General features: G+C 41.2%; 44 protein-coding genes. 30 read left to right on the top strand and 14 right to left on the bottom strand.

Going from position 1 to position 51,341, the window contains the following annotated elements:
* Positions 1-128 precede the first annotated feature (128 nt).
* The 4 genes from VB732_RS25785 to VB732_RS25770 form a co-directional block, all read right to left on the bottom strand.
* Positions 129-2,255, bottom strand: coding sequence for an AAA family ATPase (locus VB732_RS25785; RefSeq protein ID WP_323233730.1), 2,127 nt, complete (start codon positions 2,253-2,255; stop codon positions 129-131).
* A gap of 512 nt (positions 2,256-2,767) precedes the next feature.
* Positions 2,768-3,001, bottom strand: a complete 234-nt coding sequence (locus VB732_RS25780) for a hypothetical protein (RefSeq protein WP_292720552.1) — start codon at positions 2,999-3,001, stop codon at positions 2,768-2,770.
* Between the two features lie 73 nt (positions 3,002-3,074).
* Positions 3,075-5,384 (bottom strand): ATP-dependent RecD-like DNA helicase, encoded by a 2,310-nt coding sequence (locus VB732_RS25775; protein ID WP_323233729.1) that lies wholly within the window; start codon positions 5,382-5,384, stop codon positions 3,075-3,077.
* A gap of 615 nt (positions 5,385-5,999) precedes the next feature.
* On the bottom strand, positions 6,000-6,392 hold the full coding sequence (locus VB732_RS25770) for a hypothetical protein (protein WP_323233728.1): 393 nt from the start codon (positions 6,390-6,392) through the stop codon (positions 6,000-6,002).
* Between the two features lie 505 nt (positions 6,393-6,897).
* On the opposite strand from VB732_RS25770, the gene VB732_RS25765 reads away from it, so the two are divergent.
* The 15 genes from VB732_RS25765 to VB732_RS25695 all read left to right on the top strand — a co-directional run bounded on the left by VB732_RS25765 (position 6,898) and on the right by VB732_RS25695 (position 21,743).
* Positions 6,898-7,209 (top strand): hypothetical protein, encoded by a 312-nt coding sequence (locus VB732_RS25765; protein WP_190900919.1) that lies wholly within the window; start codon positions 6,898-6,900, stop codon positions 7,207-7,209.
* A gap of 57 nt (positions 7,210-7,266) precedes the next feature.
* A complete protein-coding gene (locus VB732_RS25760; protein WP_323233727.1) occupies positions 7,267-7,734 on the top strand; it encodes a hypothetical protein in 468 nt (155 codons plus the stop codon).
* A gap of 2 nt (positions 7,735-7,736) precedes the next feature.
* Positions 7,737-8,075: a hypothetical protein gene (locus VB732_RS25755; RefSeq protein WP_323233726.1), complete on the top strand. Its 339-nt coding sequence runs from the start codon at positions 7,737-7,739 to the stop codon at positions 8,073-8,075.
* On the top strand, positions 8,069-10,807 hold the full coding sequence (locus tag VB732_RS25750; RefSeq protein ID WP_323233725.1) for an AAA family ATPase: 2,739 nt from the start codon (positions 8,069-8,071) through the stop codon (positions 10,805-10,807). The genes VB732_RS25755 and VB732_RS25750 overlap by 7 nt, the downstream gene beginning before the upstream one ends.
* Entirely contained in the window at positions 10,804-11,346 is a 543-nt protein-coding gene (locus VB732_RS25745; protein ID WP_104902155.1) for a hypothetical protein, read from the top strand. Before VB732_RS25750 ends, VB732_RS25745 begins: the two co-directional genes overlap by 4 nt.
* A complete protein-coding gene (locus VB732_RS25740; protein ID WP_104902156.1) occupies positions 11,324-12,016 on the top strand; it encodes a hypothetical protein in 693 nt (230 codons plus the stop codon). The genes VB732_RS25745 and VB732_RS25740 overlap by 23 nt, the downstream gene beginning before the upstream one ends.
* The gene (locus VB732_RS25735; protein ID WP_104902157.1) at positions 12,016-13,074 is read left to right on the top strand and encodes a hypothetical protein; all 1,059 of its coding nucleotides are present in this window, start codon (positions 12,016-12,018) and stop codon (positions 13,072-13,074) included. Before VB732_RS25740 ends, VB732_RS25735 begins: the two co-directional genes overlap by 1 nt.
* A gap of 65 nt (positions 13,075-13,139) precedes the next feature.
* Entirely contained in the window at positions 13,140-13,790 is a 651-nt protein-coding gene (locus tag VB732_RS25730; protein WP_323233724.1) for a hypothetical protein, read from the top strand.
* On the top strand, positions 13,787-15,211 hold the full coding sequence (locus tag VB732_RS25725; RefSeq protein WP_323233723.1) for a hypothetical protein: 1,425 nt from the start codon (positions 13,787-13,789) through the stop codon (positions 15,209-15,211). Before VB732_RS25730 ends, VB732_RS25725 begins: the two co-directional genes overlap by 4 nt.
* A gap of 30 nt (positions 15,212-15,241) precedes the next feature.
* Positions 15,242-16,072: a hypothetical protein gene (locus tag VB732_RS25720; RefSeq protein WP_323233722.1), complete on the top strand. Its 831-nt coding sequence runs from the start codon at positions 15,242-15,244 to the stop codon at positions 16,070-16,072.
* Between the two features lie 67 nt (positions 16,073-16,139).
* Positions 16,140-17,339: a hypothetical protein gene (locus VB732_RS25715; protein ID WP_323233721.1), complete on the top strand. Its 1,200-nt coding sequence runs from the start codon at positions 16,140-16,142 to the stop codon at positions 17,337-17,339.
* Positions 17,336-19,099: a type IV secretory system conjugative DNA transfer family protein gene (locus tag VB732_RS25710; RefSeq protein WP_323233720.1), complete on the top strand. Its 1,764-nt coding sequence runs from the start codon at positions 17,336-17,338 to the stop codon at positions 19,097-19,099. Before VB732_RS25715 ends, VB732_RS25710 begins: the two co-directional genes overlap by 4 nt.
* A gap of 296 nt (positions 19,100-19,395) precedes the next feature.
* Positions 19,396-19,812, top strand: a complete 417-nt coding sequence (locus VB732_RS25705) for a hypothetical protein (RefSeq protein WP_323233719.1) — start codon at positions 19,396-19,398, stop codon at positions 19,810-19,812.
* On the top strand, positions 19,805-21,052 hold the full coding sequence (locus VB732_RS25700; protein WP_323233718.1) for a hypothetical protein: 1,248 nt from the start codon (positions 19,805-19,807) through the stop codon (positions 21,050-21,052). The genes VB732_RS25705 and VB732_RS25700 overlap by 8 nt, the downstream gene beginning before the upstream one ends.
* Before the next feature lie 25 nt (positions 21,053-21,077).
* Positions 21,078-21,743 (top strand): restriction endonuclease, encoded by a 666-nt coding sequence (locus VB732_RS25695; protein ID WP_323233717.1) that lies wholly within the window; start codon positions 21,078-21,080, stop codon positions 21,741-21,743.
* A gap of 231 nt (positions 21,744-21,974) precedes the next feature.
* On the opposite strand, the gene mobF is transcribed toward VB732_RS25695, so the two are convergent.
* Entirely contained in the window at positions 21,975-27,638 is a 5,664-nt protein-coding gene (gene mobF, locus VB732_RS25690; RefSeq protein WP_323233716.1) for a MobF family relaxase, read from the bottom strand.
* Between the two features lie 480 nt (positions 27,639-28,118).
* Here mobF and VB732_RS25685 point away from each other — a divergent pair, with 480 nt between their 5' ends.
* The 3 genes from VB732_RS25685 to VB732_RS25675 are packed head-to-tail and all read left to right on the top strand — an operon-like array spanning position 28,119 to position 30,604.
* Positions 28,119-29,246, top strand: a complete 1,128-nt coding sequence (locus VB732_RS25685; protein ID WP_323233715.1) for a ParM/StbA family protein — start codon at positions 28,119-28,121, stop codon at positions 29,244-29,246.
* Positions 29,239-29,802, top strand: a complete 564-nt coding sequence (locus VB732_RS25680) for a hypothetical protein (RefSeq protein WP_323233714.1) — start codon at positions 29,239-29,241, stop codon at positions 29,800-29,802. Before VB732_RS25685 ends, VB732_RS25680 begins: the two co-directional genes overlap by 8 nt.
* A gap of 13 nt (positions 29,803-29,815) precedes the next feature.
* The gene (locus VB732_RS25675) at positions 29,816-30,604 is read left to right on the top strand and encodes a hypothetical protein (protein WP_323233713.1); all 789 of its coding nucleotides are present in this window, start codon (positions 29,816-29,818) and stop codon (positions 30,602-30,604) included.
* 142 nt (positions 30,605-30,746) lie between these two features.
* Here the strand turns inward: VB732_RS25675 and VB732_RS25670 are convergent, their stop codons facing one another.
* The 3 genes from VB732_RS25670 to VB732_RS25660 all read right to left on the bottom strand — a co-directional run bounded on the left by VB732_RS25670 (position 30,747) and on the right by VB732_RS25660 (position 32,386).
* Positions 30,747-30,878: a hypothetical protein gene (locus VB732_RS25670; protein WP_323233712.1), complete on the bottom strand. Its 132-nt coding sequence runs from the start codon at positions 30,876-30,878 to the stop codon at positions 30,747-30,749.
* Between the two features lie 233 nt (positions 30,879-31,111).
* Positions 31,112-31,906 (bottom strand): P63C domain-containing protein, encoded by a 795-nt coding sequence (locus VB732_RS25665; protein ID WP_323233711.1) that lies wholly within the window; start codon positions 31,904-31,906, stop codon positions 31,112-31,114.
* Between the two features lie 144 nt (positions 31,907-32,050).
* Complete coding sequence (locus VB732_RS25660; RefSeq protein WP_323233731.1) at positions 32,051-32,386, bottom strand: DUF2958 domain-containing protein; 336 nt, start codon at positions 32,384-32,386, stop codon at positions 32,051-32,053.
* Between the two features lie 278 nt (positions 32,387-32,664).
* On the opposite strand from VB732_RS25660, the gene VB732_RS25655 reads away from it, so the two are divergent.
* A complete protein-coding gene (locus tag VB732_RS25655) occupies positions 32,665-32,925 on the top strand; it encodes a hypothetical protein (protein ID WP_323233710.1) in 261 nt (86 codons plus the stop codon).
* A 175-nt stretch (positions 32,926-33,100) separates the two neighbouring features.
* The gene (locus tag VB732_RS25650) at positions 33,101-33,805 is read left to right on the top strand and encodes a hypothetical protein (RefSeq protein WP_292841299.1); all 705 of its coding nucleotides are present in this window, start codon (positions 33,101-33,103) and stop codon (positions 33,803-33,805) included.
* 353 nt (positions 33,806-34,158) lie between these two features.
* On the opposite strand, the gene VB732_RS25645 is transcribed toward VB732_RS25650, so the two are convergent.
* Positions 34,159-34,689 carry a hypothetical protein gene (locus VB732_RS25645; RefSeq protein WP_323233709.1) on the bottom strand — a complete coding sequence of 177 codons (531 nt, stop codon included), beginning with the start codon at positions 34,687-34,689 and terminating at the stop codon, positions 34,159-34,161.
* Positions 34,690-34,736: 47 nt separating this feature from the next.
* Here VB732_RS25645 and VB732_RS25640 point away from each other — a divergent pair, with 47 nt between their 5' ends.
* On the top strand, positions 34,737-39,932 hold the full coding sequence (locus VB732_RS25640; protein WP_323233708.1) for a hypothetical protein: 5,196 nt from the start codon (positions 34,737-34,739) through the stop codon (positions 39,930-39,932).
* Positions 39,933-40,014: 82 nt separating this feature from the next.
* Positions 40,015-40,644: a Uma2 family endonuclease gene (locus VB732_RS25635; protein ID WP_323233707.1), complete on the top strand. Its 630-nt coding sequence runs from the start codon at positions 40,015-40,017 to the stop codon at positions 40,642-40,644.
* 303 nt (positions 40,645-40,947) lie between these two features.
* On the opposite strand, the gene VB732_RS25630 is transcribed toward VB732_RS25635, so the two are convergent.
* Positions 40,948-41,238, bottom strand: a complete 291-nt coding sequence (locus VB732_RS25630; RefSeq protein WP_323233706.1) for a hypothetical protein — start codon at positions 41,236-41,238, stop codon at positions 40,948-40,950.
* Between the two features lie 10 nt (positions 41,239-41,248).
* Positions 41,249-42,208 carry a ParM/StbA family protein gene (locus VB732_RS25625; RefSeq protein ID WP_323233705.1) on the bottom strand — a complete coding sequence of 320 codons (960 nt, stop codon included), beginning with the start codon at positions 42,206-42,208 and terminating at the stop codon, positions 41,249-41,251.
* A gap of 563 nt (positions 42,209-42,771) precedes the next feature.
* Here VB732_RS25625 and VB732_RS25620 point away from each other — a divergent pair.
* The gene (locus VB732_RS25620; RefSeq protein WP_323233704.1) at positions 42,772-42,960 is read left to right on the top strand and encodes a hypothetical protein; all 189 of its coding nucleotides are present in this window, start codon (positions 42,772-42,774) and stop codon (positions 42,958-42,960) included.
* Positions 42,961-42,989: 29 nt separating this feature from the next.
* Positions 42,990-43,535: a sigma-70 domain-containing protein gene (locus tag VB732_RS25615; RefSeq protein WP_323233703.1), complete on the top strand. Its 546-nt coding sequence runs from the start codon at positions 42,990-42,992 to the stop codon at positions 43,533-43,535.
* 189 nt (positions 43,536-43,724) lie between these two features.
* Here VB732_RS25615 and VB732_RS25610 read toward each other — a convergent pair whose 3' ends face one another.
* Complete coding sequence (locus VB732_RS25610; protein ID WP_323233702.1) at positions 43,725-43,916, bottom strand: hypothetical protein; 192 nt, start codon at positions 43,914-43,916, stop codon at positions 43,725-43,727.
* A gap of 270 nt (positions 43,917-44,186) precedes the next feature.
* Between VB732_RS25610 and VB732_RS25605 the strand changes: the two genes are divergently transcribed.
* Both VB732_RS25605 and VB732_RS25600 read left to right on the top strand, forming a co-directional pair.
* Positions 44,187-44,999, top strand: a complete 813-nt coding sequence (locus tag VB732_RS25605) for a ParA family protein (protein ID WP_094333474.1) — start codon at positions 44,187-44,189, stop codon at positions 44,997-44,999.
* Positions 45,000-45,001: 2 nt separating this feature from the next.
* Entirely contained in the window at positions 45,002-46,138 is a 1,137-nt protein-coding gene (locus VB732_RS25600; protein WP_323233701.1) for a ParB/RepB/Spo0J family partition protein, read from the top strand.
* A gap of 122 nt (positions 46,139-46,260) precedes the next feature.
* On the opposite strand, the gene VB732_RS25595 is transcribed toward VB732_RS25600, so the two are convergent.
* Positions 46,261-46,458: a DUF2811 domain-containing protein gene (locus VB732_RS25595; RefSeq protein ID WP_193919668.1), complete on the bottom strand. Its 198-nt coding sequence runs from the start codon at positions 46,456-46,458 to the stop codon at positions 46,261-46,263.
* A 519-nt stretch (positions 46,459-46,977) separates the two neighbouring features.
* On the opposite strand from VB732_RS25595, the gene VB732_RS25590 reads away from it, so the two are divergent.
* From VB732_RS25590 to VB732_RS25575, 4 genes are all read left to right on the top strand, one after another.
* Entirely contained in the window at positions 46,978-47,394 is a 417-nt protein-coding gene (locus tag VB732_RS25590; protein ID WP_323233700.1) for a hypothetical protein, read from the top strand.
* A gap of 216 nt (positions 47,395-47,610) precedes the next feature.
* On the top strand, positions 47,611-47,772 hold the full coding sequence (locus VB732_RS25585; RefSeq protein ID WP_323233699.1) for a hypothetical protein: 162 nt from the start codon (positions 47,611-47,613) through the stop codon (positions 47,770-47,772).
* Between the two features lie 92 nt (positions 47,773-47,864).
* A complete protein-coding gene (locus VB732_RS25580) occupies positions 47,865-48,545 on the top strand; it encodes a uracil-DNA glycosylase (protein WP_323233698.1) in 681 nt (226 codons plus the stop codon).
* A gap of 33 nt (positions 48,546-48,578) precedes the next feature.
* On the top strand, positions 48,579-49,697 hold the full coding sequence (locus VB732_RS25575) for a hypothetical protein (protein ID WP_323233697.1): 1,119 nt from the start codon (positions 48,579-48,581) through the stop codon (positions 49,695-49,697).
* A 260-nt stretch (positions 49,698-49,957) separates the two neighbouring features.
* On the opposite strand, the gene VB732_RS25570 is transcribed toward VB732_RS25575, so the two are convergent.
* Positions 49,958-51,341, bottom strand: a 1,384-nt coding sequence (locus tag VB732_RS25570) for a strawberry notch C-terminal domain-containing protein (protein ID WP_323233696.1), incomplete at its 5' end; no start/stop codon positions are given.

Raw genomic sequence — 51,341 nt, 5'->3', positions numbered from 1 at the left:
TCATTACTTCTCTTCTGCTCCATCAAACGCCTTGAGAAGAGTGAGAAATGCGGGCTAGCTACCAGATTTCTCACTCTTGATTGAGAGCAACAACCGCAAGCGGGGTGAAATTGTCAAGTTGAACATTTCTAAATTGCAATCGTCGGTTGCAAAAAAGCGCTTTCCAACCGCTGCTGTAATCGCGTATATCGCAGTTGGCCGTCACTAGAACGCAAAGCCTTGGATATCGCTTTCTTGGAACCAACGACAATCGCTAACTGCTTGGCACAAGTTAATGCTGTGTACAACTGTTTACGAGACAACATCATATAAGGCTGCGTATAAATTGGCAGAATTACTACCGGATATTCTGAACCCTGGCTTTGATGAATGGTGAAGCTCCAGGCGAGGGCAATTTGATTTAAGTCTGCTCTGGTTCTAACGACAGTATGCTTACCATACTGTACAGTAACTTCCATCTCTTCAGGATCAATGGCCTTGATAATTCCGAAGTCGCCATTAAAAATATCGTGATTATAATCATTAGTCAGTTGAATGATCCGATCGCCTTCTCGTAATAAATTCCCGCCCGTGGTAATCTCTACTTTGTCGGGACTGGGCGGATTAATCAACTGCTGTAATACGGTATTGAGGTTACGAGTCCCAAGCAAACCCCGCGACATGGGGGAAAGCACTTGCACATCAGTAGCTCGATTGTAACCCAGGCGGGGAATCAAGTCTGTAATGATTTCGGATATTGCTTTAACACCATGTTTGGGGTGATGACCGCCGCCGTGCCACAGACATTCAGACACGGGATTATCGGAAATCGGTTCAATTGTGGGAAACTGGCTTCGGTTAATTTGGTGAGCAGCGGTGATAATTGCGCTCTGTTGGGCTTGCCTAAATACCTTGGTCAACCGCACCACCGGAACGTGACCAGAATTAATCAAGTCAGCAAGGATTTGACCGGGCCCGACAGAGGGTAACTGGTCAATGTCACCCACTAGCAGTAGTTGGGAACCGTATTGTATCGCCTTTAGCAAAGAAGATGCCAGAAACAAATCGAGCATACTAGCTTCTAGCGCGACAATTGCGGTATGGGGTAAAGGGTTTTGATTATCGCGTAAGAAGCCCATTGTCTTTGGGTCAAATTCCAACAAGCAGTGTATGGTCTTGGCTTCGAGTTGTGTGATTTGACTCAGGCGTTGAGCAGCGCGTCCAGTTGGCGCAGCTAAGGCGATAGATTTGCCCATTGCTTTCCACAGAGAGACTATGGTGTGGGTGGTGAAAGTTTTACCGCAACCGGGGCCACCAGTAAGAATCATTACCCTTGAATATGCAGCCATTTCTACCGCTAGCCGTTGCTGTGGTGAAAGTTTGATTTTATGACTCTTGGTGAAGCGCTCAATCCAGGCGCGAACACGAGGCATATCTTGTGCAACTGGTTGGCAAAATCTAGATTGTATTAATTGAGCAAGGTTCTGTTCGGTGTGAAAGTAGGTTGGTAGATAACATAGCAGGGTTTGGTCTGAGCTTTTCTCGCGGATTAAGTCATCCTTGAGTGCCATGTCTTTGATAATATCAGCGAGGGCATTTTCTTCGGGTGTGTGATCTGCTGTAGTTAGCAGTTTGATAACATTCTCAATGAGTTTTGGCTGGGGTAAATAGCAATGCCCATCGGCAGCAGCTTCGTTCAAAACATGAATTAAACCAGCACGGTAACGGAACTGACTATCAGCTGCAACTCCTAAATTAAAGGCAATTTTATCAGTTCTCAGAAAACCAATACCGTAGATGTCAGCAGCTAACTGGTAGGGATTGCTGGTGAGAGTAGCGAGTGCTTCATCCTTGTACTGCCTGTAAATTTTGACTGCATAAGTATTAGAAACGCCATGACTGTGGAGAAATAGCATTAAATAGATGTAAGAGATGTAAGAAAATAAAATAAAAATAAGTTGATAGCTAAATAAAGATATTTTGAATTGAAGCAGAGACTTGATATTTGGGTTATGCCATCGGCGACGGCGACCCGGACGCGAACAATCCCACAAACTATCGAGTTTGCCCCAGTACCAGCGATGAATTGTGTCGCGTACAGTCTGTGGATGCCATTTTAAGTATTGTGCGATCTTTAGCACTGTCCATCCAGCGGCTGATAAGCGTAGTACAGTGGCACGACTTTGAGTTCTTGGTGGTATACCTTTTGCTTGAGTGAGTGCTAGTAGGGCTTGATCTTCTATTGGTGACAGGTCAACTTTTAAAGGCGCTGGCATCTTGGTCAGGGGTAAAAATATTTACGACTAAAAGAGATTATCCCAATTTGATGTGCCATTTTACTTTAATGAATTCTATTTACGAGTTTAGGTGATTGCGAGTTAGTCTATGATGTCGTAAATTACACAGTTAAAAATACAACTTTAACATGGAATGAAATTCCTGTGCTGTATCATGATACTTATCTAGGTAAAAAAATAAGTTGATGGGAGGTTTATTTAGCCTATTTACCTAGATGAGTATAATACAGAAAATTATACTGCATAGCGATGCCTACAGTAATTAGAATTGCGTAAATAAAAGTACTTTATATTACAAAGACGCATTTATACAGAGGGCATAAGGGAAGGCACAGACATCGTTTGGTATGGTGGTCTGCAAATTCCCGCTCTTTTTAACACCCTTGATCTTGGCTCATATAAAGGATTAGTTTTTGAGAATCATAATTAAGTTTTTGCCGACCATTGGTCGGCAAATTGCGATGCCGAGCAACCAACGATATTTTAATTTTTTAAAATGTAATTATTTCACAACCTTCAAGCAATTCGTCATAAACAGTTAGTTGTTGTGTTTTTAAGTGATTTGGCAATGAATCGTCATCGAAAGTCAAAGTAACAATATGAGTATTTTTGAGACTAAGAGATGATTTGCTGATATCAGTTATTGCTGCACTCATGCCGCTTCGAGTACCGATCAGATACTTCACCGATTGCCCGATCTTTAACTGTGCTGCTGGAATAGCCATAAATGTTAAAAGTGTACTTCAAGAGTAGTCTGGTTGGATGCGACCGTTGTTCTCATTTTGGGCATGGGTTTTATTATTGGAGCAGAACTGCGTCAATTGCTGAATCAATTAACTCAATTGCGGTAGTTTCATAGTGATAAGTATTAAAGCGAAACTTGCCGACAAGTTCGGGCTGTTTTGACGGACGATAACCATATTTAGACTCATACATTTGTAGTGCAAGACTACCAATAGTAGTCATCTGTCCTTGTGTTGCAGTCAGTTGGCGTTGTTGTAGCCTAGAAGCGACAGTAACAGTAGACGCAGATGTTGCCGCACAAGTGGTTTTTCTGGTGTTGCTCAAACTCTGCCAGATTTCACTAAGTTGCTCAACAGGTGAAATGAGGAGATTGGTTAGTCCAGTAAAACGCTGGGCGGGTTTATCAGTAGCGACAGCAGTTTTCAATGCTTCATGCTGTCCAACTGCGATGAATGTACCCATTGCGCGAGTCATAGTCGTGTAGAGCAGCTGACGGGTTAACATCCGGTAATTAGCCCTGACCAATGGGAAAATCACATAAGGAAATTGGCTACCTTGACTCTTGTGACAAGTTATACAAAACGAGTGCATAATTTGCTCGAAGTCTCCAGGATAATAATTAACAACTGCACCGCCCTCCCAAGAAATCGTAACCAAAAATTTTTCCGGCTCCACAGCAATAACCTGACCGATCTCGCCATTCATCACAGGCGGGACAGTTTCATAACGGTTTTTCAGTTGGATTACGCGATCGCCGACTCGGTAGATAACTGACCCAGAGACAATTTGTGGTTGATTTTCTTGTTTTGGGTTAAAGATAGGGGCAAGAAGCTGATTGAGATTGTGAACTCCACAGTCTCCTTGTTTTTGAGGCGCTAAGATTATTAGTTGTTGATTTAAATCAACACCTGACTGGCCAATAGCTTTAACCAACTCAACGATGGCTTGGGAGGTCGCTTGGGGCGAATCTTTTTGAATCATTGCACAGTCACCGACATCCATCCAATCAGAAACCTGATTAAAATTGTGCAGTGTGGGTACTATGCCAGAATTGACATCATTAGCGGCATAGATAATCGGGCTTTCGTGCCGTTGACGATAAATCGTCTGTAAGAAAGTTGTTGGCACGAGTTCAGAAACAATTAAATCCCGCAAGACCATTCCCGCGCCAATACTGGGTAATTGATCAAAGTCCCCTACCAGTACAATTCTGGTTTTTTTGTCCAAGGCTTTGAGCAGCGAATTGAACAGAAATATGTCAACCATTGAAAATTCATCAATGATTAGACAATCAAGATTTAGAAGATTATCCTCGTTATAAAGAAAAACCTGTTGATGCCCCTGCCATTGCAATAAACGGTGAATAGTAGTTGCTTCAATGCCTGTAGCATCTTTCATCCGGTTAGCAGCTTTCCCTGTTGGAGCGGCAAGTGCAATCGCTTTATCAGTATGCATAAACCATTCAATAATGGTTTTCAGTACATAAGTTTTCCCTCGACCAGGGCCACCAGTAATAATGCTAATTGGATGTTTAGCTGCCATCATCAAGGCGCTGATTTGTTCATCACTTAAAAGTGAAAGTTGGCGATAGTCAGTAGTTTGGAATTCGGCTAACCAGTGTTCTAAATGTTCAGTGGGGTGAGTTGGTTGTTCAAGGAGAGCAAGAATCTTCAAAGTCACAGAAAGTTCAGCCCGATAAGCAGCTTTGAGATAAACACTATTACCAACATCACCCGAAACTAAAGTCCCCTTTTCGAGTAACTGTTGAATAATTGTATTTAAAAATTGAACATCGGGCGTATGCTGTGGTGAAGAAAGCAGGGAAGTTGCAATACTTACTAATTGCTCAGACGGTAAAAAACAATTCCCTTCACGTAAGCCGGATTTTAAAACATGGATTAAAGCTGAGATATAACGAGTATCGCTGTATAGCGGGATACCAAGAGATATGGCTAATTCATCAGCAGTCTTAAAACCGATGCCGTCAATGTCATCAATTAATCTGTAAGGGTTGTTCTGAAGTACATTTGCAGTTTTGTGTCCGTAATAGTCACAAATTTTCAAAGCTAACTTCAATGAAGTTCCCACAGCCAAAAGTTGGGTAATCACTCCCAAGTTCGGATTCTTTTTACTCTCTGACCAAGCTTTGGTAATACCATCAATACGATATTGAGTTAGTCCGGGAACAGTGTAAAGTTTTTCGGGGTTGTTATCTAATATCGATAAAGTCTCAGTTCCAAAACAGTTGACCAAGGTTTGAGCAGTTTTCTTGCCGATTCCACGAAATAGTCCACTTTCTAAATACGCCTCGATTTCCGGCAACATCAGAATCGGAAATTTTTCGACTTGAAGGAGCCTGATCATGAGTCAAAGAGTAGTTGAGAGATTCTGTTCTTCTACAAGGGTAGCTCTAAAGCTAACTCATCGTCTCAAATCGAAAATCCAATTGGCTTACGAACTCTAAAGAATCTCCTTGTGCAATGAAAGCTGTTCATGGGCGATGGGCGATCGCCTAAGCATCCTCGCTGGAATAAATTGAACAAACCTTCGATACCCCACGATTTATAGTGTTGCCAAGACAGATACCCCAAAAAAGGTTTGTTCAATTTATTTTTGCTTAACCCCTAAAAGGGATGTAAAGAAATGTTTCTGTTAACGTCATCAAATTTGGCTTCAATACAAGATTTAGTCATCTACTAAGTTAATGGCAGTCAAGCGATGGCGTACCTGCCCTTAAGATGTGCGATCGCCTGTTGCATTGCAAAAACTTAACCCGACAAAATATAACGATGATTGATTAAAAATCAAGAGACGGAAGTACGGATTAAAATCGTACTTTTATCTATTTATTTGTCATTGCTGTTTGTGAGATAGTGGAAGCAATTCTCAGTTCGCAGTTAAGCATGGTAGTTTTGGTAAGAATAGATCGGGTATTGTGTGGGAATTTAATGAAACTTCGGGATTATGTGATCTGGGAAGTTAGTCGGGAGTATCCAAATGTTTCTTTAAAGTGTAGGGGCAATCAGGAGTTTTGATTCCACTGGCGTAAGGTAATTTATAGGATGCCCAAAGCTGCCACCGCAAAACATCAACTCCAATAGTTGAACTACCGAACTGTACTTGAGAGTCTTTGTCTGGGTTTTGTATAACATTCTTGATTATGGTATTTATCGCTTCTGTCTTGAGATTATTCGGTATGCCCATTAGTAGCTTTGTAAGCCACTGTTTGATTTGTGGTGACTGTAGCCAGTTTTTGATTTGGTCATCAGTAGGAGTTAGGCGATTGAATAATAGCGTGGGATTTTCGTTATCTTCATTAACTTGACTTTTGGGTTGAAAGAGTTGATGAAAATTAGTATCTGTGTTGGACATAAAGTTGATTGGTTAAAAAAGAATATCTCTATTATAGATAAATTGGATAAATCCGATAATAGCTAATATATTTTATCAAGATATTAAGATAAATAAATATAATAAGATTATTTATCCTTTGACACAAAATTATAAAGATTTGACTAATTAATTATGTTATAAATATTAAATAAGTTCCTTATGCAAGTATCAAATAAATACTATGCACCCAATAGAGTTTAAGAAGAAGTGGAAATTAACTTATCAAGAGATGGCGTTCGTATTAGGATACGAAAGTTACGATACCGTCCGAAGCTGGTTCAGGTGTGGAAAAAAGCATCGAAATCCAATGAAGGTTGTTCATATAACTTGCTGGCTTTTGAATGAGAAGTGGGAACGCGAAGGAAAAAAAATAGTTGCTTTTTACCTATAAATGTTTCCTAACTGGGTAAAATGTCCCCTTCCCCGCCACAAAAAAGGCGGGTATTTTATGTATAGTTAGAAGTTCCAAGAAGTTCTCAGAGTCATGGGGATAGGGAGGTTTACCTGGCAAAATGAAGAACTAACAAGACCAGAAGTTGCGGCGATGTTAAAGCCAAAGGTTTCTGCAAGACAACTACAAGCATATTTGAACATAGCTCGGAAGTACTTGCCAGAGTTCCAGAAATTCACCAACAAAAAAACAGGTGGTCTAGATGGCTATGCAAAGCTATACGAGTGTCACATTACAGTACTTCAGGAAATTCGCTCACTAGCTAGGGAACATACTTTAGCTGACATAGAAATTGAATTTCAACAACGAGCATTAAACAAGTCAGAAGTGGGAAGTTGGAAGTAGATTTTTTGTTGCTTCCAACTTCGGTAATAAGGTGATTTTTAGATTTTTCCTAGAACAATGAAAAAAGGAGTAATTGCCTTGGCATCCAACAATTCTGTGCGAAGAACACAAACTCAAGTTCTGGCTAAGGCTAGCGCGGCGATTGGGCGCAAGTATCAGCATCACATAAACGCTGCCGGTACGGCGACAATCATTGTCATGCAGTCAATGCCCTCTTATGGGTGGGGCTTGTTCGATTCGGCCCAGGTGGCAATGACTTGTATGTTCGGCGGCGCTGGCGGTATTGGTGGTGGTGCGGCTGGCGGCGCGGCTGCGATTCAAGCACTTCCGGCAGTTATAAATGCAACCATCACAGTGCTTTTGTTTGTATACTTTGTGGCTTCTGGGCTTAAGGTTGCCAACGGCATTGGTGAAGGGCAGGAAGTAACGCAGATGGTTCAACAGCCCGTAGGCGTGTTTTTCATAATCCTGGTGCTTTGGATTGCTCAAAGTATCTTATTTAACGGCGTTACAGCCGCTTGCTAGTGATGAGCGAGTCTAATAAATCGCCGATGAAACGGGTGAATCAGTCACTGGGTCAAAATGCAACAATAGGCACTTTTACTGGCTTTCAGTTTGCAGTCGCCTTATTTATGTTTGGCGTGGGCTTCATCATAGCGATTATGTTTGGGGCGGGAATAATTTGGGGACTGCTGGCTGGGGTTTGGTTGAGTGCCACGGTGATAGTTTTATCTGGCAAACGTCCTTACTTGTTCTGGTCAAGAATCTTTCCCAGCGTCCCCACTTTTACTCGCGGCTATATCAGATATACTTCGCCCCAAAACAAAAAAAGGGTGGGTAACAAGGGGATGCCTAAACTATGGTAAAAAGCAGTATTCGTAATCAAAAAATAGTACCCTTTGAAGACTTTTTAGACTTAGCAACATTAGTAAAACTAAAAAAGGAGAACTATCAAATCGGAGCTTACTTGTTGAGCAAAAAACAAGTAAGCGACACTAACAACACGCTGCAATTAGTATTCGGATATGAATGCACTGGCTTTCACCCACTGTTTAATTCATCAGAGAGACTAGAGGGAATTGCCAAGGCTTTTGAGAACGGCTGTAAAGAGTTCTCCGAGGGCGAGAAATTCACCTTTCGTTGGTCTTCATTTTGCGACGAAGACAAAGTGATTGAAAGCTATCGCCAGAGACTAGATAGCCCTGTATCTGCTGAGAGTGAGTTTCTTGATTGGGGGCAAGTTGCCCGAATGCAGGAACTCACACGTAACCATCAGCGCAAGGATATCAAGCTCAGTATTTACACGACTTTCACTGTCCGCCCAGGAGGTACCGAAGGTGGTGACGCGGTAGATAGAGCGATAGTTAAACTGGCAAACTTTTTACAGCGCAAATTCACCCCAACAGGAGCAACCGAACTGACTCTTCAAAACTTAATTCAAGTTCTTGAAAAAGCGATAATAGTCTCTTTGCGGCATCAACAAATACTATCTGAAATGGGCTTGTTCCCCTCGCCAAAATCAGACAAGCAATTGTGGGACGACCTAGTTGATAGAATGGGTGCGAAGGCTGTAAAAGTGCCCCATACCTTGGTTTATGATACAGGTAAATTAAGAGAGGAGATTAACGAAGCCGCGCCCAACCCATCGCGGTATAACGATCAATTGCACGCTACATCCGTACTTCTGAATAACGGCATACCTCACGCTGATAGGCGCTGGGTATGTTTGCCCCACCAGAGTACTGACAAAAAGAAGTATATCGGCGTAATGACGCTTGCCCAAAAACCAGAGGTATTTGCTTCAACCTATCAGCAAGTACGCTTTTTATGGGACGTATTCTCACGCGAGGTTATTTATGATGTCGAGATAATAACAGAGATTAGCCCAGCCGATCAAAAAATGATTAGGCTTACCCAACAATTGATTACGAGGCGGTCAATAAATGCCTCCGCTAGCGCTAGAAAAAAGACTATTGACGTAGGAGCGCAAATTAATACGGAGCGGTCAGTCGATGCTCAGAAACAACTTTATACAGGAGATATCCCGGAAAATGTAGCAGTTACTATTTTAGTCTATCGCAACTCTCCAGAAGAAATTGATGACGCTTGTCGGTTAATTTCCGGCTATATCAATCAACCTGCGGAGTTGATTAGAGAAATGCAGTATACATGGTCAATCTGGCTCGACACTTTGCTGTTGAGACAAAGACCCCAGTTAACATTTCCTTTCAACCGCCGAGCTACTTTCTTTGCTAGTGAAGTGATTGGTTTAACTCCAGTAGTCCAGACAGCTAACGGTGACAAACAAGGCTTTGAATTAGTAGCTGATGAGGGGCAATCATCAGTTCATATTGACCTATCAAAGCCGAAAAATATGATGGTAATTGGCACTACCGGGAGTGGGAAATCGGTAATAATTGCCTCTATTATTTATCAATGCTTGGCGTTGGGAATGTCAGTATTAATGATTGACTTGCCAAATGATGATGGTTCAGGAACCTTTGGAGACTTCACGCCCTACTTTAATGGATTTTACTTTGATATCTCAAAGGAATCAAACAATCTTGTACAACCGCTAGACCTATCAAAGATTCCTGAGTCGCAATGGGAGGAAAGGACAAAAGCCCATCGAAATGATATTAATTTAATCGTACTTCAATTAGTTTTAGGAACGCAAAAGTTTGATGGGTTGTTATCACAAACTATAGAATCTGTAATCCCTTTAGGTACAAAAGCCTTTTACGAAGATGCCGACATCAAGGAGCGATTTGAATTAGCGCGAAAAGCAGGGATAAATACCCCAGAGTGGGCGGATACCCCGACATTGGCAGATATGGAGAAATTCTTCTCGCTTGCGTACATTTATTTAGGCTATCAGGACGACAATGTAGAAAAAGCGTTAAATTACATCCGCTTGCGGCTTCAGTACTGGCAAGCTAGTAGCATTGGTAGCGCTATCTGCAAGCCTTCAACCTTCCAGGCTGATAGCCAGTTGATTACCTTTGCACTGACTAATCTGCAATCAGGCAAGGATGCAGAGGTATTTGGAATGTCTGCGTACATCGCCGCGTCCCGTCAATCCCTCTCCTCGCCCAACAGCGTGTTCTTTATGGATGAGGCTAGCGTATTGCTGGGATTTTCCGCATTGTCGCGGCTTGCGGGTCGGAAATGCGCTACGGCTCGAAAGCAAGGCTGTCGGGTGTTTCTGGCGGCGCAGGACGTTATCTCTATCGCCAAATCCTCAGCAGGAGAACAAATATTACAAAATATGCCATTGCGGTTGATTGGGCGCATTGTCCCAGGCGCGGCTAATAGCTTCTCTGAGTTGCTGGGCATCCCTAGAGAAATTATCGATAAAAACGAAAGCTTTGTCCCCAATATTCAGCAGCTATATACGTTGTGGTTGCTCGACTACAACAACAAGTATGTGCGCTGTCGCTATTATCCCTCATATCCCCTGCTGGCGTTGGTCGCTAATAGCAGAGAAGAACAAGCCACGCGAGATAAGTTCAAGAAAATTCACAGCAACAAGTTCACCTGGGTGGCAGAATTTTCTAAGTATTATGTTGACTGCATCAAACAGGGAAAACCGTTATGAAGGTACTATCATTAGCCATTCAAAATAAGTTATTGCTGGCAATCCTCACGGGTGTTGCGTCAATAGGAAGCTTTCAGGTTTGGCAATACAATCAAGCTCAATATGAAAAACGTATGAGAAACGCAAAGAATGACTGCGGGGTGTACATAGAATTGGGTGAAGATGCCGTTAGATTCAGTCCTAGTTTAAAAGCAGTGAAGTATCAAAATAAGATCCTTCCGGGGTTAGAACAACCTGGGATTAATTCGGAATCGGCTGATCCTGGAGATTACGTGATGATTTTGAGATCGCAGTCTTCCACCCTTCCGCCTAATGCAAAGCCCTTTGACGACCCCTTTTTTACGAGCTTGTTAAATAAGGAAACATTGCCAAAAACATTAATGGTTTCAGTCGTGTCCTTCGATAAATCAAAAAAACAAGCGACTGTCGAATCCTACTGTACCAAAAAACCTTTTGTAGTAGACATGGATAATTTGTATGAAAGATCCCAAACGATTGATCGTAATCTCAAGCACAGTGGTTTTGATATCCTTTTCTAGTCTCCCAGCTAACGCCCAAACAAATCAAAACCAATCTTTTCTGACTCAATTTCAACAAATTTACAGTAGTTTACAGGCTTACATTAGTAATTACCAGAAAGAGTTTTCTAAAAGTTTGGGCAAGTTGTCAGCAGAATTAAATCAGGCGATTGAGTCTAGTGTTGGAGATTTAGGTATTCCCGATCCTCTAAAAGCTGGTAAGAACATTGAGAAAGTCATAGAAAAACAAGAAGGGGATTTACTAATACTAGATCCACGCATTCAAGCTGATAATGCCATCAAGGATTGGAACCAACAATATACACGCGGACAGTCTCAATCAGTTCTTGGTGCTGAAGGACAAAAAGTCCAATCACAGGAGGCAGAAACCACTAATGATGCTACCTCCCAATCAAGCGAAAATGCTAATGCCGCTCAAGATGATGTCATCACCCAAGACATTCTCAAAAAGATGGCGACTCAAAACTTACAAAGCGCTGTGATTGCAAAATCCCTTCACTCAGAAGCTCAAAAACAATCCCGTTCTTTGGCAGTTACCAATATTAATCTTGCTGACATTTCTAGTCGCATGGATGAGCAAGCGGCGGCGAAGGATCAGGAATCTAACGCTGCTACCCGTCAAATCATCCAATCTGCCGCCGCTAACGATTCATTCTGGAAAAATCAATAATGCTGGCATTATTAACTATCCTATTTGCTCAAACTACGGGACAGCAAGCGGGGGAAAATACAGGGACTACAAACGCCGGGGAGATAGTTGAAGGGGCGGTTAATGGTGCAGACCTAATCTATAAATCCTTTGAGAATGATTGGGCTGAACTGGCATCAGGAACAAACCCAATTTATACGGCTGTTGTTGCTGTTTCTACTCTTGCTGCTGTGGTTATGATTGGTTTTGCTTCCTTTGGGTGGTATCGGAAATATGCAGAAGAAGGTTTTGGGTTTGATTTTGTCTCTGAGATGGTTTTACCTTTGCTAGTAATTGTCATGCTAAGTAACAACGGGTTCCTTCTCGCCAATACGACAATCGCACTGAAAAATGTATCCACTGGACTAAATAGAAACATTCTAAATATTACTAGAAATGGCGTGAATTTGAGAGATGCTATCCGAAATGTCAACGCTGACCAAAGCTTTATTTTAGCCGCACAGATAGCTTTAGCTAATTGTGAAAAACTTAGTCAGGAGAAGAAAGAGGGTCAAGAGTTTAGCGAAAAACAACTTTGCATCAATAAGGCTGTAGAGGATACCAGAAAATCTGCACAGCAAGCTAGAGAAAAGACTGGCGCGGGTTCTGGAGTCGGAAGTTGGAACCCCTTAGACCTTACTGGCGAACTAATTAATAGCGCAGTTCAAGGCTTTGTTTACGTAATCCTCAGTGGACTATCAGCAGCTTTTCAATACATCGTCCAACTGTCATTTTTAATGATTGCATTCGCCGCCCCAATCTTCCTAGTTCTATCTTTGCTGCCCTTCCAAAGCAAGCCTATTTACGCTTGGCTGTCTGGCTGGTTAGGACTGACATTGGTTCTCATTTCGTACTCGATAACAGTAGGCATTATTGCCAGCGCAATAGTCTCCAAACCTTCTAGCAATCCTTTATTATTGCAACTTTTGCAAGCGATTTTCTCGCCATTACTTGCAGTAGCTATAGGCACTGGTGGCGGAATGGCTGTATTTTCAGCTTTCACTAGTGGGGTTAAATTCTCGGTGGGGTTAAGGAGATGAAATTATTAGAGAGAAAAGAGCTAAATTTCACCCCAATTTTCTTAATAGTCAATGCGGTTTTATTAATGCTTTTATTATTAATAGAAGTCGTTAATTTTGCTCGGATAGCAACGTTTTCTAAAACTAAAGCTTCCACCCTTGTGGAGCTACATGATGGCGAATCTATTAGAGTTCTTCCTATAGGCAGTGAGGAGCGCTCCCCCCAAGCTATTACACGTTTTGTCGGGCAGACAATGACCGGACTTTTAAGTTGGAATGCTCTACCAAAGTCAAGCGATGATTACAATCCAGACCCCACCAAACAATTAAAATTAGATCCGGGGGTATCAACATCAAAAGCCAAGATTACTACTAGTGTATGGGCTTGGGGCTTTGCATTATCAGAAGATTTTCGCGCACCATTCCTTGAGGAGATAAGTAATCTGACGCCGCCCGATGTCTTTAATGGGTCTACGCAATCAATTCTAAAAGTCAGCCTAATCAGTCAGCCGACTCGCATTAAGGATGGGCAATGGAAAGTAGATATGGTAGCCCAGGTTGTTGTTTTCCAAGGCAGCAATTTAGTTGGTAAGCCCATCGCTTTTAACAAAACTGTATTCGTCAGGGCGATTGATACGGCTGCCATTCCTAGATTTGCATCCCAGGTTCAAGAAACCGCTTCTCGCGTTCGGAAAGCTGGGCTGGAAATTTATAAAATCCAAGATTTAGACCTATGATCCAAAATCAGGAACCCTTAGCGTCAGCAACTATTGAGATAGAGTCGCAAGATTTTGCCGCCATGAACGGGGCTAAAACCTCTTCGATTAATGATTCAGATCAAAGAGAAGAAAACCCCGCACCAGAGGAAATCGTTACCACTCGAACAGTCTCACAGTCTCCACTCTTAAAAATGGGCGTTGTTGCCCTGATTTGCTCTCTCTTTGTAATAATCATTGGGGCTTTAATCGGTAATTCAATGAATGTGCTGAAGTTTTCCAGTAATAAAGTGCAGCCAACCCTAGAAGAGCAAACGCCCCTAGCAGAGGCGGAAAATGAGACAGGTAAGGATAAAACAGCGCTTGCTCTGACTAGTCAAAATTACGAGTTAAAGCAGATTCGCGATCGCTTGCCAACCCCAACCCCTAGCGCAACCTTAGCCCCAGCCCCAATCGCACCCGTTACCCCTCCGATGCAAGCAGTGCAGCGCGGACAACGTTCTTACCCAGTTGCCAGTCAGCCGACAGCGCCCTTCACTTTCCCCCAGGCTAGAGTATCTATTCCCCAGCCTCGACCCCAGCCCCAGCCCAAAATTGCCCAGCCGATCAGACAATCTCCTTTGGCGTTCCCAACGGCTGCAACCAACGCCCCCACCCAAGACCCCACTCAGCAATGGCTTCTCGCTGCAAACGCTGGCAGTTTCAGGAGTTCAGTCGATGAGTCACTTGGCGAGAAACTCATCAAGACTAATGGAATTGAAGGAGGTACGGGAGGAGCTACACAAGTCGCCCAGAACACTACCATTAATTACAACGCTATTCGCGTACTCGTTGGCAGCACCGCAGAGGGCAGACTAGAAACGCCGATCGCTTGGAGCGCTGGTGACACTGGCAACCAGAATTACTTGGTGAAACTAACAAAACCCTTAAAAGCCTCAGATGGTAGCGATGTGGTACCTGTAGGCGCTTATCTGGTTGTTCAACTAGCAGAGTCCAATGGTTCGAGCTTTGCCAAGCTGCGCGGTGTTTCAGTATTGGTCAATATAAACGGCGATACGCAAGAAAAGCAACTCCCAGAAAATGCCGTTCTGATAATGGCCAAGGATGGTGGTTTCTTAAAAGCAGAGTCTCGCAGAGGTAGCAACCTGGGTAACAATTTCATTTCTGCGATCATCGCGGGAGTTGCGAAGGCTGCCCAGGTACAGAATCGCCCTGTAACTCAAGTTAGTACGAACTCTAATGGCTTCTTTACTAGCTCCACTACCAACGAGCAAAAAGATTTATCCGCCGCTTTTGGAGAGGGTGCATTTAATAGCATTCTCGATAATATCAAAAGTTCAAATGTCGCCCGTTCTCAACAGTTAAGCGGTAGAGAAGAAGTATTTGTAATCGATGTTGGTAAGCCAGTGCAAATATTCGTTAATCAAACAATATCGCTCTAATCACAATAACGTTACGGTAAACATGGAAAAATGTTAAAGAAAACCACTATTATTGCAGCATTTTTAATCTTAACTAGCGCGGCAAAAGCAACGGCGATACCTGCTCGAACGGTTTACGAGAATGATGCAAACTCTAGCGCTATCGAATTAAAAGTATGGAAAGGCTATGGACTAACTATTAATTTAATGTCTACTGGGGAAACTATCAAGCAAGTTTGGATTGGCGATCCAAGTCGCTTTGCTTTTACCTCAAATGGTGGTTTATGCCCGTCATCAGGCGGCGATTCTGAATGCGCGGGAGGTAAAGCGACCGTAATCTTTCTTCGCCAGATTGACCCAATCGATTTTCCTGTGTCCACAAGCGGCGATGGTAGCACTCAAATTACACTACTTACCAGCCAAAAGCAATATCAGTTTAAGATAGTTCCCGCCACAGGCAACCCAGCCTATACAAGCTTGGTAGTTAAATCTGATTCGGATCGCCCATTGCCCATTACCCGTCCGCGAACGCCACTTCCTCTAACAGTTGAAAAACCGCAATCAGCGCCGCCAGTAGTCCACCAGCCCTCGCCGCCACCACAAACAATAAAAGTCCCTCTGCCTCAGCCTGTTGCCGTTTTACGCCCCAATCCTGGGACTACGCTAGACGGCGCGATTCAAAGGAACGATGCTAATGCCCTCGCTTTTGGGCTGGCAGAAGCTGGGCGGAAAGGTCAAGTTAAACCCGGATCTACCACCTGGAACAAGGTACAAGATGCAATTAAATTGTTACGGCGTGGCAAGACTAGAGATGAGGCGATTTCACTTTCTCAGGTTGATAAAACCACTTTTAACCAATTACTTGAATGGGGGCAATTATGAGTAATTTTGTTAAGTTTATTCGCAAAGAATTAGATAAATGCAAGCGACCAATTACTTAAAAAAAATAATGAAATCTAAACTCTTTCTACTGACTGCGATCGCCTCCCTGGTTCCCCTTTCTGCCTCAATCGCACAGACACCGACAACTACCCCAACAATTGAGCATTCCCAAGGCTTGTACAAAACGGCTGCCCCAGATTGGTCGAAAATTACGTGGGACACTTTGCCAGCCATCCAGCAACCAGGATTTTTAACGATTCCTAAAAACCTGATTTCAGTTTTTGGCTACGACCCCTCGCGTTCGTGGACAGCAGGGCAAAAAGTAGATTCTGTTGTGATGCTGGGCGATGCAGATGATGCCTTTAAGATGTCTGCCTTGAGCTTAAAGTCCATTAGCACGGTGGCTTTGCCCACTACAGCCACAACTACCAAACCCACCCTCAAAGACTTTGGATTAATCCAATGGCAAACGCCAAAAACATTAGTTAAAGCAATGCCTGAATTAAGCAATTTGAGCTTATCAGAAGTTCCCCCATTAGCCGATCTATTCTCCAAGAACGGCGGCGGCGGCGGCACTATTTCTCAGGCTATCAGTTCAAATTCTCAAGCCGCAGATTTGACGCTAGACAAGATTGACCTAAGTAAGTATTCTCTTAATTCAATTCCTGGATTGACCAAAACTCAGCTAGGAAAGTTTAAATCATGGCAGCAAGCATTAGTCAATCAAATTCCTAAATTAAGTCAAGTGCCCTTTGATAAAATGCCTCAGCCTATTAGCTCTGGGATAGACGTTGTGGGTATCGCGTCGGTTGTACTTGGGACGGCTGAAAAAGGCGATGCAAAGGCAGGTAACAATTACTTTGTATCTGGTAGCGTTGTCAGAGGCGATCGCACTTTAACAGTCGCCTGTCCTCCCGGCATTGAATGCTCATACTTAGAGATGGGGGATTTTGCTGGTAGTCAGGGCGGCTTGTATGGTAAGCGTTGGGCATCAGGTTCATCCCAACAAGTATCGGGTGGTTATGGAATTCTAGCCGCCGTGAATGGGGGCAAGGAACCCACGGGGCGGCTAGTGTATGGTAGTGGGTTCAAAGTGGCGCTAACTGGAGTGAATGAATCCCTTGGGACTGCCGACTTTGGCTTATTCTTTAGGATCTGTGCGCGACCGCCATTTCAGCAGAAAACTTGCACCCCTTACTTCATTGGGCCAGTTCCCTGGTTGCCCGTGAGTGAGAATGATTTGGTTATCGTGGGCACTGGGCGATGACAGGGACTCCTAAGACTATTGTTAAGCCAAATCAATTTATTCCCGCAGGACTTGAATCAGCGCTGTTTTCTCCCGCAGGTTTAGGGGTACTCGCTTGTGGCGCGGTGATCGTAATCGCCAAAATCATCGATAGTAGGGGAGGTATTGCCAAGCTAGCGACAGCGCGGTGGGGCGGGACAAGAGAGAAAACAGCGGCTCGTCAGTTGGCGTGTAAACAAATCCAGCAACGCTTGCATAACCGAGTATCGCTGTATGTGGGAACTCCCAAGAATACAACGAGCGAGGTTATTAATGGTGTCCGTAGAACTTGCATCCCTGAAGATTCAACAACCCTTTATTTTCCAGAGGCACAGCGAGGCATCCTAGTTTGTGGTGGCCCAGGGAGTGGAAAGTCATTTTCAATGATTAATCCCCTGATTCGCTCTGTAATTGATCAGGGCTTACCTCTGGCTTTATATGATTTCAAATACGCCTCCCAGGAATCAGCTGATTCTCCATCTAAAGGGCAAGCTCCAATACTTGCAGGGTATGCGATAGAACGCGGTTATCAGGTTACTGTGCTTGCCCCAGGCTTTGCAGAATCAGCTGTTGCCAACCCTATAGACTTTCTTCGCAGTAATGAAGATTCCGAAATGGCGCGGCAGCTTGCGATTACACTCAATCGCAACTTTCAATTGGGTGATAAAGATTCTGGAAATAGCTTTTTCACCAATGCTGGAGATCAGTTAGTCCAAGCCGTCTTTATGCTGGCAAAGGGCACAGAGTATCCAGATATCATGATGTGCCAAGCGATACTAGGATTGCCAAAGTTAGTTAAGCGCATTGAGCAAGCAGAAAATCTAAACTTCATGGTTAGAGAGGCTTTCGCACAGTTTGTATCTGTTGCAGGGTCGCCAGAAACAGCAGCTAGTATTGTGGGTACAGCTAGCGGATTGTTCAGCCGTTTTATGGTTCCCTCGGCATTAGCAGCGTTCTGTGGAAAAACCAATATTCCACTGGATTTGAAGGGGCGGCAGATGGTGATTTTCGGGATGAACAAAGAAAAGCGTGATGTAATTGCCCCTTTGCTTGTCTCGATTCTGCATTTATTAGTTAGTCGGAATGTAGCTAACAAACGTACTTGTCCTTTGGTGTTGGGGATTGATGAATTACCGACTCTTTATTTACCAGCACTGGTTGATTGGCTGAATCAGAACCGCGAGGATGGACTAATTTCTATCTTAGGTTTACAAAATCTCTCAATGCTGATTGAATCTTATGGTGAAAACACAACTAATGCAATATTTGGTGGTTGTGCTACCAAAGCATTCTTTAATCCCCAAGATGATGTCGCCGCCGAACGATTTAGTAAGTTTTTAGGTGAAGAAGAAATTAAATACAAGCAACGTTCTCGCTCATCAGGAGGCAAGGGTGGTGCAAGCATTTCTAATTCTGACCAAAACAGTACCCGAAAATTATTTGATGTCAATCAATTTAACACTTTACCATCGGGAAAAGCAGTAATTATTAGTCCCGGATTTCGTTCTCGTGGTCAAATAAGTTTGCCAATATTGCAATCAATTAAGATTCCTCAGCATGAAATCCAATCGGAAGCTGACAGTGTGAAAGCTTGGTACGAGTTTCAAAAGTTCTTATCTAAAAACTCTACTCTCTTAACTCCAGCAGATGAAGAAATGAAAATTCGCCGAGCCTCCGCGATAAAATTGTTACCTTTGATAGAAAATCAAGAGCAATTATCAGAATATGCAAGTCTGATTTAGGCAAGAAAAAGGGAACAGGGAACAGGGAACAGGGAACAGGGAACGGGCAACGGGCAACAGTTCGTCCGTTTGTTCCCTCTCCCCACCAATGGGTCTGAGTCCCCCACCTATAGGTGGTAAGTCTTGACGGGGGCTTAAATCCCCCGTCACAGACAGTCCCTGTTCCCAATTAAGAGTTCCCTGTTGCCCGTTAATTATCCTTTTACTACGAGAAGAGAGCCGGATGATTATTGCTCTTATTAAAAAGCTACAACGATAAATTCTGTTCCCTGTTCCCTGTTCTCTGGATAAAATTCATGTCACCAAGTAAGTTTTACCCGTTCTCTGATTATGACAGAAAACAAATTGCTAAACTTCCTCCTGATATAGCAGCCCTAGCAGATAAATATCCGAGCGAGATTTTAAACACTGCTGATAGTTGGGATAACTTGCCTTTTGATGCTAACTATCTTCCTGAGTGTATTGAAGTCTATAGTGGCGATGCAGATGATGCCAATATTTTTGTATTAAATGGTGTGATGAAAGATTATGTCCCATCTTATGCTGAAAAAAATACATTATCGATAACAGTGATGATTGATGGAGAATTTGCTTACATTGAAATTGAAGGTAGACAGGTTCTTAATAAACTCGGTGGAATAGTTTTACCAGAAGTAGCAATTAATCCTGAACTGTTAATTCAGTCAATTCTCAAAGGTGAAAATAATGATTGATGATGGCGAAGCTAAAGAGATTAAGCGAGATTATCTAGAAATTTTAGAATCTCTCCTCAAACTCATCCATGCGAAAGCTAAAGAAAAAGGATTAGATCCCAGCAAGGATATTCATATTTACTCTAGCTCTAGGAAAGTTTATCAAGGAACGTTGGGAGAATCACCCTCTAAAAACTTGTTAACGCCGACGATAGTAGAGAACTTAAAAAAAGCTCTGTCTGACCCGAAAAATTCTCAAGGTGCAATTTCTATTAAAATTGGTAATGAAAAAGTATTCCATATTAAAAATGGAGAAGTACTAACTGACAAATTAGGTTTAGCTCCGGCATCACAGAAAAATAAAGTTGTAAGTAATGAGCGAATCTACAGTGTAGAAGCTTTAGGAAAACAAGTGCAAGTATTGCAGAAAAAACTAAGCGAACAACAAAAACTTGTAGATAGTATCAAATCAGAACAGCTTTCACCCGAATCTTTATCACAACTAGCTGCTCAAGTTGCCGAAATGAGTAAATCCTTGGAGAAGCAGCAACAGTTGATTGAAAACACCCAAAAAGCATTGTCACAGGTAAATGAACGGTTTTTACCACAAGTTCAAAATACGGTTCTTCAAAATTGGGTGGGTACGGTTGAGAACAAGGTAAAACAAACTGCCAAGAATGTTTTTGAGCGGATTAAAGATGTGCTAACACCTGAAGTAACGAAGCTCAGAAAGGAAATTACTTTACTTAAATCTCAAATTAATGAACAAATTACTAGCTTCAAGGATGAAGTTAAATATCAGACTGACAGTGTAAGAAATGAACTCAATCAACAAGTTGGTAACTTAACTCAAGAGATACGTACACAGGTAGATAGTGTTAAAAACACGGTTGATCAAAGCCTTATGGGTGTCAAGTCAGCTATTGACAATACTCGAACTGAACTACAGGCTGCTGTTGAGGATGTTAAAGGTCAAGCAATTGAACAGAGTGTCAAAGCAATGCTGAATATCTTGGGCAAAGATAACCCTGATGGTTCTAAGAGTTTTAAAAGTACAAATTTTGATTTTGAACGCCTTGGCGATAATGTAATTGTTCGTGCCAAAAACGGCGAGACTGTTCTCACTGATGGAGTTTTATCGCCTAACGTTTCAGAGCAACAGTTACAGGCACTTGATAAGGTTCAATCTGTTGTTGATATGCATCATCAAATTCAGCAGGATTCTCAACAAGAATCACAATTTAGAAACATGCACAGGTAAGCCATGATCAAAGGGGAGCGTAAAAATGATACTAATCCTAATCATTGGTTTGTTGTTTGCACTGGGTGGAATAATTTTTATAGCTTGGCTGTTTGTATTATTTCCACCTTCAATGGCAAAGTCAAAGTATCGTTCCCAAAGTTTTAAGCAATCGCCATTACTACCTAAGAGTACAAAATCGTCTGACATTTCATCTCAAAATTTTGTACGACAAAGCCCAGCACCAACGCAAAAGACTTTCTTAGCTAAAAACTTTAACAAGCCTGTACGAAAAAGCTCAGTAGCAACCCAAAAGGCTTTCTTAGCTAAAAATTTTAAGAAGCAATTACTACCAAGCCCAGCGCGAACACCAAGGGTTAGATTACCTAAAAATCTTAAGAAACACTTGAACAATATTGAGTACGCTAGTCAAGTATTACTTGAGCTTCGTAGCAGAACTCAATTAGCCAAATTGCCAGTAGTAATCGCTACGCTACGCAGGATATCGCCTTATGTTTTTGAAGAATTGGTACTTACTTGCTGCAAAAAACAGGGGTGGCAAATTCAACGCAACTTTCGGTACACCGGTGACGGCGGGATAGATGGTCGCGTGTTGATTTTGGGAAAGCTTTATGTAATCCAGGTTAAGCGTTATGCTGATTACATTAGCCCAAAACACATCAAAGATTTCGTATGCTGTATTGAAGGATAAGGAGCTAATGGTGGATTCTTCGTGCATACTGGCATAACTGGACAGTTATCAAAACAATTGATTCGTCGCTCCGACAAAATAATCTTAGTGAGCGGTCAGAAACTAGTAAATTTTGTCTTAGGTAAGCAGTTTAAAATAGTGGGAATAACAATACCAGTAAAAACAGTGAACAGTTATCAGTAAACAACTAACCTATGAATGAGTTAATGGAAATATTTGATAACTGATAAGTTAGCGCCGAAACCGGATTTGCTCCCCGTTATCATCTGATTGTTGAGGGTTTATTTTCAATCTCTTCATAATCGATGGTTTGTCATCTCTAATCAGTTGCCTAACGATGTTCATTTTCTCCTCAAAAGTCAATACTTTTGCATCAGTTGTAACACTCGTAAATAACTCGCTGACCTTTGCTCCTGTTACCTTTTCACCTTTGACATATTTTCCTACTTCCATAACTACTTCTGCCAATCTTTCAATATCTAAACCCTGAATCATCTGTTTGAGATGCAACTTTAATTCTGCTAGTAATGTTTTAGCTAAGGTTGACTCAGTAGCTGATTGCTCAACAGAGTTAGAGGTGGATAAAATAGCTCTCTTCTCTACATGAGATTGCAACTCAGTTGTTAATGCTGTTTCAAAGTCATTGAATGTATTTTTAGCAGTAACAAGTTGTTGATGAGACTGAGAAAGTTGTTCTGTTAATCCTAATATTGTTTGGGTCAAAGCAGACTCGATAGCTGATTGTTCAATATAATCAGAGATTGACAGAATGGCTTTGTTTTGTGCATGAGATTGCAACTCAGCCGTCAATGCTATTTCAAACTCATTGAATGTACTTTTAGCAGCAACAAGTTGTTGATGAGATTGAGAAAGTTGCTCTGTCAATCCTAATACTGCTTGGTTTAAAGCAGACTCGATAGCTGATTGCTCAACATAATCAGAGATTGACAGAATAGCTTTATTTTGTGCATGAGATTTTAACTCTTGAGTCAAGGCTGTTTCAAAGTCATTGAATGTACTTTTAGCAGCAACAAGTTGTTGATGAGATTGAGAAAGTTGTTTTGTTAACCCTAATACTGCTTGGTTTAAAGCAGACTCGATAGCTGATTGCTCAACATAATCAGAGATTGACAGAATGGCTTTGTTTTGTGCATGAAATTGCAACTCAGCCGTAACCGCTTCATCAAAGTCATTGAATGTAGTCTTAGATGCAACAAGTTGTTGATGAGACTGAGAAAGTTGTTCTGTCAATCCTAATATTGTTTGGGTTAAAGCAGACTCGATAGCTGATTGTTCAATATAATCAGAGATTGACAGAATGGCTTTCTTCTCTGCATGAGATTGTAACTCTTGAGTCAAGGCTTTTTCAAAGTCATTGAATGTACTTTTAGCAGCAAGAAGTTGTTGATGAGATTGAGAAAGTTGCTCTGTCAATCCTAATACTGCTTGGTTTAAAGCAGACTCGATAGCTGATTGCTCAATATAATCAGAGATTGTATTTAAGAGTTGTCTGGTGGCTTGTTGTGAAGAATGGACATAACTTGCTTCTCTATTAAAAATTGTTGAATCTTGTCCGTTAATTTGTCTTGAGAGTTTCTCTGTTCGTTGACCTCGAAGCCCATCATCTGTAGAGCTTTGGTTAATTCCTGCAATATCGTCTCCATGCTCGAAGACTTTTTCGAGTTCAGCATCTCGGTTAATTGCTGCAAGAAGTTCGACTGATTCGCGCTTATTTCGATTAGGTTCTCGGCTTGGCTCGTTTCTAAGAACTCGATTTTCTGGGTCAATTGCTGGCTGTTGGTTTGTAACTGCTCGAAATTCTTGTTCAATTGCTCTATCTTCTCGGTTAGCAACTGTATCTGTGTTGGGTTGTTGTCGTTGGTTAAAGTCATGGGTTTGTACCTGTGGTTTATTTTGTAAAAGATAGGGAACAGGCAATGGGGAACAGGCAACAGTTTTTTCTATTTCCTCTTCCCTGTGTGTTGGTAAGAGATCCAATTTGTCATTCCCTGTTGCCCGTTCCCTGTTGCCTGTTCCCTCAAGTTGTATAGAACGTTGTTCTGGTGTCAGATGAGGCGGTGATGGAAAAGCCGCATTCAAGAAGCGTTGATTCTGCTGTTGCCAGTGTCTTAAACGCTTTGCTTCATGGCTCAATTTCTCGTAAGCTAGTGGCCCACTTGCGACTATGAAATCATCAACACCTTTAGAAGGCCCTGGCAAGCTGACAACTTTTACTCTTGCTCCAGCTTCTTGTAACAATCTTCCAGTCACGGAAATATCTCGCTCGATATGGAGCTTAGTTTCAGGCTTGGTTTCGTAGTCAAAGCAGAACTTGAAAACTCTCCCTTGTGTGGCGAAAACCGCTAATTCCTCATGTAGGTAAGACTTACCGATTTTTTTACCAAACTCATCTTTGGGAGTTCGGTATCCCGCCGAAATCCCAGGTAGCCCAATGGCAGCATGACCCTGACTCAACAGACTGGCTGCTTTTTTCGCGCCTTCTGTGATCGCACAGGGGATATTATGTTTCCAGACACAGTACCAAAACCCCGATTTGCGCTCCTGTTGCGTGGGGTTAACTTTGTGTTTGGAGTAGATGCCTTCGGCAATATCTTTAGGGACATTAAGCAAGAATATACTTAATTCAACCTTTGGGGGATGCTCATATTTAATGAATTTCCCTTCAATTACCTGGTTCTCCTCATCTTTTTTGGGTCTAGGTGTGTTCGGCTTGTAACATCCCCATCTTTTAATCGCAGGTTTATCACCTGGTGTTAAATCAGCAAATGAACGCGCATCAACTCCAGCATCACACCACCAACCGCCAGCATCAAGATGAGAATATGCTCTAATTAATCCCTCCGTTAACCTCCCGGTATTTGTACGATTAAGTTTTTCACTAACCATGAGTCTTTCCCAAGCCTCATGCTCACCACCTGCATAGTTGAACTGAAGACTTTCAAAGTTTTTTGCCGCAATGTCCGGGTGAATGGCGCTATTTTCAAACTCTTGCCAGTGCTTTGGTTCAATAAAATTGGGTACTTCTTCTGATTTTTGAGGTATCCAAAATGCTTTTGTTGGGGCAGCAGTCTTTAATACTGGTTTTTCAAAAACAGGAGACTTTCTATCATCTCTATGTTTCTCTTTGGGAGTGGGTTTGGCTACAGTTTCTAAACTCGTCGTAACTAATGGAACTGGCTGACTAACTGGTAAGGAAACTTGCTCTGTGGTTAGCGGTTGAGCTTTCAGTACAGGCTCTGCTATTGCAACTTCAAGTTTTACTACTGGCTCATTAGCTCTTGGACTGACCGAGGCAGTTTTCGCCTGAATTCGTTCCATTTTTAAGGAATTCATCAGCAATTCTAAAGCGTTATCTTTGGCTTTAGACTCTTGCGCCAGTTCCAGCAATTCTGATTTGTCTTTAGTATAAAGTTTGACGTTATGCCTAGCTCGACTAATCGCCACATAAAAACTTTCTTGCCCAATGGTGTGATCTGCCGCAATCAAGGCTAGGTCAGTGGTTTTACCTTGGCTACTATAGATTGTGCTGACAAGCGCGTAGTCTAAGTTTTGCGCCTGTTTAAGGTTAATAGTTTCAGTTCGATTGCTATCTAAATACTGAATTTGGGCGGAATCTCCCTCAATCGCCGTAACTACAAATTCTTGACCATTGCGCCTTTGTAACTGTCGGTCATTTTTCTTCCATTGCAAGCGATCGCCTACAGCAATCTCAATTTCATCACGTTGGTAAACAGCTTTGTCAAAATTGGCATCTACTTCTAACTGCTTTCCATCGTCTGCTTTCAAAATTAATCGGTCGGTGTTCTTGCCGACGACTTCATACACTTTGGCTTTCTCTAAACCTCGGCGTTTGTAATTGCGCGTTGGCATCACCACATTACCTAGTTCAAAGTTATGGGTATAGCGCAGCTGCACTTTGGTCAAGTTTAGAGCTTGCAACTGGGTAATGTTTGCAGTTGCCCCTAAACTTCCTTCAATTTTTAGCTTGCCTCGGATTGCCTGGGTAAGTGCTAACTTCTCTATATTTGTGCCAGCCAGTACCAATGTTCGCGCTCGTTGCTCTTTCGTTAATCCTATATAGTCAGCAGCAATTATCTCTCTTGTAGTATCAGGTGATACCTCTTGAACACTACCAATTGTCTCTAGTTGCTTAAATCCCGCTTCTACTCTCCCGTCTGCAATTAGGTCTACTGCAATCTTGAGATCCGGGTTACGCTGCCTGTTTGATTGGGTTAAGTGTGCGGTTTTAATACCAGCTTGTTGCAAGGATTTGAAAGGGTTTCCAGCTTCGACAGCCGATAATTGCTTGGTATCGCCAACTAGTAATAGTCTTGCTCCCTCAAGGGTAGCTCTCTCTAACAGGGCATGAGCATCTTTGGCACTAAGTAAACCTGCCTCATCCACAATCCAAATTTGATTTAATTCAAGTCGGGGTGCTGGCTCAGACACTAATAAACTGGCTACAGTCTCGCCTTGTATACCTAGCTCCTCACTTAATACCTTAGCTGCCATCGATGAAGGGGCAAAAGCTTTGACTGTATAGCCCTGAACGAGTGCGATCGCGTTTAATTCCTTGAGGGCGAAAGTCTTACCAGCACCAGCTACCCCTTGCCACGCAATGAACTGGTCTGTTGTCGTTGCAGCTAGACTAACTGCCTGCTGCTGCCCAAAGTTTAGTGAGGTTTTCTCTAAAAGGCTTGAAGCTACAAGTGTATGCAGTATCGGATTAACTGCTCCAATTCCTGACTGCATCAACTCAATCGTCGCTAGTTCTCTTTTTACTGCCGTCCATGTTGTATATTGTCTTTCCATTCCCGGCAGAACGATTAACTCCTGATGCTCCTTGATTAATGGCTCAAGCGCATTTACATCAGTTAAAAGTCTTTCAGAGAGGATAAATTTTTCTAAATCTTCAAGTTTAAAGGCAACATTCCTCTCACTGCAATGAGCGATGGCCGAACCCAACGCATCTTCAACGTTGGGTTCGGCAAGAGAATCAGCAACTACTTGACTATTTGGCTCAGAAGGCTTGACGAAACTGATGCCCAGTGCCGCAGCTTCTTCATACCATAGCGATTTGAGTTCTGCCTCTGTTAACTTCTGCTTACGCTTACGAGTAGTATCCCAAACTTGGTTTCGCTCTGCCCATGAAGAAGATGCACCAGCAAGAGCTACGATCTGCTGCCGCCGTTTTGAGAACGTCTCTAAATCTTGTTCTTTAAAACCTTTAATCTCAAATTGTCCATGTTTTCTGAGTTCTACCTCATACCCTAGTTTCTGGACTTCTGCCGCTAGATAGCTCTGGTATGCCATCCCCAGGAATTTTTTGTTAGCAAATATCTCACTATTCACCAAACTCATCCACTGACCATCATTAGCTTGCGTCGTATTCATGACTAAGCAGTGGGTGTGCAGATGTGGATCTAAATCCCGACTCTCGATGTGGTCAAACTGCGCGACCACCAAGTTACCCGTGTTTACCCTGTGCCTACCGTTGTTTTGTGTCACCCTCGTTATGGCATAACGCCTTTCCATCAGCCCGATCACTTCCTTTAATGCCTGATGGTGCGCGGCGATTAATCTTGAATCCCCACCGACCAACGCCATTAGGCTCACACTCTTGGGCGCAGAAAATGTACAGTCTAGTGCTGCTCTACGTTCTTTTTGTTTCAGCACCCTGGCATTAAGTTGCTCAAGACCATCGGGCGATCGCCCTTCGATTACATTGGTAAATTCAAGCTCATTATCAATTGACCCTGACAATCCAAGTTTCTCTGCACCTAGTCCACTCCAGCGTGACTTGCCCTGGTGGTAGTAGTTTTTGACGAAGTACTTCACCGCCATCTCTGAGGAAACGTTGGCAGCTGTTAGCATTGTTCACCTCTGCTATCAGCTTTACACAACTTAACCCAATAACTATTGCTGCCAAAGTTCATTCCCGTCACCAAACAAAATTTTGTTTGATGCCGAGTGAAGAAACTTTGGTAAAACTTTGACGACAGCAATGTTTTTATTTTCCAACTCTGATGTTTTTTACTATAGCAAATTACGCTGAAAAAGTTTCCGCCAAATATGGCGTACTGTGCGTCACAAATGAAAATCTGTATGCCGTAAAAGTGCCGTGGGGTTGACATAAGAGTGACATACGCTAAACATGAATTCGACTTGTAGGAAGTTCTAGGAAGTGCCAGGAAGTGCCTTTAAAATGACATAAAAAGTTAATTCATTTGCATTATTTTTAATTGTTTTATCTTACAATTGGCTGAAGAATAACATCAGTTCGTTATGGCTGTACTGAGATATTTTGCTACAAATAAATTACAGAAAATAATTTCTAAATAGGAGGTGGTAAGTGTGAGTTTGTTAAGGGTAGTGATAGACCTTGGTAGTTCATCTTCGAGGGGATTTTACACATTAGAACCATTCCATCCAATGTTGATGTTGATGGAGCCGGAGGTAGCGACAGTGCCGTTAGGAAGCTTAGAAGCTTATGAACGGAACAAGATGGGAGAGTCGAATCCGGAAGATAGTGCTTGGATTGAATATGAACAGAAGTGTTTTGCAGTAGGGTTCTTAGCCAAAAAGCGCTTCAATGCTGACAAGCAATTGCAAAAGCGGAAATTTGAGTTAGCTTTGGCTAAAGCGTTGGCGATTGTGGGAGCGATCGCAGACAAACACAATTTAGAAAATGGGTCATCGGTTCATTTAGGGATTTTGCTGCCTTGGGGAGAATTTGAGGATCGGGAGTTATTTCAGAATTTGGTGAAGACAGCCCTTTCTGACTACAAATTCAAAGGATCTTCAAAAGCATTTTCACTAGAATTATTTATTTGTCTTCCCGAAGGAGGAGGAATCTTGAGTAGGGGGCGAGATGCTAGCTCTAATATCAAAGAACAAGCGATCGCGGTTGTAATGTTGGGTTATAGAGATATAAGCATTCTGTTAATCGAGCGTGGAGAAATGCGTAAAGGCAAAACAGAACCTTTAGGTTTCTCAAAAATGGTTGAATCAGTGATAAATCAGACATCAGGATTGAACGTAGATCGTTTGATATGGGCGATTTGTAAGACAAAGAAAAACTCTTCTTATAAAGCGTTGAGTGAATTAGCTTCTAGTGTAGAACCAGCCTATAGAGAGCATGAAATTTCCCGAATGCGTAATGCCGTTGCTAATAGTAGACAAGAATATTGGATGATGCTATCTAACTGGTTAAAGTTGCAAATTCCTCGCAATGTTGATGAAGTGATTATCGGTGGAGGGACTGCACATTATTTCCAGTCCCAGTTAAACAGCTTGTTTTCATTTTCTAATGTGAACTGGTGTGAAAATTTGGAGGCACAAATCGTCAATAGTTTTCCTCAAGTCTCTTCTAAGTCTCTTAACTATCGATTGACAGACGCTTATGGATTATTTTTCTTTCTCTGTAGTCAGAGGATGAGTTTAAACAAAGAGGTTGTTAGGGCAGGTGGGGCGAATGAGTGAAAGAAACGAAAGAGTTGATTATCGGTGTCGAATTTCCATGAACAAAGAGCCGTCTAGTATTGCTCTAATAAACTACATAAAGCAGGGTGATGGGATTGCTGAGAGGGATAAGGTATTACCTGCCTTGTTTGGATATTGGTTGCCTTTTGCTTTAAAGGCAGATGGGATCTGTTCTGAAGCCGAATTAAGACAACATGCTAGAAGTGCAATTTACAGATTGAAACTGCACATTCTGCTTCTATCTGAAGCCTTTCTACTAGAAGATTTTCCTGTCAATTCTTCCTCAAATATTTCTGCTAGACCAATGGCACAAGAGATGGGATTAAATCTACCTGTATCTAATGTGACTAATAAAAGCGTTATTGAATCAGAAATATTTAATGATCTGAGGAATTTTGAGGAAAGCCTATCAAATTTGATGGTATCTAATATGACTAACTCTAATGATGAAGATGAGACTGACGAGGAGGAATTGATTAAACCAGCAATACTCAAACCAGTGATAGATTTTCTAGAAAATCAAAATGACAATGCTGTTGGACAAATGTTCGGTTAGAAGGAGATGAGTAATGCCTTACACTAAAGAAGCCTTGCAGAATATGTATTCTCTGTCCTCAGAGGATGTTTTAGCAACATTGATAGCTTGTGGACTGACTGATGACACACAGGAATACTCTGATGCAGAGATTGAAACTCGGTTTGATATTGTTCGTCAGTGGTTCAAGGATGGACAAGTATCTGATTATCAAGAAGCTACAACACTTTTTCAAAAAAGTTTAGAGGATAATTCTGCACCGAAAACCAAAAATGAGAAAAAGTCTACCAAAAAAGGGACTAAACCATTAGATATAACTGAATTGTTGATTGCTGCTCGTGAACAGGGATTGAAGCTCACCTTGACACAAGCTTCCAGGATTTTGGCTTTTTGTGGATTAGGAGAGAAAGAGGAATATACCCACCAAGAAGTCGAGCGTTTTATCCAAGCCTCTGGGTTCGTTAGTGAAGAAACACCTGATATTTCCAGTAGCATTGGAAATATTAATACTGAATCAGAAGAAGCTTTAGCTGGCTTAGTTGATAGAGTTACAGATTATCTGGCTGAAAAAATTCCATCGGGATTAGTTAAGGACTTGTACGTTCAAAAGGCCCTAGCCAAATTAGGACAACAATCTCAAGGAAGCGATTATCTCTTTGCTCAATTAGAAGATAAGATTATGCAGCAACTTCAGGGAAAGTCCCAGACTCCAAGTCCCTTGCAGAGGTTGATGGAGAAACATCGGGTATTTTCCTTACCCCCGAATTCTGTTCAATTAATGGAATTGCCCAGCGAATCAGAGAGCGATACGACTACCAGCTAGAACAGGAAATTCATAACAGAGAACGCACCATTGATATCCAAGTAGATAAAGCCTCTGATGCGAAAGCCACCCAACTTGCTGCCCAAAAGCTTTTAAAACTCCAAGCTTGGAATCAAGCACAAACGCAACGTCAAGAACTTCGTTACAAGCGGTTTGAAAAATGCAAAGAACTTCTTTTCTGGGTTGGTGGTTGGGTTGGTTCTGGACGCTCTGGGATTTTCTTTTTTGGCTCTGCCATGTTAGCTTCTGCGACTTTTGCAGGAGTAACAATCATTAATCTACCAACAAATCTTTCCTGTCCTGATCCCAAAAGTCTGTGCTATCTGGTATACCAAATGCGATTCAACAACAAAAGTGTAATTCTTCCACAGCAGACTAAGGATATTATTGCCGAGTATGAACGTAACAAGAGTAAACCTAAACGGCGCAGGTAATTAAGTTTTTGGGTCAGAAAAACTGTAACTTAAGCTTTCCCACCTCTAAAGACGCGGGAAAGCTTAAGCTCGTCTATCCGATCTGCCACCCATCAAACAGATTCGGCTGATCGACACCATACTGTCGGCTAACTAGTCGCCGCAGTTCTGGTACGGAGTTGGCTGACTTCATCAGAATTAAGACAGATGTGACGTGCGGTGTCAATCTCTGTTTTGTTTGTGATGAAAGCATTTGATGGATCTTGTATTTCCTTCGTCCGTTAGTCAGAACGGGATTGACGATATCAAGCTGGGCTTTTTCCTCCGGTGTCATCCAGTTGTACACAAGCTCCCAGTAAAATTTTCCGTTACGGATATGGGTTTTGTGCAACTTCGTAATTCGTGCTAGATTCTCCTCGAACTCGCTCTCAAACATCCTTGTCCAAGGTTGAGGTGTCGCCAAAATCCGGCTAACTTCTTGCCTTTGCTTGCGAGATGATTGATATTGGTCAGGCAACCATCCTGTTTGAGCTTGGATGAAGCTGTTTATACCAATTGCCCCAATCGCATCTAACGCTTTGGTTGCTTCTAGCTTACCTTTACGCTCGTAGTATCTTAGAATACCCCAACAGATATTTGCTTTAATTGCCTTGATTTCTCCTCCTTTAACAGAGGTTTTATCGGTCAGGTATAATCCCCCTTCTGCAAGGTTTTGAAGCCAAAGAGGTGCTTTGTTTTCGGTCAGGTTTTCAAGTATATTCTGCACTGTCGAGAGCCTAACTCCACAAAGTCTAGACAGTCCTCGTTGACTCATTCCCGACTCTCCAGTACTAGCAACGGTGAAATATTCAATACCATCAATTTCTTGCCGTAGAATATTATCAGACATGATTCGTTTGTCCTAAAAGATTGTAATTTTTGTGAGTTCAAATTTTTCCAGAGAGCGCCCAACAGGTAGAAAACTTGTCTAGTGGTGATTCCATGCGCTCCATCTGCGGTTTAAATCCTCGGTATTTTCCGGGGATTAGATAGATTAGTTTTCGCAGCGACGAATAAGGGAAAGTGGTGTAGGCTTGAAGTGCAAATCTCTCTCAATTCCAATACCCAGCGCTCCACGATATTCTTGCAGTTCACTAGGGCTGAAGTAACCTAACTCTTCTTCAAACCCTTGCACCAAACCAAAGAACAAATCCTCCCTGTCGAACTCAGTCGCGTACCAAGTCCAGTCACTATTAGGATTAAAGAATTTCACATAGACAATCGCATCTGAACATTTTTCCTGTGCGTAGAGAGCAGGCAATTGAGCGCGGATCTCTGCGGGTAATAATTGTTTAACTCGGTGGAATGTGCTTCTGGAATCGGTGCTAATCTTGTAGTAATCATCATTTCCTTGATTGGTTTTGGTGAAGTGGCGATCGCGTTGTTTCTCAGGCAGGCGATCGCTCTTTTGATTTACTGAGCGGCTTGGAGTTTCTTGCGTTCTTCTCTTACCTCTCTATACATTATTATATACAATCTTATATATAAAACTAGCCTATTTATATACAGTTTTATATACAAAAAGACTTAAGCCTATTAATTAATCTTATATACATTTTTATAGACAGACGCTATACTCTGTACAGATGTAAGTAAATGTATAGAACTATGAATAAACTAGCTACGTTTCGGGTAGAAGATGAGCAGTGGGAAGTGTTTCAACAGGAAGCTAAGAAGCGCGGGGTAAGTGCATCATCACTACTGCAAGACTTTGTAGCCTGGATAAACCAGGGGAATGAGTTACCCCAAATGGCAGATGCTTCACATTTATTAGAATCTGATATAGACAAGCGTATAGAAGCCAAGATAGCACCAGTATTAGAGGAATTAGCTCAACTAAGGGTAGCGCTGGGGGAGCTAGCCGCCTGAGAGAAAAAACCTTATCTTCCTCTCAGGAATCACAGCCAGATTATCAGGCAATCCGCTCACGCACCCTTACTAAACTCAATCTAGGTAGGCAGTCCTCAGCAGCGAAAGCGATTGATGCTTTTATCAAAGAGCTATGTGACAAGTAAACCTTAATATCCAGTAGCGGATTAGTTTTATGCAGGAGCAAGAGACGTTAGAAACTTATCAACAGGCGATTGCAATCTATGAAACTGCCCTCAAGTTTACTCCTAATGACTTTAAGACTCTTAGGCACTTGGGCATGGCTCTAGAAAAGTTATCCCAGCTACACTGGTGTCTTGACCACCATAAATATGCAATCGATACCTTAAAGCAAGCGATAGCCACTTATAAAACTGCGTTTGAGCAAACTCCCAATGATGACCTGAATATCAGTTATTTGGGGATGCTCGTAGAAAGATTAGCACAGCAACAGTTTAGCCAGAAACAATATACAGAAGCATTCGTTACCTACCAACAGGCTGTTACTATTTACGATAGTGTGCTAAAGTTTGCTCCAAATGACTATTGTAGTCATGCACTTAAAGCTGGTGTATTCAATACAATAGCTGATTCACACTCTTATTTGTCACAATATAGACAGGCGCTTGATAATTATCAGCAAGCAAGCGCAAGCTATGATATTTCACTATTGCTCAAACCCATCAAGCCTATTGAATTTGATAAGGCTCGAACATTGCAAAAAATAGGTAATTGTCTTCAACAATTATCTAGCAACCAAGAAGCACTTGGGTATTACCAAGCGGCAATGGAGATATTCAAACGCATTTTACCTCCCAATGATAAACAGATCAATTTTGTAGAACAAGAAATGCAAAAAGTCTTAGCAGAATTAAATTGATTAATTCAATCATGCGGGGAGCAGTTTTCTTACCATCTGATGTATTTTGTCCTTCCTCATTACACTAATTTTCGGGATGTAATATAGTATTTATGCACTACAAATAACGGAATTTCAGTATTATAATAGCGATCTCTCTGGCAGTGCGCTCGACTGATGACCAACAGCGATATAAACAATTGCGTTCTAGGTTAGTTCAGTTAGGTCGGTTTCATCATCTGCTATATCTGTCTGCGATCGCTGCTTTACTTGACGATGCGTAGCCGCCGTAGGCATCGCTTTTTTTCATATATTCAGGTAAAATCACTGTATTTGATGGATAAAAACGGTCTTACAGCGTAACTTCACCTACTCTAATAGGAGGTGTTTTTATCAAAAGGCAAGCTATCTTCCGGCTCGAAGTTCTGCAAGTCCTGTTCCATTTGGTGGAGGCGTTGAACGTAGGTTCTGCTGTCTTCAATCCTTTCTTTCATCCGTTCTTCACCAAAGTTAATACCTTGTTCTGCATGATCGGCAGACACAGCATTATAATTCTCGACTTCGTTTTTCTTACGCCACTCAAGCTGTTCCAGGGCACTTTCACTGATGCCAATTTGCCGAGCGTACTCTACATATTCAGGTCTGAGAGAGCCGTCGGGGTTAAACTCTCTTTTCTCTTGTTCGCTGAAAAAATCGTAAGCTGTATACACTGGCCACGGCTCTGGATCAGTATCGTCCAGGTGCTTCCACTCGTCGTATTCTTCTTTCAATGAGAGAGCATAGTCAGTAATTGCTTCGTTACTCATTCCTGTAGACAACATTTGTTGTCGAGCTTCATCTTTCAAACTTCCATCTGGGTTGAATTCTTCATTATTCATATTTATCCAACGCTTAATTCTTGACATAAAAACCTCTCAAAAAATTAATTAATGTTCATGAAATTTTAAATCTTATGACTCTGGAATTGAAACATTTCGATCCTCGTCTAAATCAGTGGATCTATACAGATGATAGCAAAACTGACTCTCAATTAATTTTAACTGAAAAGCTCAGTAATACTTTACTAGAATTTTACTTTCCTAACAAAGAATTTTCCTTTGGACACTCAGATGAATACAGCACAGATGAAGAGTTAAAGAATCATCCAGATGGACAGATTTTATTACTGTCTTCTAAGACTCGTTTACTTTATGGAGATAAAGAATGTTTAGAAACGATTCAAAAAGTTTGTCCAGATAGTAAAGACCGGGGTGCTTATGGTTCCATCTTCCTTGGGGCTTGTAAAAATGCGATTCACGAAAAGCTAAATATTCTGGTAGTAGATGATTCTACTGATAACAGAGGTGAGAATGGAGGAATATTATCAAATGATTTAGCATATAAATTAGTTGGGGACTGTTATGGACAAATTTCAACACAACTCCATGACAAACTAACCTTAAGAGAATCCCAAGCAGACAAAAGCTATCGTGTAATTCAGCATCGATTTGGTTGGGTGGATGGAGTTGGAGAAGATACTACTAAATACCGTTTTGGCAAAGGAACACTCCGACCATACAGACTGGATAGGATAAAATATGCAAATCCAAATAACAAACCAAAAATAGACGTAATTCTCCCTGTGAGCAGTTTTAAGGGAACAGACAAGGATAGACCTAAAGGCCCTACTAAACCTCAAATTCAACCAGGATTATATCAGCAAAATATTTGGTTAGCCGAAAAAGGGCAATCTCAACGAGGACAGATGTCTATCTCCCAACTGCTGGCATCTTTCCCCCAAGGAATTAAAGATTTTGCCGAAGAACTAGAGTTACTTGCTCAAAGATTAGCCTCTATTGAAGATGATCCAAGAATTGTTGCTGCTTACTATTGTGAAAGATATGAAAAGCGTAAAGAGTCATTGAGCCAAAATAAATTAAAAACATCAGACATTATCAATCAAGAAACAGATGTTAAAAACTTAGGGACAAATGATGACTTAGATGCAGATGAGGAATTAGATGACGAGAGTACTAAAGATGACTTGTTCATGTACAAGCTCATCAAAGCTGACTTGTTGGGTCATCAGCAGTTATTAGAAACAGAAAAAGTTAAACAAGAATTGAGTCGGTTTGTACAGAGCCAATGGCGAGATATCGCTTTAGGGAAAACGCTTACTTTTGACCGAGGGATGATTATTCCATCCAAAGATTTAAAAAATGGTGAAATTTGTGTTTCATGGGAAAAGAATGAAGAGAAAATTCTTAACTTCCGTTCTCCTTTTCTGAATTCTAACGGATTGTGTGTGTCTGCTAACAAGCACGTTAAAGATCGACTCGGGCCAGATGGTAAAGACCTCAAAGGTGTAATTGTAGTTAATGACGAAGACCACAAGCGTATACAAGCCAGAATTACAGAGTTAGAAGCACTCTTGGTTGATGTTGATTTTATTGACCCAGCAGAAACCGAATCAGAACGCCAAGCACGAGACTACGATGGTGACTGCATTGGTGTAGCAAGAGCTAGCTTATATCCTAATCTGACAGCAGAGGCAGAGCGAAGAAATCTTCCCCAGAACGCCTATTCGCCCACGGTTAAGCTCAAAAAACAATCATTTTATTTGGAAGATGGAACCCAACCCCCATTTGAAAAAATCGCTATCCACATGAGCGATAGCATCAGCGTGGGCATAATCAACAATCAAGTTACTGCACTGGAAGCATTAGAATCAGAAATCGAGGTACTTAAAACTTACGGTACTTTTGAGCAGAAATCAAATTATTTAGACCAAGTTTCTAACCATTACGAAACCCTGTTTAAGCAAGAACGCCAGAAAGATCCAAAGTTAATTCGAGAAGAATACAAGCCTTATATGCAAGGGGTTGTTGAAATTGCTCATTCTCAAAGAACTCCCGAAATTATCCAGCAAGCAATGGACATTAACCGTCAAATGTACCGGAGCATGATTGAAGAAGGATGTTATCAAAACCAAATAGCGGTTGATTTATTCAAAAGTGCTAAAAAACCTGAGATGGATAAAATCCGGGAAAACAGCCGCTACTTGTATCGTGATGTTAATTATATTAAAGATAAGAAATTAAAAACAGTTTATTTAAGTACAGAGATAACACCAAAAGGTTACTCACCAGTAGAATTATTAATTAGCCAAACCAATAAATATTTCCAAGAATCACAGTTAGAATCGCGTCCGATCGTCCAGTTTAAAGACTTATTCAAAGGAGTAGAATTTACACCACAGCAAAAATTTGCAGCAGTTGCCGCCAAGTACGAGTTTGATCGGAAATTCAACGCTGCGGTTCGTGCCTCAAGGCGGCGAGAAACAGAGTCTGGCCCTAGCGCAATTGTTCAAACAGATTCAGGAACGCAACTCGAAATTACCAACCTCACCCGCTACGGGCATCCCCTAATCTGGAAAGCCCAGACACTTAATATTCGCCTAGATGAGATTAAATTCACAAACAGTGAACGCCCCCATAAGTTATTAGCAGTTGCACAGATAGATGGTGAGATAGGGGAAAATGGAAAACCCGCATACCGCAACCTGGGGACAGTTAGCCAACAATCGGTAAGTGACCACAACCTCAAACCGGGGATGACTACGCAGGGAGCTAAAGTAATAGAATTTAAACCAGAACTTACTAGAAGCCAAATTAAACTACTCTTTGCCCTAGCGCAAGAGATGGCTCTTGTATTTTACGCCTCTATCCCAGAGTCAGAAAAACTTGCATCTGCCGCTGCCACTTGGGACATCTGTGCATCACGCCAGGATGATCTTGAAGTTGCAAGAAAAGAGAGTAGTGAGTCATCAAACATTGATAAAAAAGTCTCTAATTTTGCTTTCACTGCTTTCCCAACTAAGATTATTTCTCGCTTAGATAAATTGCAATTTACTGAACCGAAGTTAGTCACACTTTTGAATGAAGCGAATCAATTTTTGGGTCGAGATTGGAATCCCACCGAAAAACACCCGATAGAAATCAGAGCCTCTCACCACCCAGTTGGGCATGAGCGCCATGTTTCCAGATTGTTATTTGTCCAGGATAGTGACGGCGAATACAAGGAATTCGCCATGTTAGGAACCAGAACCGCACAGCTTCCCATTGGTACGAAAGCGCAAGCTAGTTTCGTTGGGGTAGAACCTGCTACTGCCAAAGCAACTATTGGACTGCCAGGGTTTGACGCGGTTGAAATTACTATCCGCGAACTCAAGAACTTCTCTTATGCAGGACTTGTTTTTAACGCCGAACCCGTAAACTTAGAATTTGGCACTGTGTCGGTGGCTGACAAAACAGTAAAAATCAAACTTGATGGCAAAACCCTGGGTGAGTTAGACAGTGATTCTGGCCAACAGTTAAAAGAAATTAATTATCTCAAAAATGGTAATCCCCTAAAATTAAAGCTCAAGTCAATTTCTGAAACTGGAGATCAAGCTTTTGTGCTGGGTGAGTCTCCCAATGGGAATCTCCTCAAAATTAATAAAATTAACTTTTATGATTTTTCTGGTCAGACATTCAATGATCAAGATTACCGAAAACTGACTATCGAAACGCCACCTTTAAAAACTAGAGATGCAGTATTTCTCAATGGTGAACCCTTGGGAGTATTGCACTTTAAAAAAGACAAAGACGCGCTCAGACAGCTTGGACTACTCAAAACCGGACAACTTACACCCGCCGACGCTATTATTGAAAGTAATTTTTCTGTGATTTGCGCTCAAATTGACCCTAATACCGTTGAATATCCCCAGAAATGGACGAAGGAATTTCAGGCTTTTGGGACTCAATCAGTTAATTTTGAACAACAAGAGATGATTGAGAGTAGTGCTAAAATTCTCCATCATATTAAAGAGCGTCCTACTTTCTTATTTTCTATAGAATCAAACAAAAAACTTGGAGTCATGGGCTTGGCTGTTGACAACCAGAAAGCTGAGACTGTGACTAAATGGTTAACTGCTCAAAAAGTTGAATGGGAGCAAGTACCAACAGAAGATGTTATCAGGGAAACTAAAAAAGGTCTAGCAGTATTTCACTTAGTCAGCAGTTCAATTCCCCCTAAAACTTTGGAGAACATGACCAATAAATTTGGGGCAATTATTGAATCGGATGGTGACTATCAACAAAGAGTTAACTCCTTTGCCACACGACCACAGTTTTTGAAACCTCCATCTCAATCAGCATTGTCCCCGCCTCAACAAAGCGCTCAATTCCACCCAAACCAAGAGGTTCAAAATCTCGCCGTTGCCTCTTTTGTCATCAAAGGCAAACCGATTCCGATGAACTACCCTTTAATGATGCATGGTGAGCCGAACCCACTACCTGTAAATACTTGCATTGATGCCATGCGCGGATATGGCAGAACTCACACTACTAGAGCTAAAGAGCCTTACAAACAGTATGGGTTTAAGGAAGGGGATATAGCTCTAGCTACAGGCATCGGTAAACAAGTCGCCTTTCGAGTCGGTCAACAGTATCAAATCACACCTGAAATGATTGCTGACCCTGTTTATCAACAGCAATGGGCTGATATGGAAAAGCACTCACCCAAGGCATTACCAGAACTGTTCACGGGCAAAGGGCAGGTCTGGGGGCTACATCTTGAACCCTTGGGGGATTATGTGGAGGGTTTTTTAGTCCCGTTTCCTGAACCACAAAATAGAGCCGCACCCAACCAAACAGTCCAAACTCAATCAGTTACTATTGATGACTTGAGAAATTGGTATAATGCCGCAGATAAGTTAGGGAAGTCGGAAAATTACAAAAAACGCATTGTAGAAGTGGCCAATCAGTTTAAAGCTGGTGAGCAATTATCAGCCGAAGCGTTGACAGTAATGAATAAAGATAAATTTGAACTTGAAGCCATCAGTCGGTTGACTCAAATTGCTCAAAGGATTGGCATGGTTTTGGGACAATCTCGGCAAGATGGTTTCACTGAAGTTAAAGGCAAGGTTTATGACCTCAGCTTTAACACTGAGCGCAAAGATTTGACTATCCAACAGAAAAATGGAGATGTAGTTTTAGGTGTTCAATCAGGCAAAGTGCATACCTCACGAGTCACGCCTGAAATTATAAAAACTTTTGAAGGAGCTAACTCTCTTCTTGACAAGACTTACTCTTCTTATCAAGCCCAGTCAAGAGAAATTCATAGATAATATAGGAGCAACGCGATTTTGTGAGAATTATGCGTTCTAGGCAGTTCTTACAGTAGGAGTAAAAATAAATCCAGTAACTTTTATGAGTCAAACACAATCGGAACTAAAGCTACTGACCTTCGATGAATTTATCGAATGGTATCCAGAAAACTCAGAAGTACGTTATGAATTACATGATGGGGTGATTGTGGAGATGCCAAAGCCTAAAGGGGAGCATTCTGATTTGGCTGGTTTTTTGATTGAAGAATTACTGATCACAATTAGAGAGATGGGTAAGCGCGGTATCTGGACTATACCGAAAGAATCCATTATTAAACCATACCGAGACAAATCAGGGTACGAACCGGATATTATTGTTTTAAATCAAGAAACTATTGATACTGAAACGCGCTGGAAGAAAGAATCAGTTATCCATAATGCTAGTTCGGTCAAACTAATAGTTGAAGTAGTGTCAACCAACTGGCAGGATGATTATTACGATAAGCTTCGTGACTATGAAGCTATGGGTATACCTGAATATTGGATTGTGGATTATGCAGCTTTGGGTGGACGTGTATTTATTGGTAGTCCCAAAGTTCCGACTATTTTTGTCTGTGAACTTATTGATGGCGAATATCAAATGACACCCTTTAGAGAAACAAACCTTATAGTGTCTCCTACTTTTTTGCAGTTTAATCTAACCGCACAACAAGTTTTTGACTCGGTGATTTAAACTTTTTAGAGTTCAAAAAATTGTCAATGAAAGATTTTTAAACCTTACAGCGCTTTCGGCTATTATGCAATATAGTTTTCTCCTTGCCCCTCTCCCAATACTTGTCGGGTTTTGGGGGAAAGGGGAAGGGGAAAAAGGAAATAAAAAACCTTTAACCCAAACCCAGTAACCTTTTCCCCAAACCAAATTCTGAGTTGAAAATGCAAAACCCGATAGGAATTTACGCAAAACAAGTGTAAATTCCACTTACCACCCTTAAAGCTAATTCCCCATCTTTAGCGTGTTGCCAACTTCCTGTGACGGTTACAAATCAAAATCAAGGCTGAATGTTTCTCCTGAAGAATCTTCTTCTTTCTCCTCTGGAAATGGAGTTTGAGTCCAAGACGTGAGTTGGTTTGATTCAGTATTAATAGGTGAGTCAGGTAAAAGTTGTGCAGGTAATCCAGCCTTGATAAAAACAAAATAGCAATCAACTATAAAGTAAAGCGTGTCCAGGTAACTTTTATCTAGTTTTTGCGATTCTGCAAATATGCGCTCTCGGTAATTATCTTTGAGGCGAACTTTTTCCGGTGCTAAGTCTTTTTTATCTACCATTGTTATAACTTTACTTAAAAGATGTAGTAGTTGGGTTCTTACTGTTAATGGTTTTTGCCATCTCTAAAAGCCCAGAGACATTGGCTTCTACCGGATTTTCGAGGATTTTGAAGCCGTTTTTCTCCAGCAGCTTCTTAAATCCTGGTAAGAGGCAACCTCCACCAATCGCCCAGATTTCATCCCCTTGGTGCTTGGCATCAAGTGTCAGATTCACCACTTTCTTCAAGTATTTTTCATACCAATCTTTCAAAGAAGCACTGTATATATCTTTGATATCGATGTCACGGCTGTACTTGGTATGTCCCATCTCTAGACAAAATCGGATTTTGGATGGATCTCCGATTTTTCCGCCATTTAGATGTTTCATTTTTTGGGAGATATCATCGATGAGAACTTCTACACCGATGGGGTAAGCAGTGTGAACTTCTCGTTGACCCCGGTTGTAACGAGAATATAGGGTTGTTCCATTACCAAAGTCTAAAATGGTTAATTTTTTGGGTAGTGGATGCCCAAATAATGCACCCATACCCTCTAGTACAACTTTTAGCACTTCTACTTTCACGTCTGATTGTTTGCCAGCAAGTATTGGCTGATATTCTCCATTGAGTACTTTTTGCAATTCTTCAGCCAGACCAACATCATGTAAGCTGACGACTAATTTTAAGTGCCAGGCCCTACGGTGTGGGAGATGTGCCAATGCACCTAATAAAGTCAACAACGCATTATTGACTTTATTTTCATTATTGTCTGTGTTTCGGTCAAAATAATTTCCTGTACGGTAAGCTGACTCTCCAACTGTGTAAGCAGTACCGTTGAAAACTACACGTCCGGGTACGTCTTCCATCTCGGCATTGGTTATATAGCTGGGGACACGAACTACTTCAAAGCCATCGACTAAAAGTTTGAGACTTCCGTAACCGTTATCGAAACCCGCCGGAAAAATTTTTTGTAACGTGTGAATGTTTGACATAAATACAAAAGTAATACACTTTGATTTGTGAAAATTATCTGTTCAAGCGATCTGCAAGAGCAAGAGAAAGGAGAATAAAATAACTTCACCCTTCTTTCCTAATCTCAAGAGCTTATCATAACCACTTGGGGGCTAAATGGGGTACAAAATGTTAATCAGTCAAATATACCCCATTTAGCACCTATATATACCCTATATAGGTGTCAAAATGTTACCAAAGTCTTAATCTATTGTTGGGGTATATATAGCCCCTATATAGCCCCCAAAAAGAATTTTTGAAATTTCTTTTATCAACGGAGCAGAAATTAATTTAGATCATCGTTGACTGTTTAATTTATACTCTACTGTCAAGGTCTAAATTAGCTTTACGCAAGATGGCGAGCTTTGGCTCTGATACAATTGGAATTTATCTACGAGAAATTGGTCGTATCGATAGGCTATTAACTGAGACTTGAAATTTTTTATGCAGGACTTGTAAGGTCTATGCTGGCACTTGAGCAGCAAAAAATCTTCTCGTGCAACGGCTAAAGCGTTCTCCAAATGGGTCTGAACTCTCTGCCAAGGTGAATAAGACAGAAGCAGAATTAACCCAAATCCTTGAACAAGTCCAACTTGCAAAACATTTAATGGTTACTGCCAATCTCCGAATAATGGTTGCAGTCGCTAAAAAGTATCGTTGGAGTAATCTAGAATTTTTGGATCTGATTCAAGAGGGAGCTATCGGTTTACTTTCATGCGGTAGAAAAATTTGAGCCGAATCGGGGGTATAAATTCTCTACTTATGCAAAAGGCGTGGATTCGGCAAGCAATTACCAGAGCAGTTGCAGAACAATCTCACACTATTCGCCTATGCCATGACTTTACCAAAAGATTGATGCAAATCAAAAAAGCACACATTGAACTTTTTCAAACCTTGGGAATAACACCCACTATTATAGAAATCGCTGAAGCTGTTGATGCATCACCTAAACAAGTTTCCGAATGCCTAAACGCATTTCGTCCGTTAGTTTCTTTGGAGTTAGGAATTGGAGAGGAGCAAGAAAACCAACTGCAAGAGATATTACCCGATGAAAGAATCTCCGCACAAGAGTATGTTGCTCTAGAATCTCTCCGGTTAGATTTACAGGATTTATTAGCTACCTTGAAACCAAATCAACGCCAAGTCTTAATGTTACAGTTTGGGTTGTCGGGCGAGAACAAGTTGACTGCAAAACAGGTTGCACAAAGACTTCATCTCAGTCATTCCAAGGTACGCTCTGCTTATGGGCAGGATATCAAAGCTTTACGACGTGAGCAAGACAAAATCAAAGATTATTTGGCTAGTTGAAAACTGTTTATGTCCAAGGTGAAGGTATCGCTCTTGTTGAAAGTACTTCTCTTGCTTGCAGTCTAATCGCTGTTTGCTCACAGTTGGGGTACTTAACCTTAATCTAGATGATTGAAGGTCGCCCATTATTTTCTCCAACTACAGGTTCACTTATAAATTTGCAAAGTATTCCTGTTGCAGTTCTTGTACTCAAAATATAATCCGCCTTGCTGGTTTGTTGCAGTTTAGAAATCTCACATACTGAAACCGCTTGAAATATTCTGAGTTTTCAACACGGTGTTTAGAAGCTTGCTGCGCTTTGGGCGACTGTGCAGACTCATGAGTAGCACTGCGATCGCTGCGAAGAATAATGTTAATCGCTTCCTGTGCATTTCGGGTCAACTCTATTGACCATCAGTTACATTTAGAAACTCTGCCTCTAACTGATTAGCATCAGGGGTCTGTTTTAGTTTTGAACTTGGGTGTTTGAGCTTTGATTGTTGTTTGGGTGGAGTTTGCTAGATTTCATGATGTCTGCCATAAAACCTTCTTTAATAAACTATCTTGAATGGAAGACACAGTAAAAAAGACAAGTAATTAGTTGGATCATATATTGATATATGATCTCAGCGTCACAATATATGATTCGGAAATAGCACTTAAAGCGAAGCCATGCAAATTCGATTAGCTGTAATTAGCAATGCTGGAGGCAGTGGTAAGACTACACTTTCAGTTCATTTAGCTTACGACTTAGCAAAACGCAAGTACAATGTAGCCCTACTAGACCTAGATCCACAAGGCTCATTAACGTTATTCTGTGGTTTGAATCCACCAGAACCAGAACAGACTTTAGCAGGAGTTCTCAAAGATCAATTTGACGGTGTTTGGCCATTAACTCCTTGCTGGAGCCAATACACGAATAATGTTGTCGTATGTCAAGGGGGAATGGTATTAACCCAAACAGCAGATGAACTTGTTCTACACAAAAGAGGAGCCTACCTTTTAGCCGACTGTTTAACAGATTATCCACTAGCACAGGACGTAGTTATTTTTGATTGCCCTGCAACCCTTGGCCCTTTACCTTTAATGGCTCTAGCCGCTTGTACACATATTATTATCCCCGTACAGCTAGAACCCAAATCAATTCAAGGTGCAGCACATTTATTGGAATGGTACTACTATCATTGCAAACACTTACGTTTAAACCCAACTCCAGAAATTTTAGGATTTGTTCCCAATCAATATGATGTTCGCAGAAGTACTCATAGACAAATGCTAGCAGGATTGCCTGAACAGTTGCAACAGATGAAGATTCGAGCATTTCCGGCAATCCGGGATAGCGCAGAATTTGTCAATGCCAGTGGTCAAGGTTTACCATTGCATCTTTACCGTCCTAGTCATCCTGCTAAAGATGATTTTAAAGAAACTACTTCTCATATTGTGACTTTAATTGGAAAACCTAAGACAAATAAAAAGACAAAATAATTATGTGCGCTCGTAACACTCCTAATCTTACAAATTATTTTTCAGGTGCGAAGCAATCTCAGCAATTATCTGAAGCAGAGGAAGAAATACAGCAATTAAGAGCAGAGATTGAAGAACTTCGTGACAAAAATTCTGGCGAGTTGGAAAGACAATTGGAAGAGTTGCGAACACAACTTCAGTCACAATTAGGTATTTTGTCAATTTCTATCGAGCAAATAGAGCCAAATATAGAACAACCTAGACAAACATTTTTAACTGAAAGTCTTGAATCTATGTCTCGCTCTTTAACTAGTGATGGACAGTTACAACCAGTTATTCTGATTCAAAGGGAGAATCATCTATTAATATTTGACGGAGAGCGACGCTGGCGCAGTGCTAAAGCTTTAGGTTGGCAAACCTTGTCAGCAGTTATTATTCCAGAACCAACTGGTTTACATCGTAAAGCATTACTAACTTCTCTACATCGAGAAGACCTTAATCCTTTAGATAAAGCCGAGGCGATCGCGCGCGAATTGTCTACGATTACTGGATTAGAACTTCAAGATATTCCGCGTATTCTTTCAACAGTAGTTCGACGTTTGAATAGTCAAAAGCGTATAACATCGCTGGTGGATTTAATAACAGCAGATGCAAAAAAACAAGAAAAAGAACTAGAATCTTTAGATTTAAGCGACTCAGAACGAGCAATCTTAAGTCTATTGTTAGATTTACAACTAAATCCTGCTTCTATCGATGCCAATATTTTTCCGATGCTATCTTTAGCAGAAGACCTGAAACTTGCCATAAGAGCAGGACTTAAAGGTGTTCATGCAATGGCTCTACAAAAACTTTCCGCAAAAAATTTGGGATTGACTGAACAAAAAGCAAAATCTATTAGGGAAGAGACTACGCACAAAGTAATAGTAGAAAAGTTGTCTGTTGTTGCTACTCGAAAATTAGTAGCTGAAGTGATAGCATCTGAGTCCGAGGTAGCAGTAACCAAAAATACGAAGAAAAAAGCAGTATCCCAAGCATCTAATCGTTTGCAAAAACTCTCTTTAGAGTTGCTCAAGCAAGCTAACCCTGCTGAATTAATAGAATTACAGGAAGTCTTACGTCACAAATTAGTAGAAATTGAAAAAGTACTAAAACAAAATTAAAGATCGGTCGCTACCCTCTGCTAACTAATTTGCATTTTGAATTCAAAAAGGTCAGAAGGAGATGACTTATGGAATATCGGCGTTAGGTAAACACGGCTATTCGTGTCTTCTAGGGAATAACATTAGCCACGACGAAACAGAGTTTCGAGATAAACTTGGGAAACACCGCGATCCCCATCAGCATTTTGCAGCAGAAACAGGGAGATGGCTGCGGTAATAAGGCGATGTTCATCCCAATCAGGATGTTTTTCTAAGTAGGTATTGAGAGATTGATGTAGCGTTTCGGGAAGATTAGTAAAGATATTTTGGGTTGAATTCATATAATAAAAGCTTCAGAAAAAGCAAATCAATAGGGACAAGAAGCTAGAGGTGATACAGTGCAAGTACAGTTTCACCCATTCAATGCTAGCCGAACCACTGGCACTAACAACTGAATAGTTTTATACAGTTGATGCTCAAAATGGAACAGGCGGCAAAGGCTAGTGGATTTATTTTGTGCTGATTGGCTCAGTTTGTCAATGTTGCAAAATGTTAAAAAGAAATATAGAAAAAATAAATAATTACGTGAAAGCTAGGGTTAGAAGTAGGTTTTGTTTACGTTGCGTAATAATAACTCAGTAAAGCAGACTGATTGCTACAGACATGACAAAATACCCATTGGGTGAACAGAAGCCGATTATCTTGTAAAACAACTGTGGAAAACAGCAGAAATAGCTGTAGAAAGTCTGTGGAATCTGGCAGGAAAGGTAGAGGTAATGATAAGAATTGCAAAAAGTTCAGATTTGTAATCTCTGCCGTTGCAGTGTAATATCGGCCTCAGTATTCCCAAGGAGCTAATCATGAGAGGATGGGTAAACGATCCACATTCAGGAGGGGTAAAAATCCCGGAGCAGGTCAAACAGAGAACAAAGCACCGGATATTAACTTATGCAGAGCAGCATTATGCAGGAAAATACATACGTATTGAAGTCCGTTTTAAGGGATATTTCTGTTACATAGATGCTTATAAAGAACCATTTTTACCAGACAATGATGACCTATCAATGTTTAAAATAACACGCTCTGAATATATAGAGAGAGCCAAAAATACACCAATTCATCTGTGTCGATTGCGGTACAAAGGGAATGAAGAGAAATGGACAAAGGCTTTTTATACCTATAGTAATGAAAAGTACGAACCTAGCGTATTTAACAATGGTACTTTTTATGGGACACCAGAAGAGGCATTTCAAAGTTCAGCATTGTATTTAGATTAATCAAATTTTGACAGATTTAATGATTTTTGAGATAGAAATATAAAATTGTTTGGCTGATAAAAAAGTAACAATATCGCTCAAGATGTCTGAATATTATACGTTTCAACCTTTACCGCTAATTAATCCTAGCTTGGATAGTAGTGAAAGTCACTACTAGAATTACCCTAATATCGAGGAAGTAATTAGTTGTAAAAGTGCTTTAGCGCTGATGATAATTTGCAAAGGCGATTTCATAAATCTCATCTAGGGTTGGCAATTATACAACTAAAAATAGTTGGTGCTGATGTTGGTACTGGTGGTACATCCTTTAGAGATTATCTAGCTAAATACGATCGGAAAGAAGCGCATCTGTTTCCAGGTTTAGAAGATATTCTCTAATTGCATCAGAGTGTTAGTTATTTGTGAAAAACACGGAATTGTTGAGGTTACAAGATGTAGGATAATATGTCTGGACGCTAAATAATCATCGAATGATAAATTTGCAATTTCCTAATGATTGGCAGAAAGTAGTAGCTGAAGAATTTAAACAACCTTACTTTACTAAACTTCAAGAGTTCCTAATAAGTGAAAGGTTATCTTATACTATCTATCCAGCTAAAGAAGAGACATTTTCTGCTTTTGAACTGACACCTTACGACCAAGTAAAAGTCGTATTGCTGGGACAAGATCCATATCACAATGAAAACCAAGCACATGGTTTATGTTTTTCAGTAAGACCAGGGGTAAAACCACCTCCATCACTTCGCAACATATTTAAAGAACTTAAACAAGATATTGGATTTGAAACCCCAAATAATGGCTATCTTGTAACATGGGCTAAACAGGGCATACTGATGTTAAATACAGGACTAAGTGTCAGAGCAGGCATGGCAAATTCCCATAAAAACAAGGGTTGGGAAACTTTTACAGATGTGGTAATTAGTAAAATTAGCGAGAAACCTGCACCTGTGATCTTTGTGCTGTGGGGTAAGGATGCACAAAAGAAACTAAAGCTGATAGATACCAATAAAAATATCATAATTCAATCAGCACATCCTTCACCACTTTCTGCTCACAATGGTTTTTTTGGTAGTAAGCCATTTTCAGCTATTAATTCTGCATTAATTTCTTATGGACAACCAGAAATTAATTGGCAAATACCAAATATTTAAAAATTAAATACTTTATTAAAGATAAAGAAAACTATGAGCGAGTACCAGTATTACGAATTCCAGGCATTAGACCGACCATTAACTACATCAGAACAAGCATATATAAGTAGTCTATCTAGTCGAGTACAACTGAGTGCAACAAACGCAATTTTTACCTACAGCTATGGAGACTTTCGAGGTGAACCCAAGGAAGTTTTAGAAAAGTGTTTCGACATCATGTTATACATGGCGAATTGGGGGACGCGACAATTAATGTTTCGTTTCCCTAAAACTGTGGTTGCTTCATCAGTTTTTGAGCCTTATTGTGTAGCTGATAAAATTACTGTATCAAGGAGCAAAAACTATGTAATTGTGGATATTAGTATCCAGGACGAAGAATATGGAGATTGGATAGAAGGGGAGGGATGGCTAGCACAATTAGTGCAGTTGCGTGATGATATTTTGCAAGGAGATTATCGAGTTTTATACCTGGCTTGGTTAAAAGCAGCTTCAATAGCAATTGAAGAAGGGGAAGATGAAGAAGATTTAGTTGAACCACCTGTCCCAGCAAACTTGAAAAAACTACCTGCTGCAATTGAGACTTTTACGGAGTTATTTGATATTGACCAGGATTTAATTGCATCGGCATCTCAAGTAAGTATTGATAAAAAAGAAAATACTGAACCCATAAAAGAGTGGATTACAGCTTTGTCATCAGAGGAAAAAGACTATTTTCTTTTGAAAGTAGCAACAGGTGAAATTAATGTTGGAATACAACTTGTAAACCGACTGCGAGAACTATTTAAAATTCCCAAAAGTGATAGCAATCATGATACTCATAGACGCTCATTTTCTCAGTTACTAGAAAATGCTAATGAGCAAATGCAACAGCGTCAGCAACGAGAGAAATTAGCAGTACAACAGGAAAAAATCCGTAAGTTAGAAGTTCTAGCTAAAAATCAAGATAAAGTATGGTCAGATATATATAAATTACTTGAATTCAAGCAATCCAAAACTTATGACCAAGCAGTTGCACATCTAGTTGACTTACGGGAACTGGCTGAATATCAAGGAAAGCTAGAGGAGTTCAAAGCTTCTATTAAGCAGATGCAAAAAAATTATAGCACCCGGACTGGATTGCTATCGCGCCTGAAAAAAGTTGGATTATTGTAAATTCTCTAAGTGTACAATTTTTCTTTTCTGACATGGTGATGCTGATTACCATTTTATATTCATGGTATGAAGCCCCTATTTTTAAATAGGTCGAATAAAAAAAGAAGATTTTTAAGGCACGTAGTGCGATAACTTAGCAGTGTCCATATTTGAAACAAGAGCTTTTAAGTTACTTATTCCCTTTCCCATTTCCCTTTCTTCACACTCTTGTTTGAGCGAAAAATAAGCTGATGTATCTAATAAATACATCAGCTTTTGACTTATCCCAAGATTTCAATTACAGCCGCTAGAATAGCTGGCGCTTTGTCTGAAACTGGAATGAATATCCGCTTTTGCCAGTTGATGATCTCGGTGAAGCAACCTACAGCTAAGAGTCGCTCTGCCAGTGAGATAGCATTGACCAGTTCTATGCGAGGTTCATTAGCAACGAAAGACCGCCGCAGCGTAATTCCTCCTGGTAGTTGCTGTGTATATCTCTCGTTGAGTACCAGCTTCACAAGTTCTTCTGGAGAAAGCAGCTGGTTTCTGAGTCCAAGTTGTTCGCGCACGGTTTGAATGTCGTGAGCATTCACCACCCGACCGAGAATCTTTTGTCCATCGCTGGTTTGCAACCGGAATACTCGGCTATTGTGCTGCGGCAAGATTTTCCAAATGGGCAACAAAATACCAGTGACTAAGTGCAGGTAATCGGTAGTGAACTTGGGCAGTGCGTTTACTTCAGTAGACCAAGCAGCAGTAAACGCATCAATAGAAACTTGCCCCCATGTGGAAGATTCCAAGTCTTGGACTGGTACGCGAGTTTCTTTCTGTGGACGAATCAGCAAAACTCTTGGTACAACACCACCATCAGCGTCGTAGATACTATGTGTCGGAATTGACACAGCAGCATTGCCTGACTGGGAGTTGATCATGAGCTTTCCTTGATATTGAGTGGCAAACTCCAACATCTCAATAGCCGTTTTGATGTTATTCTTCTGGTTGCGTTCGACTTTCAAGTAATTGGTGACGCTACCAGTTTGAGCATGAGTATATACAGCTTCCTGGCTCAATACAGTAAAGCGTTCAGCCCGTAAAGTCTCCACCCCCATTTCATAGACACCAGCAGCGATCGCTGTTTCAATCTGCTGACTTAGCAACAACTCAAAACGCTCGAAAATGATGTTTTGCATATCAATGCGTAAAGCCAGCAGTCGGTTAAGGAATTGCCGCAATGGGGGCAAGTCGATTTTCATGCCGCCTTCATGAGAGGTTAAGCTAAGTCCAGTCATTTGCTCGAACTTTCCTAAAGGCACTTCATAAAATCGACCTTGGTATATTTGTCGGAATAACTCATACAGGGCGTGTTCTGCATAATTTGACTCCAGATTATCTTTAGCTTCAAATATCCCATTGCCACCCGTCTGCCGTTGACCACGAGTAAGAGCGCCCAAGCTGTCCAGCCTTCGGGCAATGGTTGAGATAAAGCGGCGTTCACCTATGACGTTAGTGGTAACAGGTCTGAACACGGGTGCTGATGCTTGGTTTGTGCGATGCGATCGCCCCAACCCCTGGATTGCGTTGTCTGCTCTCCAGCCGGCTTCTAAAAGATAGTGCGATCGCCGTCTCCTATTCACAGCGTTGAGGTCAGCGTGATAGCTGCGACCT

Source organism: Nostoc sp. UHCC 0252 (genome assembly GCF_034931145.1).
Classification (GTDB): Bacteria; Cyanobacteriota; Cyanobacteriia; order Cyanobacteriales; family Nostocaceae; genus Nostoc.
The sequence above is the reverse complement of the archived record's forward strand: the minus strand, read 5'-3'. Positions and strand labels throughout refer to the sequence as shown.

What these genes read in the sequence shown, in the direction of transcription:
- VB732_RS25765 (WP_190900919.1), top strand. Translation starts at nt 6,898, where the DNA reads ATGGGGATAGGGAGGTTTACCTGGCAAAATGAAGAACTAACAAGACCA.
- VB732_RS25755 (WP_323233726.1), top strand. Translation starts at nt 7,737, where the DNA reads ATGAGCGAGTCTAATAAATCGCCGATGAAACGGGTGAATCAGTCACTG.
- VB732_RS25775 (WP_323233729.1), bottom strand. Translation starts at nt 5,384, where the DNA reads ATGATCAGGCTCCTTCAAGTCGAAAAATTTCCGATTCTGATGTTGCCG.
- VB732_RS25595 (WP_193919668.1), bottom strand. Translation starts at nt 46,458, where the DNA reads ATGAATTCAACCCAAAATATCTTTACTAATCTTCCCGAAACGCTACAT.
- VB732_RS25645 (WP_323233709.1), bottom strand. Translation starts at nt 34,689, where the DNA reads ATGTCAAGAATTAAGCGTTGGATAAATATGAATAATGAAGAATTCAAC.
- VB732_RS25665 (WP_323233711.1), bottom strand. Translation starts at nt 31,906, where the DNA reads ATGTCTGATAATATTCTACGGCAAGAAATTGATGGTATTGAATATTTC.
- VB732_RS25625 (WP_323233705.1), bottom strand. Translation starts at nt 42,208, where the DNA reads ATGTCAAACATTCACACGTTACAAAAAATTTTTCCGGCGGGTTTCGAT.
- VB732_RS25695 (WP_323233717.1), top strand. Translation starts at nt 21,078, where the DNA reads ATGATACTAATCCTAATCATTGGTTTGTTGTTTGCACTGGGTGGAATA.
- VB732_RS25700 (WP_323233718.1), top strand. Translation starts at nt 19,805, where the DNA reads ATGATTGATGATGGCGAAGCTAAAGAGATTAAGCGAGATTATCTAGAA.
- VB732_RS25725 (WP_323233723.1), top strand. Translation starts at nt 13,787, where the DNA reads ATGATCCAAAATCAGGAACCCTTAGCGTCAGCAACTATTGAGATAGAG.
- VB732_RS25705 (WP_323233719.1), top strand. Translation starts at nt 19,396, where the DNA reads ATGTCACCAAGTAAGTTTTACCCGTTCTCTGATTATGACAGAAAACAA.
- VB732_RS25600 (WP_323233701.1), top strand. Translation starts at nt 45,002, where the DNA reads ATGTGCGCTCGTAACACTCCTAATCTTACAAATTATTTTTCAGGTGCG.
- VB732_RS25580 (WP_323233698.1), top strand. Translation starts at nt 47,865, where the DNA reads ATGATAAATTTGCAATTTCCTAATGATTGGCAGAAAGTAGTAGCTGAA.
- VB732_RS25630 (WP_323233706.1), bottom strand. Translation starts at nt 41,238, where the DNA reads ATGGTAGATAAAAAAGACTTAGCACCGGAAAAAGTTCGCCTCAAAGAT.
- VB732_RS25575 (WP_323233697.1), top strand. Translation starts at nt 48,579, where the DNA reads ATGAGCGAGTACCAGTATTACGAATTCCAGGCATTAGACCGACCATTA.
- VB732_RS25750 (WP_323233725.1), top strand. Translation starts at nt 8,069, where the DNA reads ATGGTAAAAAGCAGTATTCGTAATCAAAAAATAGTACCCTTTGAAGAC.
- VB732_RS25785 (WP_323233730.1), bottom strand. Translation starts at nt 2,255, where the DNA reads ATGCCAGCGCCTTTAAAAGTTGACCTGTCACCAATAGAAGATCAAGCC.
- VB732_RS25605 (WP_094333474.1), top strand. Translation starts at nt 44,187, where the DNA reads ATGCAAATTCGATTAGCTGTAATTAGCAATGCTGGAGGCAGTGGTAAG.
- VB732_RS25670 (WP_323233712.1), bottom strand. Translation starts at nt 30,878, where the DNA reads ATGATTGTTACTCCTGCAAAAGTCGCAGAAGCTAACATGGCAGAGCCA.
- VB732_RS25715 (WP_323233721.1), top strand. Translation starts at nt 16,140, where the DNA reads ATGAAATCTAAACTCTTTCTACTGACTGCGATCGCCTCCCTGGTTCCC.
- VB732_RS25675 (WP_323233713.1), top strand. Translation starts at nt 29,816, where the DNA reads ATGCCTTACACTAAAGAAGCCTTGCAGAATATGTATTCTCTGTCCTCA.
- VB732_RS25710 (WP_323233720.1), top strand. Translation starts at nt 17,336, where the DNA reads ATGACAGGGACTCCTAAGACTATTGTTAAGCCAAATCAATTTATTCCC.
- VB732_RS25655 (WP_323233710.1), top strand. Translation starts at nt 32,665, where the DNA reads ATGAATAAACTAGCTACGTTTCGGGTAGAAGATGAGCAGTGGGAAGTG.
- VB732_RS25780 (WP_292720552.1), bottom strand. Translation starts at nt 3,001, where the DNA reads ATGGCTATTCCAGCAGCACAGTTAAAGATCGGGCAATCGGTGAAGTAT.
- mobF (WP_323233716.1), bottom strand. Translation starts at nt 27,638, where the DNA reads ATGCTAACAGCTGCCAACGTTTCCTCAGAGATGGCGGTGAAGTACTTC.
- VB732_RS25650 (WP_292841299.1), top strand. Translation starts at nt 33,101, where the DNA reads ATGCAGGAGCAAGAGACGTTAGAAACTTATCAACAGGCGATTGCAATC.
- VB732_RS25635 (WP_323233707.1), top strand. Translation starts at nt 40,015, where the DNA reads ATGAGTCAAACACAATCGGAACTAAAGCTACTGACCTTCGATGAATTT.
- VB732_RS25745 (WP_104902155.1), top strand. Translation starts at nt 10,804, where the DNA reads ATGAAGGTACTATCATTAGCCATTCAAAATAAGTTATTGCTGGCAATC.
- VB732_RS25760 (WP_323233727.1), top strand. Translation starts at nt 7,267, where the DNA reads ATGAAAAAAGGAGTAATTGCCTTGGCATCCAACAATTCTGTGCGAAGA.
- VB732_RS25720 (WP_323233722.1), top strand. Translation starts at nt 15,242, where the DNA reads ATGTTAAAGAAAACCACTATTATTGCAGCATTTTTAATCTTAACTAGC.
- VB732_RS25730 (WP_323233724.1), top strand. Translation starts at nt 13,140, where the DNA reads ATGCTTTTATTATTAATAGAAGTCGTTAATTTTGCTCGGATAGCAACG.
- VB732_RS25640 (WP_323233708.1), top strand. Translation starts at nt 34,737, where the DNA reads ATGACTCTGGAATTGAAACATTTCGATCCTCGTCTAAATCAGTGGATC.
- VB732_RS25680 (WP_323233714.1), top strand. Translation starts at nt 29,239, where the DNA reads ATGAGTGAAAGAAACGAAAGAGTTGATTATCGGTGTCGAATTTCCATG.
- VB732_RS25735 (WP_104902157.1), top strand. Translation starts at nt 12,016, where the DNA reads ATGCTGGCATTATTAACTATCCTATTTGCTCAAACTACGGGACAGCAA.
- VB732_RS25590 (WP_323233700.1), top strand. Translation starts at nt 46,978, where the DNA reads ATGAGAGGATGGGTAAACGATCCACATTCAGGAGGGGTAAAAATCCCG.
- VB732_RS25770 (WP_323233728.1), bottom strand. Translation starts at nt 6,392, where the DNA reads ATGTCCAACACAGATACTAATTTTCATCAACTCTTTCAACCCAAAAGT.
- VB732_RS25615 (WP_323233703.1), top strand. Translation starts at nt 42,990, where the DNA reads ATGCAAAAGGCGTGGATTCGGCAAGCAATTACCAGAGCAGTTGCAGAA.